Below are 57,671 nucleotides of genomic sequence, written 5' to 3' on the forward strand. Positions count from 1 at the left end.
TGCCGACATGATGGCACCTCCCAATATTCAGCGACATAGCTGAGTGTAGTGCAGGTGTGGGGCGTACCATCTTATTAACGTCTTTAGGAAAATTGAATATAAGCAACTATCAAATAACTACAGGTGCGGCAACATGAGTTTGGAAGTGCTAGTGCGATGAGCGAAATCGCAATAGTAAAAAGGCTTTGTTTAGATACAGATTATTAAATACCATTACTTTAAATACCTAGACAAGGATGTTGCACGTAGACCTCTGTCGTCATAAGAGAGCCTTCAAAAACAACATCTGATGAAAACACCATTCTCCAAAAACTTTGTGTACTGCCACATATTAAAATTGCAACAGCACACAAAATAGTGTTAATACCAGTGAATATCTACACCTTCATCAAACGCTATCAAACCATTGTGGGTCGCCAAAGATGGAATAATCACACTGGTGAGTTCATTGCCAGCAAACGCTTCACTTTGAATATCGAACACTGATTCTGGGATAGTTACGCTGGTAAGTCGGTTATTCCGGAACGCTTTATAACCAATGAAGGACACTGAACTTGGTATAGTCACCTTAGTGATCTTATTATCAGCAAACGCCTCCGGTGCAATGGTATTTACCGAATCTGATATAGTTACGCTAGTGAGATTATTGTTACTAAATACCCCATGGCTAATAGTGGAAACCGATTCTGGGATGGCCACACTGATAAGTTCATTGCCAGCAAACGCCTCACGCCCAATGGTGGTAACCGAATCTGGGATGACCACACTGGTTAGTTCGCTGCTAGCAAGCGCCCTACGCTCAATGATGGTCACCGTATCAGGAATAACAACTTCTTTTCTTGCCCCACCATAGGAAATAACAACCTTCTTATTCTCGGTGCCATCCTCATTACGAGCAAAAATAAAGCCATCTGATGGTGCATTATTAACTGTGGATAGTGCATTGCGATTAAATGCACCTAAGCCAATAGTAGTCAACGAATTTGAGAGGGTCACGTTGACAAGCTGGTTGTCAGAAAACGCAGCCTCTCCGATAGTTCTTACTGAATCTGGAATGGTCAAATTGGTGAGTTTATTATTACTAAACGCCCTATCCTCAATAGAGGTCACAGAATCTGGGATAGTTACGCTAGTCAGTCGGTTGTTCCGAAACGCCTCATTCTCAATGGTATTCACTGAATAAGGTATAGTCACATTGGTGAGCTTGTTGTAAGCAAACGCCTTTTCACCAATGGTCGTCACCGAATCAGGCATAGTCACACTGGTGAGCTCATTATCAGAAAACGCGCCACGCTCAATAGTGTTTACCGAATCTGGAATAACAATTCCTTTTCTTGAACCACCATAGGATACGACAACCTTCTTGTTCTCTGTGCCATCATCATTACGAGCAAAAATAAATCCATCTGATGCCGCATTGTTAACTGCAGATATTACATTACCATTAAACGCTCCATTACCAATAATGGTCACAGAATCCGGGATAGTCACGCTGATGAGCTGGTTGTTAGAAAATGCAGCCCCCTCAATAGTGTTCACGGAATCTGGGATAGTCAAACTGGTGAGTTTATTATCACTAAACACCTTCCAACCAATAATGGTCACCGAATCTGGAATGATCAAATTGGTTAAATTATTGTAACTAAATGCTTCCCACCCAAGAATATTCACGGAATCTGGGATAGTCACACTGGTGAGTTCATTGCCAGAAAAGGCCCGATGTCCAATGGTGGTTATCGAATCTGGAATGGTCACGTTGGTGAGCCTGTTGTGAGCAAACGCATCATCCTCAACGGTAGTTAAAGAACTAGGTATAGTCACACTGGTGAGCTCGTTATCAGCAAACGCCCCCTGGCCAACGGTGGTCACCGAATTTGGAATGTTCACACTAGTAAGCTCATTATCAGCAAATGCCCTCTCACCAATGGTGGTTACCGAATTTGGAATGGTCACACTGATGAGCTTGTTACCAGCAAATGCCCTCTCACCAATGGTGGTTACCGAATTTGGAATGGTCACACTAGTAAGCTCATTATCAGCAAATGCCCTCTCACCAATGGTGGTCATCGAATCTGAAATGGTTACACTAATGAGCTTGTTGTCAGCAAACGCCCCTTCACCAATGGTGGTCACCGAATCTGGAATGGCCACACTGATGAGCTTGTTACCAGCAAACGCCCCTTCACCAATGGTGGTCACCGAATCTGGAATGGTCACACTGATGAGCTTGTTACCAGCAAACGCCCCTTCACCAATGGTGGTCACTGAATCTGGAATGGTCACACTGATGAGCTTGTTACCAGCAAACGCCCCTTCACCAATGGTAGTCACTGAATCTGGAATGGTCACACTGATGAGCTTGTTACCAGCAAACGCCCCTTCACCAATAGTAGTCACCGAATCTGGAATAGTCACACTAGTGAGCGCGTTATCAGCAAACGCCTCCTCACCAATAGTGGTCACCGAGTCTGGAATGGTCACGCTGGTAAGTTTGTTGTGAGCAAACGCATTATCCCCAACAGTAATCACAGAACCTGGGAGCGTTACACTAGTGAGCTCATTGTAAATAAACGCATAGTCTCCAATAGTAGTTATCGAATCTGGAAGGGTTATGCTAGTGAGATTATTATGACCAAACGCGCTCTTATCAACGGCAGTCACCGAATCTGGAAAAGTCACACTGGTAAGATTGTTGCCCTCAAACATACCGAAACCAATGGTAGTCACCGAATCAGGAATAACAATCTCCTTTCTCCCTCCGCCAAAGGAAACAACAACCTTCTTGTTGTCAGTACCATCATCATTACGAGCAAAGATTATGCCATCTGATGGCGCATTGTTGAATGTGGATATTGCATTACCATTAAACGCATTAGAACCAATGGTGGTCACCGAATCTGGGATAATCACGCTGGTGAGATAGTTGTCAGAAAACGCTGAACCCTCAATAGTCGTCACAGAGTCTGGGATGGTCACACTGGTAAGTGTATTGCCAGTAAATGCCCCCCAACCAATAGTGGTTACCGAATCAGAGAGACTCACGTGGGTGAGGTTGTTGTCAGCAAACGCAACTTTTCCTATGGTGGTCACTGAATTAGGTATAGTCAGGCTGGTGAGTTTGTTTCGAATAAACGCGTCATCCTCAATGGTGGTCACAGATTCTGGTATAGTCACGTTGTGGATCTCATTATCGGCAAACACACTCTCGCCAATAACGGTCACCGAATCTGGAAGGATCAGGCTAGTAAGCTCGTTGCGTTCAAACGCACTATCCCCAATAGTGGTCACAGAATTTGAAAGGGTCAGGCTAGAGAGCTTGTTTCCATAAAATGCTTCCTTACCAATGGTTGTTACCGAGTCTGGAATGATCAAGCTAGTTAATTCGTTGTGTTGAAACGCCCAATCACCAATGGTAGTCAACGAATTTGAAAGGGTCAGACTAGAGAGCTTGTTTCCATTAAATGCATCCCTACCAATGGTGGTCACGGAATTTGGAATAGTCACATTGGTCAAATTGTTGTAACTAAACGCACTCGCACCAATAGTAGTCACTGAATCAGGGATAGTCACGCTGGTGAGCTTGCTACGTCTAAACGCATCACGCCGAATAGTAGTTACCGAATCTGGGATGATGACATCTGTTTCGCTACCATTATAGTCAATAATTACTGACTTGCTTTTTGTGCCATACACCAACCCTTCTGTTGCTTTTTCACAGCCAGTAAGAAAGGTTAAACAGAGCAAACTGCCCAGGGTCGGGCAGATTACCCTCGTGAATCTTGTTATTGATAATGACATACCTGTTCTCAGATTTATATTTATTTTCTGTGCGAATGCATAAAACATTCACATACGGTCAGTTTTATCTTGGGTTAAGAGGATGATAGCAATACTTATTGCGACTTATCATTCCCAACAAGTTGTTTAAACAATTTCACTACTAAAAGAAGCGGTTTGACAAGCAAAACAACTATATAAAAGGCTTAAATCTTGTTAAGTTTCATTCTATCGCAGTATTTTCGTAGTATAAAACACACGCTTTTAGACTTTTTAGATTATTTAATCTAACGAATTTGGGGTAGAGCCCTCTTAAAACCATCACATCCACAAAGTACCACGAGCAAAATTAAGCTTGAGGGGCGAGCCGGCATAAAAGTTGAAATAGGAGTAAAGAACCTCATCAAAAGAGCTTTTGGTATAGTTCCTGATTTCGCAAACTTTACACCGAATTGATTATATATTGGATGTATTTTTTATCTGACTATAGCTACGCCTTATCGAAGCTAGGAACGCACAAGAAGAGTTTTATGTAATTTATACTTCACAAACAATTTCTCGTAGGTATTTGTGATAGGGTCTACCGTTTTTTAGTACCAGAATTGTTACAAGTCAGACAGCAATTATTGCTTTTAAACTCAGAACCTTAAAAAGCCCTGAGCAGAAGTGCTAGAACAGTAACTTAAAAACATAGCTATTTATTCAAATCTTGTGTAGTAACCACTTCGCTTACCCAAATAGGCATGAAGTCAATGCCTCCAGCGGCAATACCACGGCACAAACCTGTATTACCATAACTCGCACGAACCATTTGTTTGCCATCAAACAACCAGCTTTCAAAGCTCCAGCAATCCCCCAATCCTCGGTCTTTATGAGCGGAGGAAACAATGCCGTCAGAATAGTCATTACCATAGATGTTAAGACGTTTAGGCACAGCAGCATCGCCTTCTCCCAACAACCAATAACTTGAACCATAGTTATAAGCCGCCATCCAACAGGACGCCTCAATCAATGATTGGCCATTATTAAGCTTTGCAATAGCAATTGACGGTGTTTCTTCAAACAGTCTATGGCACTCGGAACTGTCTCCGTTAGACTGATAGCTAGCACGAAGCTGTGGTAACAATTTGGCATATTGGGCAGATTCTGGCTCAAGTGATTTCATCATTGCATCGCCGCCAACATTCACAAGTGTGGGGATAGCCACAGCAAGATTCACCCTAGACTCAGCGCCTTGACCTTTTGCGACAATAGCAAACGGAGTATTCTGGCGCCCCTGATATTCATCCATCCTACGAAACACGGCACTGGCACCGCTACCAGACAGTACCCATTTAGTTTTACCATCACCAATTTCAATAAGTGCATCTTTAGTCACTACTGCAAGAATGGCCTGAACCTGCATGGATGTCATGGCGTCATGCTGTATCGGGCCCAACTCTAGGCCATCGATATAAAGATTTATCTGCTCAGGCCAATGGTCAAAATCAGATTCATCCCCTAAATACACTTTGCCCGTTACTGACGCTGCAGGACCCGCTTTACGAGTAAACATCACAGCAACAGGATTGAGACTGCCAATATTTGAATAGCCAGCCGCCCGGCAGGTCCCTGTATTATCACAAGCTAGATACCAATCTTTGTGTTGAAAACTCTCTCCCTCAAAAGCGCTGACAGAAAAAGCTACCAAACCCAATGTACATATTGTACTTCTAATACAGAGCATTAGCATATTCCTCCAGTTCAGTTTTAATGAATAAATCATTGTGCCTCCTTTGCTACTTCTATTTACCAGTATTAAAAATTCCGTATTCTTATGAAAACATCAATTTAGAATTATTTATTAGAGCGAACCAGAAAACAAATTTAGTCAGTTACCCCAGTTCATCAATAGTTAAAGGAGTGGTTCCATATTTTTTAGGAATTAACTTTCTTCGCTCCATTAATAAATGATAATAAACAACCATAATAAATTATTAAGTGGATTTAATTTTCATAATTACTCACCTATATATAGTACCTTTTTCTCCCATTTTATAACCTAAAGTAAAACCCAAACTTTTAACAGGCTTTACTTTATAACTCTGAGCCGAACGTAGTGCTTTATCTATATCTTTTTTCGTTAGTTTTCCAGAGATTTCTTTGAACTGTTTTTCTGCGTCTGGATGTTTGTTTTTTTTTGCCCAGTAAGACCATTTAAACGCTTCAATTAAATTCATCATCCCATTTTCATCATCACGATATAATTGCGCAAAGCCAAATTGAGAATATGGGTCATTGTATTTAACCCCCACGGAATACCACTCTATTGCTTTATCTATATTCTTATCGCAACCCAGGCCATATTGGTACATATACCCAATTTTCCCCATCGCAACGCTTGAACCTTCGTTTACTGCACTATAGTATTTTTGGATGGCTTCTTTATAATTTACAATGTTGTACTTAGTTGATGAATAAATGTCACCAAGTAAAACTAATGCGTAGTGATCCTTCTTGTTGGCAGCAGTCTTAAGCCACTTAAGAGCCTCGTTGAAATCGTAATGGTCACCATCCAGATAAGTGTGTCCAAGAAGAAGCATTGCGTCCGTGTCATTCTGATCTGCTGCCTTGTGTAGCCAATGCATCATCATTTTAGGGTTAGAGTACTCTTTGTCCATAGTATAAATCGCCGCAAGAGTTTTTTGCGCTTCTAAATCTCCAGACTCTGCTGCAATCGTGTGCCATCTCAACATTTCTGCTGAATCTCGACGAAAGTGTCCGTTTCCTTCATAGATTATGCCTAAAATAGCAGCGCAATCTACTTCTCCGTCAGCATATGCTTCCGTCAACCATTTGCTAGCTAACCGCCAATCCTTTTTAAATTTTTCACCACTAAAATACAGGTAGCCAAGTTCTTTCTTTGCCTCCGAGCTTCCCTTCAACGCTGCCTTCGTTAACCAATTTACTACTAGCTTTTTATTATACTTAACACGCCTTCCATGATAGTAACGTCTCGCTAAGATAATTTGAGCCACACTAGACCCCTTTATCGCTAAGTATTTAAGAATATCAATCGGCAACGCAACAACAAGTAATTTATAAATAATATTGAATGTTATTTTTAGCCTGAACATAACTCTTTGCAATAAATTAACATCACGTTTTTTCATTGTTATCTAAATTTCTCCAAGGTTAAATCCTCCGAACTTCATATCAAATTTAATAGTTATTAGTAATATTGAACTTCAATGTTTACTTGTATTTTTGTTCAATTTGGTAAATACAGGTAAGCATCAGTCGATGATAACCAAAAATTGACCGTGTTTGTGTTGGTTTCACTATGCAAGATAACTTTTTTTCAGGCAAAAACACGTCAGCAACATATAAGTGAGTAAAAACACTCTGTAGAAAAGAAACACTATTGAGCTAGAAAGTACAACGGGTAAAAATACAATCGTGTTTGGTGTACCACCAGCACACCTCTGAATATGTATTTGTAACTTTTTCAAATTTAGTAAGTCATGATATTGCAACGTTATTTGTGGACACCAGCGTAATGGTTAAGATTGCACCTTTTAAAAGGTATGATCAAAGTGGGTAAGTGCCGTTTCATTAAGAAGCACAGAGTAATCATTGCTGCCCAGATATCAGGATAACCCCGCCACCCAAAAACGTAACTTTGAACAGACAAATACCACAGTGAGAGTTTGAATCGCCTTAGGTTACATTTTATGAGGGCAAACGAACGCACCAGATTTTGTAAGGTGTTTTATCTAGTGGGCAAGCTAACATTCAATTTCTAACTGAGCTTCCGTAAGTTTCTCTCACTACTAAAGCTTCTCCTCCTCCTTCCCTTTTCCCACACTTTCAACGATACTCTTGCGCCTTATTGTTCAGTTGGAAAACTTCATGCCTCAAGCTAACTCCGTTGTCGTACTCGACTTTGAAACCACAGGTCTGTCTCCGAATATGGGTGATCGCGCGATTGAAATCGGTGCGGTTAAGATCGTTGATGTTGAGGTGATCGATAGTTTTCAGCAACTTATGAATCCTGGCTTTCGTGTGAGCTCATCCATTGAAGTTTACACAGGCATTACCAATAACATGCTGCGCACAACGCGTCGTTCGATAAGCGCTTTCTGGATGCGGAACTGGAGCGAATTAACTGCGGTTATTCTGGCAAGTTCGCGTGTTCTTTATTGGTGGCACAACGCCTTATTCAAGATGCGCCGTCACACAAGTTGGGTGAGTTGGTTCGTTATAAGAACATTGAAAACGACGGTGTATTCCACCGCGCGTTAGCCGATGCACAGGTAATGGCAAAGCTTTGGTTACTGATGGTGGAAGAGCTTGAACAATCGGGCATAGCAGCGCCAAGCTTCAAGCTTATGCAAACGGTAAGTAAGACAGCAAAAGGAAAACTGGAGCAGTTGCTCTCTAAAAATCGGTTTTAACCACACGAGATATAAACAAAAGTCGATTACTTTTGATAGGAATCGGATTATTAAATATAGAAAGTGATTGCTTACATTAAAGTCTATTTTTATGTATTTAATAACAATTGTTTAGTGCCATTTAATCTCAAAATTTTGTTTGCCAGCTTTATTAGTCCTGGAAGGTGAATCATTTGTAATAAACTTGGAACTGAAAACATCAAAACAGCTTTCAATAGATTCCAAATAACATCGTAATCACCAGGAGTAAATTTAAAAGCTGACATTAATAAAGCCAGAACAATAAATGCATAACAAAAATTTTGAACAAACTCATCAGGATACCAAGAGTACGTTATTTTCGTTTTATTTTTATCTTGTCCTAGTTTACATCGAAGCTCCCCACCAATCTCTCGTCCTGCAACAATTGAGCTGAAGTTTATAAACTCACGAGTATTGAATAACCGGTCTTGATGTGCTTCAGAACTTCGAGAAGTTTTTCTTTTTACTATTAAGATATTTTCCTTTTTCTTAGTCAAGTAAGCACCTTCACTAGGATTATTCTCATTTAAATAAAAATAGTCAGTATTTTTTAACCTAGAAAGAATCTCTTCCATTGATTCTTCGCTATACTTTTCGCTTCTATAAAGTGCGTGGTTTATATTCATTACAATCTTGTAGCCTTGTGGGAACCAAATTTCACATCAACTAACTATCAAAACAGTTAGCAATTCAAATCAAGATGTAAATTCTAAACAAGGCTGACTAAAACACCACTTCCAAAGTGACCATTTTCATAGGCGAATTACCTTTATTTTAGTAAAGCTCCAAACTGTGAATATCACTCCGGCACCCTATCCGAAATTACCTTGCCGTCTTTGATGGTGATGATGCGTTTAGTGCGCTCTGCCAGAGCGTTATCGTGCGTCACGATGATCAATGTTCTGCCTTCGGCGTGGAGTTGGTTGAACAGAGCTTCGATCTCAGCACCAGATTTTGAATCGAGCGCGCCGGTTGGCTCGTCAGCTAGGATGATTTGCGGATCGTTGACCAAGGCTCTTGCAATCGCAACTCTCTGCTTTTGACCACCAGAAAGCTGGTTTGGTTTATGGTCTAAACGATCCCCTAGCCCGACTTGCTCTAGCAATTTAGCTGCGCGCTGGCGACGTTCTTTGGCTTTGATACCAGAGTAAACCAACGGCAGTGCCACGTTATCAAGCGCCGTCGCGTATTCCAATAAGTTAAAGCTTTGGAAGACAAATCCGATCTTTTGGTTACGAATGCCAGCCAGCTCATTCGCACTTAAACTTGCGACGTTTTGGCCGCCAAGTTGGTACTCGCCATCGGTGGGCTTATCTAAACAGCCGAGCATGTTCATCAACGTTGATTTGCCTGAACCGGACGGGCCAAGAATCGAAAGAAACTCGCCTTGATTAATGGTTAAGTCAACGCCGTCTAGCGCGCGAACTTCCGCCTCCCCGCTTGAGTAGTATTTACAGATGTTGGTCAGCTCAACAAGCGGCTTGTTCGACATGTTCTCTCCAGAGTTATTGTTGTTATTCACTTTGTAGCGCCTCCAACGGGCTGACTTTTGCGGCTCGGTTTGCAGGTAACCATGCAGATGCCACGCCAATGATCACTAAGGTGAGGATGACAATCGCGACAACGACCCACGACAACTCAGGGACAGGTTTACCCAGTTGTTCATAAAAAGCATTGCCCTCTAAAGGAATGGAACTGATGGCAGACACCAGCGCGTACGTCACAGCTAACCCAAGCGCGCCCCCCATCATCATTGTCAATAAAGACTGCACTAAATAGTGCATACGAATGGCCGTTGGGGTTGCACCGACTGCCATGCGCACGCCGATATCACGCGTAGATCGCTTTACGGTGGCATACATCACATTGGCAATGCCGACGCCAGCAACAGCTAACGTCACGAAGCCGATAATGCCAAGAAAACTCTGCAAACCTATCAGAAACTGCTGCATACTCTTTTGTTTAAGGAACATATCATCGACTTGGACGACCTGTTCATCACTGACACTTGCCCCGTGCTTACGGGCAATCACTTGCCTGATCGTCTTTGCTAAGGCTTCTCGGTCTACATCGGCTTGTGGTTGCACATTGATGCCACCAATTTCACCGTTGACATGAAATCGCTTCCACGTCGCTAACGGCACAAAGCTGGAATAGTTGATAAGATCCCCCAGTTCTATTTGAGCGCTGTTTTTCTCCAATACGCCCACAACGGTGAACTCCTCATTGCCGATTTTTACCTTTTTCCCCACAGGGTTGACTTGCAATGTGACTGTCGCAAACCAACTAAAGTCCTCATTCGGGTTGAATAAGTCGGCTGCCAGTTCATAACCCAGTACAACGACTTTGCGCGTCTCTTTTTGATCGAGTGGATTTAACCATCGTCCCCCCGCCATCGGCACCAAATTGGTCATGGATTGAAACTCGCTCGTGACCGCTAAGGGCTCTTGCCATGAGCTTCTGTCACCAACGGTGATACGCTCTTTCCACTTCGCAGTTGGCGCAACGCTTTTTACATCGGGTAATGCTCGAACGATCTCTGAATCGTCCATTTTTAACGTCAGAAATTTACCTTGGTGAAAAGCACCGTGGTCGACGGTGGCCATCCCTCCGGTCAAATAGATCAAGTTGCCGTTACCATTTTGTGCGGTTTTCAATACGCCCTGACGAATACCCTCACCTACCGCCAACATAGCAGCGATACAGAGGGTCGCCCACGCTACTGCCAGAATGGTCAAACCCAGTCTCAGCTTTTCTGCCGCCATTTCTTGGAAAATTTGTCTCATCGGTAACAGCATGACTAGGCCCTCGCACTCAAAGCAATGACTGGCGTGAGACGCGATGCTCGCCTTGCTGGGAAATACGATGCCATCAATGCCAAGATAAGCGTCACAAGTAAAGACCAAGCAATGGAATCTGGCGTGATCACAGGCAAACCAATCCATTCAGGTAATCCCATGCTGCTTAGGACAGACACCACGGCATACGAAAACATCAGACCTAATGCCGTGCCCACAGTTACCAAAATAAGCCCCTCAAGAATAAACTGACTGAGTATGGATTTTTGAGTCGCCCCGATCGCCAAACGCACACCGATTTCACGCGTGCGCTCAGTGACGGATAAAAACATGATGTTGGCAACACCAAGCGCACCGACCGCCATGGTCATCGCACCGCTCGCTCCGAGAAAAATCTGAATGCCACGCAAAATTCCACTGATGACCGCCGCACCTTCACTAAAATCGGGTAATTCGACCGCATCTTTATCACTTGGGTCAAAATGAAGCTGCTTGGCGAAAAAGTTCACGATATTTTGTCGAAATGACGATGCATCCATCCCTTCTCTCGGCTTCATCAATACCATCCAAGGTTTCGCATCCCACAAATCGCGGTACGTTGTTTGAGGAATGAAAACCGTGCGGCTATCGCCGAATGAAATGCCAGTGTCCTCACCAACGGTTATCCCAATCACCAAAAACGGAATGCCGTTGACTTTGAGCCTATCCCCGATTTGGATTCCGCCCATTTGCGCAATTTGATCGCCTAACACTGCCACGCGAGTGTGGTTGTCCATATCACTTGGTGACAGGTTTCTCGAACCGGATTGCAGCTTGCGTTGCATTAAAGGAAAGTAAGACGTATCAATACCGCTGACCGTTCTCGATAAATTCTGTCCTTTGAGATTGGTGATATTCGCATCCCATTTGGCGTAAACGCTCGACGCCTGTTGCACAAAGCCTGACTGTTTGATCATGTCGACTTTTTCTTGTGGAATATCAATTTGTCGCCTTGAAGGTAACCCTTGCCACGGTTTACTGGTACTCGACGGAAACACCACTTGCACATTGTTGATCATAAATGAAAACGACTGAGTCTGATGGCGATAAAAGCCTTCGCCAAGTGCGATTAACACCACCACAGAGATCACGCCCCAAGCAATCGCGATAATGGCTAGAACGCTCTTCATGCGGTGCGCCATCAACGTTTGCCAAGTTTGTTGCAATAGGCTGCTCATGAATGAAAAGCCCGAGAGATCAACACCATGGTATCGTCATCGAGTTTCCCTGCGGTTTGCAGTAAGCCGATTCTCTTACGCCAATAGCTGTACAAGTTGGTTTGCAGACTGTTTTTCGCCTCAAACAAGCTGTTGTGTGCACTGATAACTTCCGACACTTCAAGCAGGCCAGCGTCGTAAAGTTTCTCTTTGCTTTGCAACACTCTGGCGCGCGACTCAACTAGCTCGTTCGCTATTAAAACTTGATTCCAGTTGATATCGACCTGCGTAAACTGCTGAATAACTCGTTTCTGAATATCAATTTCCACTCTACGCATATCTTGCTTGGCGCCTAAAATGTTCAACGATGCTTCGTCCACTTTCGCTCGCACTGCACCATTTAGGTCAATCGGCAAACTCAAACTAATCCCAGCGTTAAACTCGCCGTTTGAACGATTGTCACCATCGCTGTAGCCCACACTGCCTTTGACGGTCGGGTAGTATCCACCTTTAGCTGAATCTTTCGCGAACTCGCTCGCTTTCACCATCTGCGCCGCCACCAACAGCTCTGGACTGCTGTCTTTCGCCAGCTTTAGCCATTGCTCCTGAGAGTCCACCAGCATCGGTGGCTGAATCAAAGAATCCGTTCGAATTTGGTCGACACTCTCGGGCATTTGATTGATTAACGCCGCAAGCTCTGCTTTTTTAACTTCGAGATCGGCTTTTGCATTGAGGATACTTGCTTGCTCAGAGACTTGATTCGCTCGCATCTCTTCAACATCAACCGACTTCACTTTGCCTGCTCGATAGCGTTTCTCGATGATGTTGAGAAGTTCTTTCCCCTCCTCCAGCTTGGACTGCGCCAATTTGAGGTCGCCCAGTGCGCTTGCCACATCTAGGTAAGCGGTGAGCAACTTTTGCGCAAGCTCGTTATGCGCTTGAGATAACTCTAACTGTACTTTGAGATAATTGGCATTCGCTTGATCCAGTTCCGACCACAAACTGCTATCCCAAATAGTTTGAGATAAGGTAGCGCCGTAACTGTTGGAATGGCTTGAGGACTCATTCCAATCCGCTGACGCACTGGCACTTAAACCCGGTAATAACGCACTGCGGCTACTCTGTACGCCAACCTCGCCAAGCTGGACGCCGATTTTCGCTTTTTCGTAATTTGGATCGTTCTGCTTTGCTTGTTGCCAAGCTTGTTCAATAGAAATTGCGTAGGTCGGCAAACTGAGCGTGGCAGCCAACAATGCAAAGGCGATTTTTGATCGTTGCAGCTTAACCATGCGCCGCTCCCATCATGCTGTTGTCGATAACCTCTTCATCAAGCTCCACGCCGTCAAGCACTTCGACATTGATGCCATCTGACAGACCGAGTTTCACAGGTTGTTTATGAAACCCTTGTTCTGAGCTGTCGGGGATCAGAACATTCGGTGCGTCACCATCAAATTGCAGAGCGCGCTCCGGTAGAGTGAGCACGTTTTCAGACTTCTTCAGAATGATTTGAGCCGTCGATGAAAAACCAGAACGAAGCAACACATCTTGTGGGATCTTGAGTTCTCCCACTTCAACCTCAAAACCGTTATCAAAACTTTTTGCCGAAGCATTGCCCTCTGGTGAGTTAAGGTTCTCAGATTGAATCGCCACTTTGGTTAGCACACCAGAAATCGCCACATCAGGATAAGGCGCAACCGTCAACATAACGGGCATTCCCGGAGACAACTGCGCAGCATCATGCTCACTGACGCTACCTTTAAAAATCAGACTGTTCATGTCGGCCAATGACATCATTTCAGTCGCGGCTTGGCTTGATTGAGTCGAGATGATCGGCTCTCCGACCTCAACTTTCTGGTTGAGTACCGTGCCATCAATTGGCGCGTAGATCGTCGACGTTAAACGCGCATCGCCGATAGACGCCTCACCACTGCGGATGAGTTCGAGATTCTGGCGCTTTTGCAATACGTCCGCTTGCGCAGATTTGACTGCCGAGCGCGCACTTACGTACTCGTCGTAGTTACTTGGAATAATGTCCTGCTTGACCAAGCTTTCTAAGTTGGACAGTTTTTGTTTGGCGGATTCCAGATCGGCTTCGCTACGCATGAGCTCTGCCGATGCATCCGTTAATGCTTGGGGTGTTGGGTTTGGACGCACTTTGATCAGCGGCTGGCCTTGCTTCACCTTTTCACCAACTTTCGCGTAAATTTCACCGACGATACCGTCGATTTGTGACTTGATAGACACAGAGTGTGCAGGGACAATTTTACCAACAGCCACCGCTTGTTTTTCAATCGTGCCTTTTTCCACAATCAATGTAGGCAGCAATTCTGGTTGAGCAGCAGATTGGAGATAGAAATACGTACCACCGCCGAGCAGCGCGATGCTCACAGCGGAGACAAGCCAACGTTTCGTCATTATTTATTCCAACAATTATTGGGTAGTCTAATGACTACTCCTAAAACACAAAGTTGAAGGAATAATATCCTGCTTTAATAGCGGTTTGGTTGTCACAGTTGGTAAGGCTTTGTCAGTCGCCTCTGACAATCAAAGACTAAAAAATCTCGACGAATCATTCAGCAAAGACGCTGTCTACGATAGCGACTAACAAGCTCTGTAACCGCTCGTTTCAACCACCACCCTTTTCATTCTGAACAATGTGCAAAATGGCGCTGTTCTGTATCCAAGTGAGCAGCTGTTTCTTGAGCGTTTAATATGTTCTCTTGATTAGCCCCAAACTCAGCCCCCGTTCCAGGCCAATAATATGTATCTTTATCACGACATAGTGTGAGAATGACAGGATCATTGTGTATATTGGGCTCATCTCCTAGCTCGCCATACATACTGAAAGTAATCTCAGACCCAACGTCTCCACGAAGTTTCTGAATCACTTCTGCTTGAACTTTAAAGAGAACATCTTCCTCGTGTTCAGCAAACTTTTCAAAACCTGTAATTTTCACCACTGCAGAATAGGGCGTTTGAAATATCGCATCTTTGAGTACCTCATTCTGAGAGTACACTCCCTGTGAAGCACAAGCTGATAAGCTCACACAGCCTAGCAAACTTATAAATTTCTTCATGTTTAACTTTCCGTTCCTGCTAAGGCAGAGCCTTTTGTATATACAGGTAAAGTACCTTTTGTTTCATCGTAGTTACTCGGTACTACGAACTTGTCCCAGACATCAATAGAGTACTTTGCTATATTGACTTGGTTGCTTTGGTTTCCTCCTAACATGTACAAATGCCTACCATCAGGGCTCTTTCCCACGACAAAAGCAACATGCCCACCACCTTTTCTCGATTTAATCCCTAGAGCTCCATGTATAGGTTCTGAGATGTTTTTACCAAAACCCTTCCACTCCTTTGCTCGATAAGCTTCTTTTACTGGAGTGATTCCGTGTTGTTTAAAAACCCAAGCGGCAAACGAACCACACCAAGCATTTTGACCTCCAGAGTCATCAGTGCCCCAGAACTTAGATGCTGTAAAATACTCTAAAATCCTTGGATTGGCCTTAGTGCCTGAAACTTCTTTTTGTCCAATTTCTCCCAACGCTGTTTTCATCCAAGGCACTTTGGTTACTAGTTTTTGAGCATCATGAGGATCATTTTTCACTGAACTATAGGATGGTAATCCATTGAGCTTACGATGAGTTCTACCATTTACATCGATCCGACCATCTGGCTTTACCATATAAAGTAGCTTACGCTGACACACTTTTATTGCCTCTACTGTTTTCGACAAATGAGGACTCCGCCCTAACGAGCCATCAACAACCAACAGTCGGGTAAAACCTATTCTCTTTTGGTTATCATTTAAAAATTGTTGAACTGCTTTAACATCATTTTTCGAATTAGTGCCATTTATACCAACAGAGCCACGGATTTTTAATCCCATTCTCGTTACCTTTATAACTAATCATATAATTAAGAAAGTACGCTTTAGCGTGACAACAATAAAGATAAAATGTTGTTTTATACGATTAGCCATACGAGGGGAATTAGGTGTTGAAAATATAGATTACAAATAAACTCAGCTCATATCACTAAAAACACCTATTTATCACCTTTTGGTCACGCTTCAAAGCAGGACAGCCAAGATGTTTTAAACCATGCGTATTAATAGACGAAAAAATGTTTATAAATGAACACTTAAATTAACATAGTAAAACTATCAATTACTATTTAAAATTTAAATAACACTTCCTTTTTAAAGGCACTCTATAATTAAATTTATCAAACTTTAATTTTTATTAAATTAAGCTTTAATTTATTAATCTGACTATTTAACTAATTTCATTTCAGTTAATTGTACTTTTTGGCATGTTAGCGAGTGATGGCGGCGCCAATAACACCGACCCATTTTCAGAAGGAATAACGGACGATAACCAATGGATTGTGGAAGAACCACACATGATGATTATTACCCTAGACCAAGTGTTGCTCGACTATCTACCCATCGGTTCAAGTTATGATGGCCCATACGTGATGTGGAATGGTATGCCATACGCACACATTATTATTCCCGTTAGAGCGAGAAAATAAAAAGAAAAAATCCGATACTCAATATTTTGAATATCGGATTTTTATAGCGTTATCGAGCTAACCAAACTCTCGCTAGTATTCCTATCGGAGTGGTAACGCCAGTTGTGACGGAGGAAATTTCACCATTTCTTAAAATATAAATGGTTGGAGTCACGCTAATTTTCCATTCACGCATAATATAGCTTGAAGGATCGTTTATGTTTTCAAAACGATATTCTTTTGCCCTCATAAACTGCGCCACACGCTCATTCGGTCCCGACGATCCAGAAACGCCAACTACGGTGTAGTCATCACTCAGCCAGCTCACGCTTGGGCTTACAAATTTACAAGCGGGACACCAAGTCGCCCAAAAATAAACAACGACAGGTTGTTCATAACTTTGCGCGATTGCATCGAAGTATTCACCATCGCTCAATACGGAGCTCAATGGTGGAGCCTCCTGTTTAGGAATATCTTTGGTGCGATACCAATCCATCGCGATAGAAATAACGGTGACAATGAGCACCATCTGTACGATTTGAACGAGCCAATATCGGACTGTTCTACGCTGCTTTGTCGAACTCATTGAATGGATCCCCCACTCGCTTGTTTCACGGCGCTTAAAACAACATCATCAGTCAGAATCACGGGTAACGGGATACCTTGTGGCGCCGCCGGGCCATAGACGATGTTAAACGGCACACCGTAACGCCCATGAGCTCGTAAAAAGTCCGTTACCGAGCCGTCCGGATGTGTCCAATCCCCTTTTAACGTCGCCACATTAGGGCTTTGTAGCAATGAGTAGACAGGATCTTGCCAGATCACACCGATCTTGTTCGCTTTACACGTGACACACCAATCCGCAGTGACATCCACAAACACCACTCGCCCATTATTGACGTGATCTTCAATCGCCGAGTTAGAAAGCTTCTGCCACGCTAAGTCCTCAGGAAGCGGTGTCGCCCATTGGTCGGCAGTGACACTACCAAGTAACAGGCCACCAGCTATCAACACTAATGACGCAGTTCCGGATACAGCAAGCGCTTTCTCACCATACACTTTCTTAACTCTTGCCATCATTACAACAAAAGCAACCACAGCGATGAGTGCAATCCATAACATCGGTACATGATTTGCCATTAATGAAAGTAGCCAAACGCTGGTTGCCAACATCATTATGCCAAACACGATCTTAACGACATTCATCCATGGACCGGGCTTTGGTAGTTTTAGCGCGATACTTGGAAACACAGCGACTAAGATCCAAGGTAGTGCCATACCCAGTGCTAATGCTGTAAAGGTTGCAAATAACGTTAATACGTCCGCGCCCAAGGCAAAAGCAACGGCAGTGCCTAAAAACGGTGCGGAACAAGGTGTCGCAAGCAAAGTGGCGAACATACCTTGAACGTAGTGACCCACTAGAGAGTTATCACCTTTCGATGCGAGCCATGTATTGGTACCCGATGACAGACGGATTTCAAATAACCCCAACATATTGGCACCGAACAAAGCAGTGACTAGTACCATCAATCCTAGGAACCAAGGGCTTTGGAACTGCACGCCCCAACCGATCGCGTTACCTGTAAGCTTCAACACCAAAATGAATCCAGCTATCAGCCAGAACGAAGTGAGAATCCCCAGAGAAGAAGCGATAAACTGGGTACGAATTTGACGGCGCTCTACACCATGCGCAGCCACAATACTACTTAACTTCATCCCCAAAACCGGAAGAACGCAAGGCATAATGTTAAGAATTAAACCGCCGAGCAACGCGAATAGAAAAACACTCGTTAGAGACGTGCTCGGCAACGGTTCAACTATTGCCTCAGCAGTTGCTTGAGTGGTTTCTTCTGCTAGTAAATTGGTGTCTTTGATGGTCACAAACAGCGACTGACCATCTAACTCCACATCGCCCAGCCAAGTATCAACGATATAACTCGCGGTGACGATGTTTCCTTCTTGATGCATTCCTTCAAGCTTGAAGCTATAGTCTCGCGTTGCTTCATCGACACCATCTACCAACACTTGAGGATTTTGCCAACCTTGCGTGTTCTTTAGTTTGATTTGTAATTTGGATTGCGTCGCATCCCAGTTTGTTTGCGTGACCTCAACAAAAGGCGAAGGTTGAGGAACATTACTCACCGCTTGGGCGTAACTGAACATCACGTCTTCGTCCACTTTCAGCTCAGAAGGTAAGAACGTCAATTGGATTTGGTAGTCCGTCAGCACACAAATCGTCGTACAGGAAGAAAGCGTGAGCACTGCATCAATCGTGACGGGTTTCGACATATCGTCGATATGCAGCATCATTGGGAACAAAGTGTCGCCTTTGTAACCGAGAGTCTCAATGCCCAATAACTCGAACTTTTGCGGATATGGCCATTGCCAATCAACCTTGCTCAGGTTTTGCGAGTTTTGCCAATCTATCGATGGCGCGACACCACCCTCGCCCGGCGATCGCCAGTAAGTTTTCCAGTCTCCGGTTAACTTGACATCCAAATAACCTGTAAGTGTTTTGGCTTGCGGATCTTGTTGACCCGTTAGTACAAAGCGCGTTTGCACTGGAGGATGTTGTGGATTGGTCATCCAACCGGTATCGGTAGTTTGTGCTGAAATATTCAGAGAGAACAAACTCAAAGCCAGCGTCATAAAGAACATAGACGCGAACTGAGTCAGTTTGGTAATTTGATTCATAGTAATTCCTAATAATAAAAACAAATGTGCTAAATCGCTGACGTTATTGGTCAGAAAGCACGTTTTTATTCTTGGAACACACAGAAAGTCAGATGGACTCGATACTTACGGCCTATCGGTTCCGTCCAATGTTGCGCACCAATATAGGCACTGCACAACCAAATTGCCGAAGCAAAAAGACCGACAAACAGAACAACAATAAATACATCGAGTTGATGTTGAGAAAACTGAATTAACTTTTCAGACAATTCGCACTTGCTGGTTTCTTTAGTATCAATCGACTTGACGCTCGAACGCTCATCAGTAAGTGAAACCGCGGGCGCTTCCGTCTCATATTTCATAGAGCATGACGATGCAAAGCCTGAATTTTGCATCAGACACACAACGACCACCCAGCCAATAATCGCCAGTAGCCATTTTGCCCGCTTATGTGGCGTGTGATGTCGTTTAGTCAACAAACTCATAAGAATTCAGATAAAGTAAGAACGAAGAAGATAATACGCGAGTCGTCATAAAGCTCAAGTTGTATCCTCTAAATAGCCTTAAGAGGCTTCACTCGCTAAGCTTTAATCTAGCTTGCCATAAATATATGCCAACTCTGCGACGGTTTTTGCCGAGAACTTCTTCAATAGATTAGCTCGGTGTACTTCAACCGTTCGCATTGCTATGCAAAGTTCGTCAGCAATACGAATGTTGCGCTTTCCTTCAATAATCAAACGTAAAATGTCTTTTTCTCTAGGTGTGAGCGATTCATAAGCCGATTTAGCTGCTGCCATATCGAGGTTTGTGGCAGACTGCGCCTGTCCCTGCAAAATGGCTCGTGCCAGTTCATCGCCTTTGACTGGTTTTTGGAAGAAATTGACCGCCCCAGCTTGCAATGCATCGACCGCCATCGGAACATCACCATGCCCTGTCAGATAAATAACGGCTAACGGGCTGTTGGCTTTATTTAAAATTTGGTGCACTTGCTGACCACGAAAGTTGGGCATTCGGCTATCAAGGATCACGCATCCGGCTTGATGAATGTCCACTTTATCGAGAAAAGATTGCCCATCAGCAAAAGTCGTCACGTTGAAGTCATGCTCTTCCAACATAAAAGCGAGCGAGTCACGCACCGATTCATCATCATCGACTACAAAAACAGGTAGCTGCTTTTCACCGCTGCTCATTGAGTGCTCCTATGCCTAGTTCAGATTAGTTTTGATATGGAAGCACAAGCTCAACCAAACAACCATGTGGTGCTGTCGAGCTGATGACAAACTCGCCACCATGCATTTCCATCACATCGCGACAAATGGCTAACCCTAGCCCAAGCCCTTCTTCTTTGCTACTCACAAACGCTTGAGTCGGATTCTCTTGCTGCAACCCTGTACCATTGTCTAACACTCGAATAGAGAGTTGACTGATTTGGTAATCGCAATGCAGGGCAATTTTACCTTGATAACCTGATGAGTGATATTTCTCTTGGAACAAAGTACACGCATCAATCGCGTTGCTGATCACATTAACTAAAACCTGTTGTACGCCAACTGCATCGACAAGTAACGGACGAATGTTCCCTTCTGTACTGGCCACAATAGAAATGTTTTGCTTCTGCATTCTAAAATGGAGCAACTCAATCGTGTCATCAATAAGTACTTGAAGATCACACGACGTTTTGTCGACACTGCGCTTACGAATCAACGTTCTTAATCGCTGAATAATTGCATCGGCTCTTTCAACTTGGCCCTGTATTTTCTCAAGCACAGGGACAATATCTTCATGTGGGCGTTTTTTGGCCAAGCGAAGTAAACCGCCTTCACTATAATTGCGAATGGCTGCCAATGGCTGATTGAGCTCATGGGCAAGACTGGTGCCGATTTCACCGACAATCGCGACTCTTTGTGAATGCTCTAACTGTTCACTTTTCTCTTTTAAACGTAACGATGTCTGCTCCAACGCTTGCTTGCTCTTGCTAAATCGATACTCAAGCCAAAAGTGGTAAGCGTTCAATACAATCACAAAAATGAACAGCGCCCACGCCCATTCCTGATGACTACGCAGCCAGCGCAATGCTTCTTGCCACCAAGGCTGCTGCAACGGATGGAGGTCTAGCGCCTGATAAAGTTTGTCGATGCTCAGCAAGCTGACGGGTGACGTCCAACCTGACGCGCCTGCCGCAATAACCGCAGGGTGTTCAGGTGGCATCGCTAACAATACTTGCGCAATCTGTTTGGCAATCTGAGCTGAGCCGCGCTCTGTTTTGGCAAATGACCAGTTAGGATAAAGCGGTGTGGAAACAGCGCATAACGAGCGCTCGTTCGGCTGTTGATTTAAAACTCGGTAATTACCCGGTTGTAAAAGCCCTTCACTTAACATCTGTTCCAATAAACAAGCAGGGACGACGGCCGCTTCCACATTGCCATCACGTAATTGATACAGGTTGGCATCAATAGGAAAACCAAGATAGCGGACATCGGAAAAGAAATCGTTTGGATTAAGCCCCATTTTGACTATTTGATAGCGCATCGTTAGATAACCACCAAAGGCTTTTTCTGATACCGCCGCAACGGGACGTCCTGAGACATCTTGCACCGTTTGATAACTTGAATTGGCTCGAACCACAAGCGCCGAACCAATTCCGTAATTCGAGTTTTGTGGTGCTCTGCTGGTTAGCGTTGCCATCCACGACAGCGCGTATTGCCTGCCCAACCGCACTGCTTGACCTGGGTTGGTTAAGATGAAATCCATGGTCTGAAACTTCACCGCTTCGCCCATTTCATCCAAGTTAAGGGGATGAAGAACAAAATGCACATCGGAAATTTGCTGATTGAGCCAATCAATGGTCGGTTGCCATCTCTGCTCGGCATAAAGATGACCACGTATCGCTAACACGCCCACTTCGACTTTTTTCTTGGCCTGTGGCTGCTCTGCTTTTTGCTCTTGCATTCCTTGCAGATCTGCTTGTTCAGAAACTGCGCCGTGAGCCAAAGATGCAAAGGCAACTAAGCAAAGAATCCAAAGCTGAAGCAACCGTGGCGTTTTGTTCATGATGAGTAGAATCGTTCCTTCGAAAGTAATGGAGCAAGAATAACAGCTACCCTTGGTAAACCACATTTGTTTTAGATCAAGTTTGATCTGGGTATGTGGAAATCCACAATATAAGCCTCGCAGTGCATTTCTCACAATGGAATCAGTCAATTCAAATACAACAAAAAAAGCAGGTGAGTTATGGATTCCACCAAACGTCGCTTTCTCAGCGCGGTCACAGCCGGAGCCGCGTTAATTCCAGTCGCTGGCATTGGCACGGCAACTGCGGGAAACATTATTCGAAATAACCAGTCCGCTGACCGAAAAGGACAAGTCGGGAAGCGTTATGCCATGGTGATAGATTTGCGTAAATGTGTCGGATGCCAGGCTTGCACTGTGGGTTGCAGCATCGAGAACCAAGCGCCAATCGGTCAGTTCCGAACCACCGTAAAGCAATACGAAGTTACGTTAGATGATGGCTCTACAGCCACGCGAGAAGCAAAAGCCTTTATGCTACCGCGCCTGTGTAACCACTGCGACAACCCACCTTGCGTGGCAGTGTGTCCGGTTCAAGCAACCTTTCAGCGCAAAGATGGCATTGTCATGGTGGATAACAGCCGCTGCGTCGCCTGCGCGTACTGCGTACAAGCTTGCCCTTACGATGCTCGCTTTATCAATGAAGACACCCTCACCGCAGATAAATGTACCTTCTGTGCTCACCGTCTAGAACAAGGTCTATTGCCTGCCTGCGTGGAAACCTGTGTTGGCGGTGCACGTGTAATTGGTGATTTGAATGATCCATCAAGCGAAGTCCGCCGCTTAATTGCGAAGCACCAAGACGATATCAAAGTGCTAAAACCCAATGAAGGCACCAAGCCACACGTGTTTTACATCGGCATGGATGAACGCTTCACCAGCCACATCGACGGACAACCTGCTATTTACGACCCACAGGGAGAGCGCGCATGAACATCACCGAAGTGTTAGTCCAACCTCAAGCAATGGCTTGGCTCCCGTGGGCAGTGCAGTATTTCTTCTACATCGGCTCAGCTTATGCGGCTGCTGTTTTATTCCTAATCGCCCTATTATTTGAAAAACACACCAGTCACAGACTGCGCGCTGCGCTTGTTCTGACGCTGGCCATCGGCGCCATCGTGGGGCCATTAGCGTTAACTGGCGACCTTCACCAACCGGGACGCGCATGGCATTTCTACGCACACATCACTCCGTGGTCATGGATGTCTTTAGGGTCGCTTTTCTTGCCTGTTTTCTCAGGTTTAGCGGTAGTGACTGCATGGCTGTATCTCCGCGAGGATCTGATCAACTTACGTAATCAGCCAGGGAAAGTACTGCCTCTAATTTCAAAGCTGTCACTGGGTGACTGGGCGCTCTCTCGTAGAGTCATGCTTATGGTGTCTGCCATCACGGTGCTATCAGGCATCACCATTGCAGTCTACACAGGCGCTGAAATTGCGGTCGTTAAATCGCGCTCTTTATGGCACCAACCCGCGTCACCAATTCTTTGGTTTGTCACTGCATTTATGAGCGCGGTCGGATTTTCTCTGCTGATTTGGTTACTGCTGCCTAGTCAGTCAAAGACGCTGACATCTGGCGATACTAATTTACTTAAAAAATCAGTGGTTACCAGCGGTGTATTAACGCTGATACTGCTACCGATTTGGGCATCCAACAATTCCGCATTTTCGCTCTATTCTAGCGAACAATGGATGCACAACATTGCCCTGCTCACTTTTGTCGTTTTAGGTTGTGTTTTGCTCGCTTTCATCTTCTTGCGCGATACCAAAAAGTCCGCATCAGCCAGATTTCGTCACGTCATAGGGCTCAGTTTTGTGTCTGCTGCCGCACTGGAAAGTGCATGGCTGATTCGCTGGTTTACCATCATGGAAGTGCAAACCATCGCCAAGTTCGATGCAGGGCTGTATCCATACCAACTCACTATGGATGGAAATGGCTGGATAGGCATTATCGGCATGCTCGGATTATGGCTTGCACTGGCACTGCTCGGTTCGGAGCTGGTTCAGCCAAAACAAAAGATCGAAGTAAAAGCCTCATCACCCACCTTAACTGAACGCTAATCAAAGGGGATTTCATCATGGATAACAAACGCCGTCAGTTTTTGAAATCAGGCATTGCAGTGGGTGGGCTTGGCGCATTCGCTGCGGGTTACGCCACCACCACCAAACACATGGTCGAGGGTGCGCTCGAAGGCACTGCGGGAGAAAAAACGCGTGATATTCACCACGGTAACTCGCTTGAACCAGAGTACACGGTCAACAGCAAAGGCAACCTAATCCCTAATCCAAATCAGCGCGTTGCACCATCGATGTGCTTTGGTTGTTGGTCACTGTGCGGATTGCGTGTACGCATTGATAACCGCAACGACGAGATTTTGCGTATTACTGGCAACCCATATCACCCACTCTCTCATCAGCAACACATTCCGTTCGAAACGCCAGTCAAAGGTGCTTATTTAAGTTTGGCAGGAGAAGCGGGCCTTGACGGTCGTTCAACAGCATGCGCACGTGGCAATGGGATGCTAGAAATTCGCAACAGCCCGTACCGCATTACTCAGCCACTGAAACGAGTTGGAAAACGCGGCGAAGGAAAATGGATTCCGATCAGTTACGAACAACTGATAGAAGAAGTCGTCGAGGGCGGTGATTTATTTGGTGAAGGTCATGTGGATGGCTTACGCGACATTCGCGATTTAACAACGCCCGTTGATCCTGAAAACCCAGAATATGGACCGAAAGCCAACCAACTGTTAATGACCAACGCCGGTAACGAAGGCCGAGACGACATATTCAAACGCTTCGCGTTCAACAGCTATGGTACGCGTAACTTTGGGCATCATGGCTCTTACTGCGGCTACGCATTTCGTGCTGGCAGCGGCGCATTCATGAACGATTTAGATAAGAACGCGCACTTGAAGCCAGACTTTGATAACGCGGAATACATCATCTTCATCGGTATGTCACCAGCTCAAGCGGGTAACCCTTTTAAGCGTCAGGCGCGCCAACTCGCCAATGCGCGAACAGAAGGTAGCTTGGAATACACCATCATCACACCAAGTTTGCCTGCTGGTTCATCGAGCTTGGCTGCCGGTGACAACAACCGCTGGGTACCAATCAAACCGGGTACCGATTCTGCCCTCGTGCTTGGCATGATCCAGTGGATCATCGAAAACCAACGCTACAACAAAACCTTCTTGGCGCAGCCGGGGGCAAACGCGATGAAGCGAGCCGGCACCGCGCACTGGTGTAATGCTACGCATCTCGTGATAAGCGATAATCAGCACCCGAGAAACGGCACGTTTTTACGCGCGTCGGACTTGAATCTGCCATTCGAGGGCGAAGCGTTGTCTGACTCCGACCCATACGTCATCGTGGATGAGCAAAGCGGCGAATTTGGTGTTCATACCCAAGAAGAGGAAGCGGCACTGTTTGTCGATAAAACGGTTTCGCTTGCATCGGGCGAAGTGCGCGTAAAATCGTCTCTACAAAGACTCAAAGAAGAGGCGTTCAAATACAGCCTTGCGTTCTACAGCCAACAATGTGAAATCCCTGTCGAACAAATTGTTGAACTAGCAAAGCGCTTCACCAGTCACGGAACAAAAGCGGTGGTCGATACCCACGGTGGCAACATGCACACCAATGGGTTCTATAACTCGTTTACCATCATGATGCTCAATGCGTTGATTGGTAACATAAATATGAAAGGCGGCGCGATGGCCAAAGCGGGTGGCTACCCAACTTCCGCTGCGGGTCCTCGTTACGACTTCACCAAATTTGCTGGCAAAGTCGGCCCGAAAGGCGTCTTTTTGTCGCGCAGTAAATTCCCCTACCACAAAACAAGCGAATACAAACGTCGCGTTGAGGCTGGTGAATCCCCTTATCCAACTCGCGCGCCTTGGTATCCGTTTGCCGCGCCACTGCTGACAGAGCACCTATCTGCGGCTATTGATGGTTATCCATACCGCGTTAAAGCGTGGATCAATCACATGGCGAACCCAATGTATGGTGTACCCGGTTTGAAAGCGCTGCTGGAAGACAAGCTTAAAGATCCAAAAAAACTCGGTTTGATTGTGTCTGTTGATGCGTTCATTAACGAAACCACCGCATTGTCGGACTATATTGTGCCGGACACGGTCACCTACGAAAGCTGGGGTATGGCAACGCCTTGGCACGACGTTCCGGTGAAAACCGTCACCGCTCGTTGGCCGATTGTGGGCGCGCGAACAGAGAAAACCGCCGATGGTCGTTCAATTTGCTTAGAAAACTTTTTGATTGATGTCGCCAAGAAAATGCAACTGGGCGGCTTTGGTGACAACGCGATTCAAGATGCGCAAGGGAATTGGCACGCTCTCCACAGCGCTGAAGATTTCTACTTACGTTCCGCGGCAAACTTGGCTTATGTGAAAGGCGGGGTGCCTGAAGTTTCGGCAGAAGACATTGCGTGGTCCGGCCTAGAGCGTTTAATGCCAGCCATGCAGAAGACGCTGACAGCGGATGAGATGAAACGTGTGGCGTTTATTTTTGCTCGCGGTGGACGTTTTGAAAATGCAACCGAAGCGTATCAAGGTGAGCAAATGAAGCACAAATGGACACGACCTGTCGCGATATGGAATGAACGTGTCGGCAGCGCAAGAAACACCATGACCGGTGATTTCTACACGGGTTGCCCAACATGGCATCCACAAAAACTGGCCGATGGCACATCAATGGAAGACCAGTTCCCAAGCTCAGAATGGCCTTTCAGCCTGACGAACTTTAAATCCAACATTCACAGTGCGGTATCCAATCTATCGCCAAGGTTGAACTCGATTAAAGGCGTAAACCCAGTGTACATCCATCCAATCGATGCCGAGTGCGCAGGCATTAAAACGGGTGATGAGTTTGTTATCGAGACACCATCTGCAAGCACCAAAGCACTTGCGATGATAGTCAGCGGGATTCGCCCTGGCACACTCGGATTTGAACATGGGTTTGGCCATACCGAGCTAGGACAACGCTCGCACTGGATCGGCGATAAGCAACAACCCGTAAAAACGCGCAGCCAAGATGGCGTCAATATTAACGACATTGGCTTAATTGACCCTACTCGAGAAGGCAAAGGCGTGTTGTTGGATTGGGTAGTGGGCGCGGCGGCACGTCAGTCCCTGCCAGCCAAAATCCGCAAAGCGTAACGCCGCACGTTAAGACGTCTCTACCACTTAGAGCTGCCGATTTGTGCAGCTCTTCACCACTTTGTTTTTATCGCTTATAGAACAACCAATAAAAACAAATACGGCCATTTACACTTATTAAATATGTGGAAATCCACAATACCTTTCATTATTGACAAGGCCGACAATATCGTCCATGTGACTACCAAGTAGCACTTAGACATATTAATAAAAATTAAAGTGAGTCAGCATGTCAAAAATTCTTCCAGTGGTGGTGGCCTGTTTGTTAGCAACCACTATGGGCGCAAGCGCCTCGTCTATTCCGGAAAAAGCCAGCGTATGTAGCGGTTGTCACGGCCAAGATGGCATGGGACAGCCAAATATCGCGCCGATGATCGCTGGTTTAAACGCGAATTATCTCAACACTCAAATCGAACTATTCCTTAGTGGCGAACGCCAAAATGTGGTCATGCAAGGCATGGCGAAGGAACTCAGCGATCCCGCAGACCGTAAGGAAGTTATGGAGTACTTTGCTAACCTCCCGAGCTATGAGTTCACGAATCCAGAACAACGCGGCGACCAAGCTGATATTCGTAACCCGTATCGTAAATTAATTTTCCAAGGCGATTGGGATAGAAATATTCCAGCTTGCGCAACTTGTCATGGAGCCAGCGGTATGGGCGTCGACAAGTTCCCTCGCCTCGCAAGCCAACATGCTGATTACTTAAAAACGCAATTGATGGCATGGAAAAACGGCACTCGCAGTGGCGACCCGCTCAATATGATGGGGACCATCGCAAAAAATCTCACTGACAAAGAGATCGAAAATCTTGCTTACTACTTTGCCTCATTACGTTACTAGGAGCAGTCATGAAACGTTTCTATTCTTTGTTCGCACTGCCTTTCATTTCTACGCTCGTACTAGCTAGCGATCCATTACCGGACCGCCAGAAAGAGCTACCTGCGATAGAAAAAGAAAATCACGGTGAATACTTAAAACCGCGTGATCTCAGCACAATCCCAAACACCGCATTTGGTGAGCAAGTAAAACGCGGTTACTCGCTCTTTGTTAACTCACAACAAATGCGCGGAAAATACGTTGGCAACGAACAAAACTGTGTGAACTGCCATATGGAGGCAGGACGAAAAGCAAACGCTGCGCCACTGTGGGCAGCTTACATGGCATACCCTGCATATCGTAAGAAAAACGATCGCGTAAACAGCTATGCTGACCGTATCCAAGGTTGTTTCGAGTATTCCATGAACGGTAAAGCGCCCGCTTACGATTCGACAGAAATTGTTGCCCTTAGTGCTTACGCCTACTGGTTAGCGATGGGCGGCTTGCTTGACAAACATGGTATGGCGGATGAACCCATTCCAGAACTAGACGCAAAAACGTTGCAAATTGGTGGAAAAGCAAAAGACTTCCCGTTGCCCGAAGCCATCGCACAAGCATTACCAATTGAAAAGCGGGGTAATCTCTCTGGGCGTGGCTACCCAAAAATCGCCGCCCCTGAGCAAGAACCATCAATAGAGCGAGGCGCATTGGTCTACGAAAAGAACTGTGAAACTTGCCATCGCGCCGACGGTTCAGGCATCAAAGACACCAACGACCATTCATACATTCCACCACTTTGGGGCGAATATGCGTATAACTGGGGCGCAGGTATGCACCGGATTAACACTGCAGCCTATTTTATTTACGAAAACATGCCGCTTGGGAAAAGTGTGCAGCTGACAGAGCAAGAAGCTTGGGATGTCGCAGCATACGTCAACAGCCATGAGCGTCCACAAGATCCTCGATTCAAAGGCAATGTCACCGCAAACGCGGAGAAATATCACCAGCACCAAGGCTATTACGGCAAAACGCTCAACGGTACGCAAGTCGGGGCCAATGCCTTTAAGAGCGGAACGGTCAAATAAAGTACAACTAACCACTTTAAATAAAATACTCTTTTCCCTGCTCAGATTATCTGGGCAGGATTACTTACCCTTAAAAACAAGTAATTACCCCTCCACAGACAAGCAATATCACATTATTTTCGACTTCCAACATACTCATCTTCGCCGTAAAATCTTGTACCAAACGCGACTTCGTTTATGTCTTAGATCTCCCATATGCTCTAATGCCAAAAGTAAGAAACTCGTAAACTCCTGAATCAAAACAAGCGTGCCTAGTGAAAAAAGAGTATTCTTAAAGCAAATGAATCTAAAACCTACCCGATGAGTATTCAACCTAATTCCCGTCAGTTAATTTCATGCGAAGAGTGCGGCCTTGTTGTTCGCATTCCCGATATCGAACAGGGGCAAAAAGCACAATGTCCTCGATGTTCGCATTCGCTGACTAAAGTGAATGCCAAGCCTTACCAAAGCGTGATCGCCATATCATCGGCATGTTTGATCATGTTAGTGCTAAGCATTTCTTTCCCTTTTATGTCGTTCAGCGTGCAAGGGTTGTCGCAAGAAATCACCTTGTTGCACGCTGCAAAAATGCTGGCTGAGTTTCAAAATGTGCTTTTGGGTGTGCTGTTACTCGCAACAGTTATCGTTTTACCTGCAATCTATGTTGGCCTCATTCTCTTTCTTCACCTTGAAGCATTAAAAGCACGTAAACATACCCCCTCTAAAAAGCAGCAACGAATGGCAAAAGTTTTATGCCGTCTTCTGTTTCGAGTCGAACCCTGGTTAATGGTGGATGTCTTTTTGATTGGCGTGTTGGTCAGCTTAATTAAAATCGCTTCCCTCGCAGACATAGGAATGGGCACTTCATTCTGGGCGTTTTGTGTATATACCGTTCTGGTAGTCAAATGCATATCAATGGTCGACAAAAGCTGGCTCTGGGGACACTTTATTCCAGCTATCGAGCTATCTGATGTAAAAGAGGGTGATACGCACCATAACCACAACCATATTGGTTGTCATACGTGTCACCAGCTCAACCCTATTGAAGCTAAAAAACACCAACACTGCATTCGTTGTAAAAGCCCTATTCACAAATACAACCCCGCAGACAATTTACAAAAAGCTTGGGCGCTTTTGTTTGCTTCAGTCATTTTCTATATCCCTGCGAACCTCTACCCTATGATGTACACCGTAAGTCTTGGACATGCAGAAGGTTCAACTATCATGGAGGGGGTAATATTGCTTTGGCATTTAGGTTCTTACCCTATTGCGATGGTAATTTTCTTTGCTAGCGTATTTATTCCAATGGCGAAAATGCTGGCACTCGCGTGGTTGTATTACAATGCGCAAAAAGCGCGATATCTTCCGCACGAAGAGAGTATTTCACGCTTAAAGATCTACCGTATAACTGAGTTTATTGGCCGTTGGTCCATGATCGATATCTTCGTCGTCGCGATCTTAGTTGCACTGGTTCAGCTGCAAAACTTAATGGCGATTTATCCAGGTCCTGCTGCGCTCTCTTTCGCGGCAGTGGTCATTTTTACTATGCTTTCTGCAATGATATTTGACTCACGTTTGTTGTGGCAATTGCCACAAAACGAAGTGCAGGAGCCGATTTCTGACAACTTAAACGAGAAAGCCAAATATGAGTGATGAGAACAACGTAACCGCTCAAATAAAACCGCAAAAGCAGATTTCTGCGATATGGATTGTCCCGATCCTTGCGCTAGCCATGGGAGCGTGGATGCTGTTCCAATATATCAACAGTACAGGCCCACAAATTACTCTCCAACTGCCAACCGCAGATGGGATTGAGGTTGGCAAAACCGAAATCCGAGCATTGAATGTAAAAGTCGGACTGATTACTGAAGTCACTCTCAGTGAAAATTACGATCACATCATCGCTAAGGCACAAATGAACAAGGATGCAGAACGCATGCTGCGAGATGACACCATGTTTTGGGTTGTGAAGCCTCGTATTGGCCGTGATGGCGTTTCAGGTTTAGAGACCTTGCTCTCTGGCGCTTATATCCAACTTCAGCCGGGTAAATCTAAGATAGAGAAAGAGCGCTTTACGGTCTTAGATGTTCCCCCAGTCGCCTCTCCTGATGCAGAGGGGTTACGCCTTGTGTTAACACACCGCGAGGCTGGTAAGCTAGGCGTTGGTGACCCCGTCATTTATAAAGGCTTTACGGTTGGTCGTGTAGAGAAAACCAGCTTTGATGTTGACACTCGCAAAGCGTTATACCAACTCTTTATTTTCAAGCCTTATGACAGCTTAGTGCGCACTCGTACCAAGTTCTGGCTGAATTCTGGCGTAGATTTACAGCTCAACGCTGAAGGGTTCGAAGTCAAGTTTGGCTCATTAGAGAGCATGCTAACGGGTGGTGTTACCTTCGATACCGTTCCAGGTCTTGAATCCGGTGAACAGCTCACTGAAAATATGGTCAACTTCCGCTTGTACGATGATATTAAACAACTTCGAGAAGGCATGTACGATGATTATATTGAATTCGTTATGCTTTTTGATGAATCGGTACGAGGACTTAAACGTAAGGCACCTGTCGAATATCGAGGCTTGAGAATTGGTACTGTGATGCGTGTACCAATGCGACTTCCAACCCCAGAAGAGAACTTTTCTGCGAAAAAAATCCCTGTATTGGTACGAATCGAGCTCGGCCGTGTTTATGGCGATTTCCAATCCCAATCTTTACCAATGTTAAAAGATAAATTGAAGAGTGAGTTTGCTAAAGGCCTACGTGGTACTTTAAAAACAGGTAACTTATTAACAGGCGCACTGTATGTTGACGCCGACTTCTATCCAAACGACGAGCCTTACGTACCGAGTAAGTTTGCTGATTTAGATGTTTTCCCAACCATGCGTGGTGGTTTTGCGCAGGTTCAGCGCCAAGTGAACGACTTCCTAAATAAGATTAATAACTTACCAATGGAAGAAACACTAGACTCTCTCAATTCAACGTTAAAAACGTCCGAAAAAACGTTAGCTTCAGCAGAACGCGTGGCGGACAGTATTGATAAACTTTTGAATCAAAAAGAGACGCAAGAGATCCCAACAGATATTCGCCAAAGCTTACAGCAATTACAAAAAACACTCGATGGTTATGGGCCCAACTCAACCATGTACAGCGAAATGGAAGCCACGCTAAAAGAATTAGAAAGCGTGATGACAGAGTTTAAACCCGTACTTAAACAGCTAAACGAAAAGCCAAACTCTCTTGTGTTTGGAGAAGATGAAATCAGTGACCCAATACCAGTTAAAGGCCAAAACTAATGAAACGAGTATTCTTTCTGTCTATCGCGCTATTTGTCGGTCTAACGGGTTGCAGTAGCGCTCCGCAAACTAAAGGAGCTATGTACCTTCTACCTAAGGTGGAACCAGTGACGCTGAGCTCTTCTGATATCGCTCAGCGCCCAACTTTAGTTGTTCGTCCAGTGACATTGGCGAGTTATTTGAATGATAGTGGCATTGTTTATCGAACCTCTGAGACCCAAGTTATTCAGGCGAAACACAATCAATGGGCGCACAGTATTTCTGAGCAAATCACTCAGAGAGTCGTCGCGGAGCTGCGTCACAAGCAAAGTCATTACTGGCCGGCTGAAATGAATAATCTGTTGGATCAAAGCGGTGAAGCCAAACTCCAGCTTACGTTAAATAAATTTAATGGCAGCTACAAAGGTAATATCGAAATTGAGGGGGAATGGTTACTCATTAATGCCGAAGGTAAGGTAGAAAACAGCGCGCCAATACAAATCTCACAGCCGCTTCAAGATGAGGGCTATGAAGCGCTCGTCAACGCTTTATCCATAGGCTTAGAAAGCCTAACCTCAGACATTGCCAAACAACTCTAAATCAATGTTAATTACAGGGAAGCAAGTTGCTTCCCTTTTTTATGCAGAGTGTAGCGACTTCTACTAAGCTGAAAGCTGACGAAAAGCCGAAAAGGAAATTGGATGAAACCATGTAACCTGCTATCACTCTCCTCACTCATTCTTGTATTACCTACATCAGTAGCGCTCTCAGCCGAGACACAAGAATCTCGTTGGCGAAATAGCATAGAAGTGTACATGCTAGGACTGAATATCCACGGGGATACCAGTATTGGTCGCTTTTCATCAGAGGTGGATGTCGATCCTAAGTTCATCGTAGACCACCTCGATATTGGGGCGATGTTGCGATTCGAGAGTATTTACCAAAGTAAGTGGGGCTACTACATAGATTATAGTTTCATGAACTTAAGTGGTGATGTTAATAATATCAAGGGCGCTCTGCCTAACGCTCGTTATCGTGCGGACATCGAAATACGGCAAGGTGTTCTAGAAGCAAAGGCATTCCAACGCGAACAATATTCATTTGGTAAACTGGATTATATGTTTGGATTACGTTGGTGGGACAATGACATCACCGGCAAACTGTATCGCAATGATAACCGGGTACTAGAAGATAGACTGTCATTACAAGAAGATTGGGTCGATTTTTTAGTTGGCTTGCGACTCATTGATGAATTGAGCGAAAACTGGCGATTTCATGCCAGTATCGACGCCGGACTTGGCAACGATACTCACTTCACTTATGCCATTCAAACTGGTGTTCGTTATCGCTTTAACGAATGGTCTGATCTCAACTTAGCTTACAAGTCGACCTGGGTTGATTACAAAAATGAGGGAGTATTTGAATATGATACGGCTTCTCAAGGGCTTTTAGTCGGACTTGGCTTTTACTTTTGATCAGGTGAAACCCTAGCCTATATTCAAGCGTTGTAACGTGTACTAGCTCTAGGTACACGTCTAGTGTCGCGTTACAGATGCTTAAATAAGGCAAATTGATCTTCATCAGACTATAAATTGCTCTTCGGTGTTACTCTCTGTCACAAAATATAAAACCCCACTCTATGACCTCATATAGGTCTTGTTGATAAGGTTCCCGAATAGCAATGTCGATTAACATTTCCGATTTAACCACCGCCCTAAATAAGGTGGAGCATATTCATAAAGTGCAGCTTGAAAACGTACATCAGTTCTTCAAAGCAAACGAAGCTTTCTCGTTGCAAACATTCAGCCAGCTGATATCAAGCGACTCGCTTGATGATCGATTTAAAACCATCGATAAAGCGTTCTCTTTGCTTGGTGATGCAAAAACCTACCTTTTAGAAGTGTCTTACCTTATTAAGTAAAAAAGAAAGCCCCGATAAAATTCATTATCGGGGCTATCATTTTCTATCTAAACTACTGATTTACAATTTGTAACGATCATCAATTACCGTTAGTTCTGGGAAGGTTTTACCCTCGTCCATCGCTTCTTCTGTCTCTTCTTTTACTTGGTTATCAATCCAGAAATTACCGATATCCATTGGATGAAGCACCCATTCTGTCGCTTTTGTCATGCCGTTTTTAGGAATTTTAACCCAGCGCCAATGAGCAACTCGAGAATAAGGCACCATGTAGCCAGGAACGATGATATTTGCTTTGCTGACATAGTTTTGGATTTGATGCGACAAGTCGTAACGCTTCTCCTGATCAAACTCAGAATCATACGCTTCAATTAACTTGTCTAGCTCAGGGCTGCTGTAATTGGTGTGAGCATTCGTTTGTGGTCGATTTGCATTATCCGAGTGTAGGTATTCCCAATACGCAGGGATCTCACCAGAGCCCATATTCAAAAACGCTAGCTGATGCTTTTTCTCAAGAATGTATTTAAACGCAGATGAGCCATCCACCAAGTTTAACGTGAACTCAAGACCAGCAAGTTTCGCTTGCTCTTTCAGGTATGCAATACGCGGTGTCCAAGAGTTGTATCCGTAGGTGATAGCAAAGCTCAAGCGTTGGCCCTTGTCGTTAACACGAATACCATCTGCGCCCACTTTATCAAAGCCCGCTTTTTCGAAGTGTTTAACCGCCGCATCAGCATCAAACTTTGGCGGTGTATTGCTAGGATCATCGTATTCGCCATGACCAAAGCCGAGTCCATGCGGTTTACGTGAATAATCTCCACGCATGATGTTTTCAATCATGCCGTCATAGTCAGTGGCTGCCATAACACCTTTACGCACTTCTAGGTTATCCAACATAGGCATCGCTGTGTTCATCCAAAGACCACCAGCTCCTTGCGGTGCTTCGTTAAAGCCCCAGTACTTTTGGATATAGCCTTTTTTGTACACATCACTATTGGTTTTGTCATGCCAAAAGCTTGGTAGCACCATCTCAAAGTAGTCTAAGTTGCCTTTCTCAAAGTGCTTCATGGCAATATCAGGATCGCGAATTACCTTAATGCGAACCTTTTCAACGTTATAACGGTTTTTATAGTAGCGGTTGTTGTATCCCCACCAATCTTCACCGACATGTTTGAATGTCACGCTCTTACCTTTCTTCACTTGATCAATGTAGTAAGGCGCTGCGGTTGGCTCAGATTTAAAGTTAAACTTTCTGACGAAGTTATCAGGCATGCCATCGTTATTTGCGTCCTTTTCTCCTTCAAAGAAGTGTTCAGGACGAGGCTGAAAACCATTACTTGGCATGTTAATCATAACCATAAGTGAGTCATGACTTTGAGCTACAGCAAGATTGACTTTGATCGTGTAGTCATCAATTTTTTCAACACTCACAATACTGTTTGTGAAGAAGTCGTTATACCACGGGTCGATAATGTCTTTTGACGTGTAGTACTTCATCATAAAGACGTAATCATCTGCTGTAATTTTTTCACCATCTGACCACTCGGCCGTTTCGTCGAGTTTAAAGAATACGGTTTTGTTGTCTTCTCCAAATGCCCATGACTTAGCAAGTTGAGGGATCCATTTGCCAGTATTTGGATGACGCTGAGCCAGTTTTGGTGAACCATCCATTAAGTATTGGCGCAAACCTGAGTTCGCATCTGGACCAACACTTCGTAATGTTTGCGGAAAGCTCTGAATGTAAGTGCGATAGGTGCCACCTCGTACCGCTTCTTCAGAGGCAAATAGAGGTTCGTTGTTGTTTGAAATCCATTCGATATCAGCTGGCAATTCTGCCGCACTCAGTTGAAAACTGGCAGCGGTCAGTGTTGCTAGTACTGAAAATGGCAGTTTTTTAGTCATGTTTCTTCCTTGTTGTGTTTGCGCACTAAGGTCGTAACAAGGAAGACAGCGTGTGAAAGCTCACAGAAAGCTGCGATTTAAAATACGCAGATAGGAAATAATAGGAACGTAATATGAAGTGACGTCCTGCCAGCTTCTATATTAATTTCAAAGAGTTTCACTAGGTCATCCTAGACCTTACAACGCAGTGAATGCATCTTCGCCATAGTATTCTTTAGATATTTGTAACGCAAGCCATCAATAACACATGATTGCATTTTCGAGGCATCACAGTGAGTTATGTTACAAAAGTGTGATCAGCATAGTACCAAGCCCTACTTTACTCAGAATAAACCGCAGAACCTTTATCTCAATTGGCCCCGATATACCAGTTACAGCGAGTAAATGATCAGACATAGCTGGTTAAAAGGAATGGTTGTTTACCGCGATCAGTATTTTCACTCGATATAAAAAGTGAGGCATCTTAGCCTCACTTTTCTCCATACAATCGAGACAGTGCTTACATTTTAGATAAGCTCTCATTGATCGACTTCAGCACTTCTGCAGGATTTGACGCTTTAGTGATAGGGCGACCAATCACAAGATAATCTGAACCTGATTGGATAGCGTCTACTGGCGTCATGATACGGCGTTGGTCACCTTGTTCTGAACCAGCAGGTCGAATACCAGGGGTCACTAATTTAAATTCTTGGCCTAGTTCGCTCTTCAGTAGTGAGGACTCTTGCGCTGAACATACGACACCATCTAAGCCCGCGTTTTTGGTCAAGGTTGCTAGACGAATCACTTGCTCCTGAGGCGCAACATTCAAACCAATACCAGCTAAATCACTTTGTTCCATACTGGTTAGTACCGTTACACCGATAAGAAGTGGACGATCTTTACCATATGGCTCAAGAATTTCACGTGATGCCGTCATCATACGCTCACCACCGCTCGCGTGTACGTTCACCATCCATACACCCATTTCAGCCGCAGCGCGAACTGCTTTCGAACAGGTGTTTGGAATATCGTGAAATTTTAAATCTAGGAATACCGAGAAACCACGTTTATGGAGTTCACGTACAAAATCAGGACCAAATAGCGTAAACATCTCCTTGCCAACTTTTAGTCGGCATGACGCAGGATCAATTCTATCTACAAACGCAAGTGCATCTGCTTGGTTATCATAATCCAGTGCGACAATAACTTTTTGGTCGATCATTTCATCTCCTAACTGTTTTGGTTCTTATTAAATAAAAAGTTAAAAAAATGCAGCGGACAGAAACTCTGCCAGCTGCATTAAGAATTATTCACCATCCAATCCGCGGATTGGCTTGATCGTCCCCCATCCTTTACAGGACGGACAATGCCAATAAAGGGAATGGGTAGAAAATCCACACTTCCGGCATCGGTAATGTGGTTTCACTTTTAACTGTTCACCCACCATCGCTTGTAGTGTTGATAGGCTGTCTTTCGCTCGACCATCTTCTGCTTCTGCAATGTGGTAGTCAATTAAACGGTAGAAGCCCTTCATGGTTGGGTTTTTCAGCAATTGTTTCGTCAGTAACTCTTGAGCAGCCCCAACGTTCTCGTGATGAGCAACTAATTGAGCCAACATCAACTCGGCTGATACGCCAGCTTTCTTATCAATACAAGCTCGCAGAAACTCGACAAGTTCATCTTCCTGACCCAGATGATGATAGCATTCTGCAATAGTTGGCAAGACATCACTGATAAAGTCTTTATCTTGCTCAAGTACCCCCGTCAGATATTTGATGGTGTGCTTATAGTCTTCAGACTCTAGGTAAATTCGTCCCAAAGCAATACTTGCTCGAACACACTTCGGGTCTTCCGCTAACGCTTTTTTAAAATGCTGTATTGCCTTATTAGTATTCCCATCAGCTTGGTCGAGCATGGCTATTTCACACCAAAAATGGGCAATATTTGCACGCATCCTTGAGCGTTTATTACCTAACTTAGCCAATTGGTTCGCGTAATAAATCGCCTTTTCCCATTCTCGTGTTTGCTGATAAATGGTCACTAATTGTTGAAGAGCCGCCTCTTTGTAATCTGGCTCTTCGACTAACTGTTCAAAGATTTTCTCTGCACGATCAAGAAAACCAGAGACCATGTAGTCTTTCGCTAACTGTTGAAGGGCGAGGTTCTTTTGGTCCAGTGTTAAGCCTGAACGAGAAATAAGATTTTGGTGAATTCTGATTGCGCGGTCGACTTCACCACGAGACCGGAACAGGTTACCCAACGCAAGGTGAGTATCGATGGTCTCGTTATCAACTTGGAGCAATTCAATAAAGTGATCGACAGCCTTATCTGATTGGTCAGAGAGCAGCAGATTAAGACCCGTCATATACTGACGAGAGATTTGATGGGATTGCTTCTGCTTGTCTTGCTGAGCGCTGCGATGCCCCATATACCAGCCATACGCAGCAGCTATAGGCAACAACAAGAAGAGTAGTTCAAGCATTAAAGTTAAGCCTTATCCTTATGCCTGTTTTTCAATGGCAGGCTTATCAGCAGCGTTGCTTGATTCAGTTGGTTCGTACTTTTTCAGTTTTTTCTTTAAACGACGGACCTGTAGCTGAGTTTTCAGTTGGATGCTACCAAAGATAACCCACGCTAAAGCAAAGCCAACCACAAATACTACACCTAATAGCGTAGATAAGTGGAACTCTCCTTTTGCTAGAAGATAGTTAAAAGTCACGAGCTCTTGGTTTTGGGAACCTAACGCCAATGCAATTAAAAAGAGAGCTAAAACAGCAACGATTTTTATAATTTTCATGTTACATCACCCTTCTAGGAGTAAGTCGGTAAGATTATGCAGGAAAATGCTTCTTCAGACTACGTATATTAGCAATAATCTATACCCAAGTAACCTCAAGATGCTTAGTTTGTAGACATGCTTAGAAGTTAAAGTTATTTGGGTATAGAAAGCAGCAAGGAAAACGGCTGAATCCACAATTAGATTAGTAAACGATCTTGGATGTATGACTAACTTGGATACATTACAAAAAAGCGGCATACACAAACGTATGCCGCTTTTTTCAAACTAATAAGAGTGCATTAACCAATATTTACACGCTCACGAAGTTCTTTACCTGGTTTGAAATGTGGAACGTATTTACCTTCCAATTCCACTTTATCGCCCGTTTTAGGGTTACGACCTACGCGAGGCTCGCGGTAATGAAGAGAAAAACTACCAAAGCCACGGATCTCGATACGGTCACCGCTCTCTAGTGTAGAGGCCATGTGCTCTAAAATATCTTTTACAGCATCCTCTACCTCTTTCGCTGATAAGTGTGTTTGCTCAGCGCAGAGTCTTTCAATCAGTTCAGACTTAGTCATAGTTGCCCTCTTTGAGTATCTTTATCACTTATTATAGTAAGTAATACTAATTCCAACAAACACTTGCTGACAATTCTAGACAAATTTTATGCAAAATGCGCAATGAAGAAATGCCTTTTATTAAGATAGTTTACTGTCATTAGTATTACTACTTAAATATGACCAAATATAAAAAAGGAGCCTTGCGGCTCCTTTTTTGCTTAAGCGAGTATATTATTCGCCTTTAGCAGCTTTGAAAGCGTCAGCCATTGCGTTACCGAATGCATTGTCATCTTGCTTGTTGATAGATGCCATTGCTTCTTGCTCGTCAGCTTCGTCTTTAGCTTTGATAGATAGGTTGATTACGCGGTTCTTACGGTCTACACCTGTGAACTTCGCTTCAACAACATCACCAGCGCTTAGGATTAGAGAAGCATCTTCTACGCGATCGCGTGATACTTCAGAAGCACGGATGTAACCTTCAACGCCTTCTGCGATTTCAACAGTAGCGCCTTTAGCGTCAACAGCAGTTACAGTAGCGTTAACTAGAACACCTTTCTTGTTGTCAGCAACGTAAGCATTGAATGGGTCATTTTCCATTTGCTTGATGCCTAGAGAGATGCGCTCACGCTCAGCGTCTACTGCTAGAACAACTGCAGAGATCTCGTCGCCTTTCTTGTACTCACGTACAGCTTCTTCGCCAGCAACATTCCAAGAAATGTCAGATAGGTGAACTAGACCGTCGATGCCGCCTTCTAGACCGATGAAGATACCGAAGTCAGTGATAGACTTGATCTTACCAGTAACTTTGTCGCCTTTAGCTTGTGCTTCAGCGAATGACTGCCATGGGTTAGCTTTACACTGTTTCAGACCTAGAGAGATACGACGACGTTCTTCGTCGATTTCAAGAACCATAACCTCAACTTCGTCGCCAACATTAACAACTTTAGAAGGGTGGATGTTCTTGTTAGTCCAATCCATTTCTGAAACGTGAACTAGACCTTCAACGCCTTCTTCGATTTCAACGAAGCAGCCGTAGTCAGTTAGGTTAGTTACGCGACCAGTTAGTTTGTGACCTTCTGGGTAACGCTTAGCGATTGCTACCCATGGATCTTCGCCTAGTTGCTTAAGACCTAGTGATACGCGAGTACGCTCACGGTCGAACTTAAGAACTTTAACTTGGATCTCGTCACCAACGTTAACGATTTCAGATGGGTGCTTAACGCGCTTCCAAGCCATATCAGTGATATGTAGAAGACCGTCAACGCCACCTAGGTCAACGAACGCACCGTAGTCAGTAAGGTTCTTAACGATACCTTTAACTTCAGAACCTTCTTGTAGAGTTTCTAGAAGCTCGTCACGCTCAACGCTGTTCTCTGATTCGATAACTGCACGACGTGAAACAACTACGTTGTTACGTTTTTGGTCAAGTTTGATAACTTTGAACTCTAGCTCTTTGTTTTCTAGGTGAGCAGTGTCGCGGATTGGACGTACGTCTACTAGAGAGCCAGGAAGGAAAGCACGGATACCGTTTAGTTCAACAGTGAAACCGCCTTTAACTTTACCGTTGATGATACCAACAACAGTTTCAGCTTCTTCGTAAGCTTTCTCAAGTACGATCCAAGCTTCGTGACGCTTAGCTTTCTCACGAGAAAGTTGAGTTTCACCGAAACCATCTTCAACAGCGTCTAGAGCTACGTCTACTTCAGCGCCAACTTCAACTTCAAGTTCGCCAGCAGCGTTCTTGAACTGTTCAGCAGGGATAGCAGATTCAGACTTAAGACCAGCGTCAACAAGAACGAAACCGTTCTCGATAGCTACTACAGTACCTTTAACGATGCTGCCTTGTTGGAATTCTGTTTCGTTTAGAAACTCTTCAAAGAGTTGAGCAAAAGATTCAGTCATTTAATTAATCTTCAATAAATTAAACTTCCACGGGTATCCTACCGCATGGGGTTATTAAATTCGCCAGTCATCATCCTTGCGACCAACGCTCTTAGCCTAGTCGAGTATTATTACTCAGCTAGCTTCGATTCGATATATTGTAGTGCCTTTTCTACTACTTCGTCGATAGTCATCGACGTAGAATCTAGCACAAGCGCATCCTCAGCAGGGCGTAATGGCGCCACTGGGCGGTTACGATCTCGGTCGTCACGCTCTTGGATCTCGCTTAAAAGGTCAGCAAATCTAACATCTAACCCTTTCTCTTGCAACTGTTTAAGGCGTCGATTTGCACGCTCTTCAGCACTCGCATCAAGGAAGATTTTTGCTTGCGCACTCGGGAATACAATTGTGCCCATATCACGACCATCAGCAACCAGACCCGGAGCGGTCTCAAATGCACGCTGACGACGTAGTAATGCTTCACGAACACGTGGCAAAGCCGCAACTTTAGATGCTGCCATACCCGTTTCTTCTTTACGAAGCTCCCCTGACACATCTTCGCCTTCTAGAATGACCTTAACTAAGTCACCTTCCGCGATAAATTGAACGTCTAGGTGTGTTGCTAGTGGGACAAGAGCATCTTCTGACTCGGTGTCGACACCGTGGTGAATCGCAGCGAGTGCAAGTACACGATAAATTGCGCCAGAATCTAAGAGTTGGAAACCCAACTTTTTCGCCAGCAACATACATAAAGTGCCTTTACCTGCACCACTAGGTCCATCTACGGTTACAACCGGAGTTTGAGAGGACATGTTCTTCTCCACCAATAGTTTCTTTTCAGCAATTTGCTCGGTTTTCGAGGCGCACATTATACGGGTAATCAGTCTTTGGAGCGAGGAAAAATGTCGTGTAAAGCATTACACCTAATGCGTAATTGGATTCATCAATAAACATAAAGTTCAACAAAAACGGCGAGAGCTTCTGCCCTCGCCGTTTTAAATGCCATGAACTTAAGCTCGATTAAACAATCGGCTTTTGACCACGCTCAGCTAACTTTAAAATCACACTATCAGCGACTTTACCCGCCACACCTGCTAGCTTGTCGGCCAGTTTTTTCTTTTGTACATAATGCACAGAAAGTACAGTTTTATCTTTGCATGCTGCAACAACGATATCATCAGATGTACTAATGTCATCCACCAAACCAAGCTCTTTCGCTTGTGTACCGAACCAGTGCTCACCAGTGGCTACTTTGTCTAGGTCCAAACTAGGGCGACGCTCACGAATGAAGTCTTTAAACAAGACATGTGTTTCTTCAAGTTCTTGCTTAAACTTATCGCGCGCTTTATCGGTATTCTCACCGAACATCGTTAGCGTGCGCTTATATTCACCCGCTGTTAGTTGTTCGTACTCAATGTCATGTTTCTTCAACAGTTTGTTGAAGTTAGGAATTTGTGCGATAACGCCAATAGACCCCACAATTGCAAATGGTGCAGAAACAATCTTATCTGCTACACATGCCATCATGTAACCACCACTTGCCGCAACTTTGTCAACAGAGATGGTCAGAGGAAGACCCGCAGCTTTGATTCGGTCCAGTTGAGAAGAGGCAAGGCCGTAACCATGAACCATACCACCGCCAGACTCTAAGCGAAGTAACACTTCATCACCTTCACGTGCGACAGCCAAAATAGCGGTGATTTCTTCACGTAGAGACGCGACTTCTTTTGCGTCTATGCTACCGTTGAAATCAAGAACAAATAGGTGTGGTTCACGCTTGCTATCTAATGAACCGTCTTTGCTCGCTTGTTTGATTTCTTTCTCGCGAGATTTGTTCTTCTCTTTTTCTTCTTTCTTGACGGCTTTATCTCGAGCCTTGATGAAAGCATCGTCATGCAAATGATGCTCTAACTGCTCAACAGATTGTTTGTGTTGCTCTGAAAGGTTGGTAATCTCTAACTCCCCTTTCGCCGCACCCGATTTGCCACCAGCCGATTTTGCAATAATGAGCAGAACAATTATCGCAGCAACCACCGTGATAATTTTGGCCAGAAACAGACCATAATCTAATAAAAATTCCAACGAGAGCTCCTTTATCTCATTTCAGATGACGTTAGTATGTTACGCAGAAACATCAGCGAGAAGGCAGCGCGGTTTGTAACCACTTGTTCTGATTGATAGCATACCTAACGAAAGTTCTGGAATTGGTATAACACATGAATTGGTGTATTGTAACCATCTTGTCACGATTACCAAGATTTTCCATTGAGAAACAGGCGTTTTTTAGCGTCAATTAACTATCATGGACCCTCTTACAATAATAAGGATTTATCGCCGTGAACTACTCCGTTTCAGCTGATGCTCTAAAAGGTAAAGTCATTCTTGTTACTGGCGCTGGTAATGGCATCGGCCGTCAAGCCGCGCTTTCTTATGCCGAGCACGGTGCAACTGTTATTCTCTTGGGTAGAAATGTGCAAAACCTTGAATCTATCTATGATGAGATTGAAGCTGCTGGCTATCCACAAGCAGCTATCATTCCATTGGATCTCAAGGGCGCAACTCAGCAGAATTACATTGATATGGCAGAGACAATCGAAGGACAGTTTGGTCGCTTGGATGGTCTATTACACAACGCAGGTGTCTTGAGTTCGCTGTGTCCATTTGATCAAATCAAAGAGGAAGACTTCGACGATATCATGCAGATCAACGTGAAAGCCGAAGTGCTAATGACTCAAGCACTACTGCCTGTGATGCGTAAATCAGAAGCTGGGCGTATTATCTTTACCTCTTCAACCGTCGGCCACTCTGGCCGCGCATTCTGGGGGCCATACGCTATCTCTAAATTTGCCGTAGAAGGCATGATGCAAGTTTTAGCTGACGAGCTGAGTGATACACCGATCCGCGTTAACGCAATTAACCCTGGTGCCACTCGTACTCGCATGCGTGAAAAAGCATATCCGGGTGAAGATGCGAATACTCTCAAAACGCCACTGGATATCATGCCGCTATATTTGCACTTAATGGATCCTGCGGTTACCGATGTGAACGGTCAGTGCATCGACGCTCAACCGAAGCGTAAATAACTCATTCAGGTTACCTCACATAATCGATTGAAAAGGCAGCAAACGCTGCCTTTTTTCATTTCTCTCTTCATAAAAATCTTGCGACTTTCTCCCACAGAAATATACTGTACATATATACAGGTATTTATTATGCAAGATATTATTCAGAACTTAAAAAGCCAACACCTTGTTTGGCAAGCAAATTTAACGAAAGCAGATCCTCAGCAGTTGCAGACTAGTTCCGGTTTTTCTGAATTAGATGATTTGCTCGGCGGAGGCTTTCCACCTCATGGCGTAGTGGAGATGGAATCTATTGGTAGTATTGGTGAATTGCGTTTGCTCGCTCCCTATTTAAAAGCCACTCAGACCAATGGTATGACCGCATTTATTCAACCACCTGCGCTAGTGAATTCTCTGTTTTTACACTACATCGGGTTGGATATAAACCAAGTGTGGGTTGTTACTCCAACTCACCCCAAAGATGCTCTTTGGGCTGCAGAGCAATGTCTGAAAAGTGGGGTATGCAGTAATGTTTTGTTATGGCAAGAAGAGCTTGAAATACATCAAGTGAAACGCTTACAGGTAGCAAGTGAACAAGGGAGTTGCCCTCTCTTTATGCTTAAAACAGATACTATCAACCGCTTGTCTTTGCCTGTGTCACTCAGTTTAAAACTGAAAGGCGACGAGCAAGGGATTAATGTTGAAGTGCTGAAAAGGAAAGGAGGCTGGAATAGAGGTAGCGTTAGTATCGGCTTCCAACACCATTACCCGCAACTGGTGAAACCATCATCTGAAACTGTGCACTCGACTGTGGTCAATTTCCCACTGGCGAACCAAGGTTAGTGATATGGCTCTGTGGATTTACTTGCACTTCCCTCGCCTGCAGCTAGACGCACTCTTTGGTGATAACCAAGAACAACCCGTGGTGATTGTCGAAAGCCAACGTTGCCAGATTCTTCAATACAACGAGATTGCCGAACAACAAGGCATTAAGCCTGGTATGGGCCTAGGCAGTGCTGCGTCCTTGTGTCGAGATTTACAAGTGCATCCTTATCATCCGCACACCGAATTGAGCAAGTTACAAGAAATTGCTCAATGGCTGTATTTGATCACATCTGACGTTGTGTTGATGCCAAACCAAGGTATTTTGCTGCGTGCTACTCCAATGCTCGCTCTGTATGAAGGGCTTGAAAACTATTGGAATAAAGTCAGAGCTCACTTATCGGAGCTGAAACTGAGTTTTCAATTCGGATGTGGTTTTTCGCCTTTTGCTGCCAAATTGATGGCAATATCAGGAGCGAACGTCATCAGTGAAGACAAATCTGCCATACAAAAAGCTTTATCACCACTACCGTTAAAACTGACAGATTTATCAAACGCTACCGTAGAGAAGTTACAACGTGTAGGCGTCACCACATTGCAAAACCTGCTTGAACTGCCATTGCAAGACATCGCACGACGCTTTGATATCGATTTGGTGAACTACGTTGGTCGACTGACTGGGCAGTTTAAACACCCTGTCGACTTTTATCACCCTACCGAATCCTTCCAAGTTTATTTAGAGCTCTTGTTTGAGATCGAAAACGTTCAGTGGATTAAAAAGCCGTTGACCAAATTACTTCGTCAACTCGAAACCTTTCTAAAATTAAGAGATAAGGTCGCTTTTGAACTGTGTTTAACACTCCACCAGCGTGAGAAACAAGAGCAACACCTTCAACTCACTTCTGCGCAAGGTGATTACCTATGTCAGCGTTGGCAACAGTTAGCGAGTTTAAGCTTAGAATCACTCTCGCTTAATGGCCCAGTCACAGGGCTAACGTTAAAAGTCATCCGTCAAGGTGAGCCTCTTAGTGCATCACGCGATCTCTTTGCTGGGCAGAAAGGAAACATGAATGCTTTAGAGCTGCTCTCTTTACTGCAAGCTAAATTGGGAAAAAGTGCCGTTTTAAAACCCAATATTGCTTGCGATCCTAGACCAGAAAAGGCCAGTCAGTATCGCCCTGCTGATGCTCCGGATGAAAAGGGGCACGCCATACCATCCATACTACGCCCCGCAATGCAATTACCGACTCCCATTGTATTGCAAGAGCAAGTTTCTTTGGTCCACGGACCTGAGCGAATAGTTTCTGGGTGGTGGGATGGTGATGAGATCATGCGTGATTACTACATTGCACACACCAAGCAAGGCCGCTGGTTATGGATATTTCGTGATCAGCACAAGCACTGGTTTCTTCATGGCTATTTTTGTTAAATCGACAGTTATTTTTGTTGGGTCATTATGAGTTACGCGGAACTATTTTGTCAGTCTAACTTCTCTTTTTTGACTGGAGCTTCTCATGCAGAAGAGCTGGTACTCCAAGCTGCTTTCTATCGCTATCAAGCTCTAGCTATAACGGATGAATGTTCAGTCGCGGGCGTTGTCAAAGCCCATGCGACCATCGAACAACATAAACTCGATATCAAACAAATCGTTGGAAGTATGTTTTGGTTAAATGATGAATGCCAAATCGTACTGCTTTGCCCTTGTCGCAAGGCTTATGCCGAGTTGTGTCGTATCATCACAAACGCAAGAAGACGCAGTGAAAAAGGCAACTATCAACTGTTCGAATGGGATTTGATGTCGGTTCGACATTGTTTGGTATTGTGGCTGCCCACACATCAAGAAAGTGATCACTATTGGGGGCGCTGGCTCAATCAACACCACGCTAATCGTTTGTGGGTAGCGATTCAGCGCCATTTGAGTAACAACGATACTGAGTACATTGCGCACTGCGAGCAGTTAGCACATGAATTTCAATTACCTATAACTGCCTGCGGAGGCGTTCTCATGCATGACGTTGAACGCTTGCCATTACAGCATGTACTTACTGCTATAAAACATGGGTGTAGCGTCGATAAACTCGGTTTTGACCGTATTTCGAATACTGAGCGAGCGCTTCGTCCTTTTAAAAAGTTGATTCGGATTTACAAACCAGAATGGCTGGAAGAGAGTACTTACATCGCCGATTTATGCGAGTTTAAGCTCTCCGATTTAAAATACGAATATCCTACCGAGCTGATCCCAGATGGTTATACACCCGACTCTTACTTACGTATGTTGGTCGAACGTGGTAAAAAGCTGCGTTTTCCTGAAGGCGTGCCAGCAGAAGTCAATCAAACCATCGAGAATGAACTGGCGCTTATTCAAGAGCTTAAATACCACTACTACTTCCTTACTATTCACGACATCGTAATGTTTGCGAAACAGCAAGGTATTCTTTACCAAGGGCGAGGTTCCGCTGCAAACTCTGTAGTGTGTTATTGCCTGGAAATTACCGCCGTCGATCCTCGACAAATCGCTGTCTTATTCGAACGATTTATCAGTAAAGAACGTAAGGAACCGCCGGATATTGATGTGGACTTTGAACACGAGCGCCGTGAAGAAGTTATCCAGTATATTTACAAAAAATATGGTCGTGAGCGTGCAGCACTTGCTGCAACAGTGATCAGCTATCGCTTTAAAAGTGCCGTGCGTGAAGTCGGTAAAGCACTAGGGATTGAAGAGACCCAATTAGATTTTTTCATTAAGAACGTTAATCGCCGAGATCGCAGCCAAGGCTGGCAAGCTCAAATTATTGAACTTGGCTTACAACCAGAATCTCTCAAAGGGCAGCAGTTTATCCAATTGGTCAACGAGATCATTGGCTTCCCACGCCATTTATCTCAGCACGTAGGTGGCTTTGTAATTTCATCTGGCCCTTTATATGAGTTGGTACCTGTTGAAAATGCCTCGATGGAAGATCGCACTATCATTCAATGGGATAAAGACGATTTAGAAAGCTTGAAGCTACTAAAAGTCGATGTACTCGCACTCGGCATGTTAAACGCCATCAAAAAGTGCTTTCAACTGGTCGAGAAACATCACCAGCGATCCCTCTCGATTTCCGAGATCACTCGCCGACAAGATGATCCACACGTGTACCGCATGATCCAAAAAGCTGACACGATAGGCGTATTCCAAATAGAATCTCGTGCACAAATGAGCATGCTTCCTCGCCTAAAGCCTGCTTGTTATTACGACTTAGTGATTCAAATTGCAATTGTTCGTCCAGGCCCTATTCAGGGTGATATGGTGCATCCTTTTTTAAAACGACGAGATCACAAAGAGCCTGTCAGTTATCCATCGGAAGAAGTAAAAAGCGTTCTGGAGCGGACTATGGGCGTCCCTATTTTCCAAGAGCAAGTCATCAAGCTAGCCATGGTAGCCGCAGGGTTTAGCGGCGGCGAGGCCGATCAACTCCGTCGAGCGATGGCATCATGGAAAAAGAATGGCGATCTCGCTAAATTTAGGCCAAAACTGATCAATGGTATGCAAGAGAGAGGTTATGACTTAGCGTTTGCTGAGCGCATTTTCGATCAGATATGCGGCTTTGGTGAGTACGGTTTCCCTGAAAGTCATTCAGCGTCTTTCGCAGTGCTGGCATATTGTTCTGCATGGTTAAAATATTATTACCCAGCCGAATTTTACACTGCATTGTTGAACAGCCAACCAATGGGATTTTATAGCCCATCGCAATTAGTACAAGATGCTCGCCGACATGGCGTCGAAGTATTGCCGGTGTGCGTCAATCATTCAAAATATCAACATCATCTCGTCTCACGTCCGAATGGCAGGCTCGGCGTGCAACTTGGTTTTCGCTTGGTGAAAGGCTTTAACGCAGAAAGCGCACAAAGGCTTATTGAGCGCAAACCACTTAATGGTTACCGATCGATTCAAGAAGTAAAGCAGATATTAAGAAGCCGAAGTGACATTGAATTATTGGCTTCAGCCAATGCATTTCAGGCCTTATCGGGAAATCGTTATAACGCTCGCTGGGCAGCAATGGATTCCTTATCTGACCTACCATTGTTTCACAAGGTCGAAGAACCCAATGTTAGCTACCAGACTCAACCCTCTGAATATGAAAATTTAATTGAGGATTACGCAAGCACGGGACTATCTCTTAGCCGCCATCCAATTAAATTATTAGAAGAAACGGGCAAACTCCCTCACTTTACCCGCATGAGGCAACTGACAGAGAAACCGCATAAGTCACTGGTCACAGTGGTAGGTGTGGTAACAGGAAGACAATCTCCAGGCACCGCCGCTGGCGTGACATTTTTTACGTTAGAAGATGACACGGGCAACATTAATGTGGTCGTTTGGCAAGCGACAGCACGAGCCCAAAAGCAAGCGTATTTAGGCGCTAAAGTATTAATGGTGAAAGGCATTCTTGAAAAAGAGGGAGAAGTCACACACGTTATTGCTGGCAAGTTGATGGATTGCACGCACTACTTGAACAATCTACAAAGTAAATCTCGGGATTTCCATTAGTACAGAGGAATTAAGGAGAGAAATGTTAAAAATCAGAGAGAGGTGCGCTCCCTCTGATTTCACTAGGTCTAATCATGCACTTTTAGAAAGCATCTGGCGTAATCGGTCTTGAGCAACTTCAACCAGCAGATCCGGTTGGAATTTAGATATAAAGCGATCACAGCCTACTTTTTGTACCATGGCTTCATTAAAACTACCGCTCAGAGAAGTGTTCAATGTGATAAACAACTTAGACATACGTGGATCTTGGCGCACTTCATGGGTCAGTTTATAACCGTCCATTTCAGGCATTTCAGCATCCGTAATCATCATCAACAGCTCTTTTTCTACATCTTTACCTTCATCACACCAACGTTTTAAAACCGTTAACGCTTCTAGCCCGTCACGGCACTCGATGATATTCATACCCAATTGAGAAAGCGTATCGCGAACTTGATTACGAGCTGTAGAGGAATCATCCACAATCAGAACATTACGCCCGACCATTGCTTGGGCCAATTCTTGATCGAGAATGTCCTCCGAGATAGTCACGTCGTAATGTACGATCTCTGCTAAAACTTTTTCAACGTCAATAATTTCGACAATTTGAGAGGCATCCCCCTCTTTGATTTGCGTGATAGCCGTGAGGTAATTCGAGCGACCAGACGTGGAAGGAGGCGGCTGAATTTCAGTCCATGCCGTATTAATAATGTTTTTAACCGGACCGACTAAGAAGCCCTGCACCGTGCGGTTGTACTCTGTCACGATCAAATTTTCTTCTTCCGCTTCACCACGTAAAGCAGGAAAACCAATTGCGCCTCGTAAATCAATCACTGGTACCGCTTCACCTCGTAGAGAAGCAACCCCACGAATATTGTAGTGCGATCCAGGGAGCTTGGTTAACGGTGGAAGCTTGATGACCTCTTTCACTTTGAACACATTAATCGCAAATAATTGGCGACTATTTAAAGTGAACAGCAGAAGCTCTAGTCGATTTTCACCAACCAAGTTTGTACGCTGGTCAACCGTATTTAACACTCCGGACATACTACTACCTAAATTATGGATAATTCTTATTTTACTCGAAATCAGTACAGACACAGCAAGGTTATATAACCAAATAACCTTAAAATATTTGGCTTTTCGAGCACAGCTTTAAAGTACAACAGTTTTAGCGTATTACTTCTCTTTGCATCAGACGCAAAGTCACGCAGCACATTGAAAGCCATTTTGTTTATTTACTTGAGCTTTTTAGGAAATTACATGAATGGCGCAGATATAGCAATGCAACATAACTCAAATTCCCTTTCTAGTAATAGGCGATCAAAAAGGGTGAGCCGTTAAGTCTCACCCTAAATCACCTACAAATGCAGTCTCAACAGCCAGGCACATCATCATGTTAAAAAGTACTTAACCTTCCACAACCTTCATCAATAGTTGACCATCGTACAACGCTTGCTTAATCAACGCGGCACCAGGCATTGTGGCTTGCTTATAGAAACGAGACTCCACCAGCTCAAGATCTTGGTGATAAACAGGTAAACTCTGCTCTTCGATACAGCGACGAACCGCAGGATAAAGCACATCTTTTGCTTGGTTAATCACACCACCGATCAAGATTTTCTCAGGGTTAAATAAGTTGATCACAATAGCAATTGCAGAGCCTAAGTAGCGTCCAAGTTTTTCAATCACATCGACGGCCAAAGGATCACCGTTTGCAGCGGCTTCACAAATGCTCTCAATACTCATTTCCTCTTGTTTAGCAAGAATAGAGTCTTCGCCATCAGCGATTCGTCTTACGACTTCTTCACGAATTGCCTGAGAACTGGCAACGGTTTCCAAACAGCCAATATTGCCGCAATGACAACGTTTTCCATTTGGGTCAATTTGAATATGCCCGAGTTCACCAATGTTACCGTGACGGCCTTGCAAAACGCGCCCATCCAGAATGATGCCCGCACCTAAACCGTGGTGGATAGAGATAAGAACGGAGTTGTCATTATCTTGAGAATGACCAAAAAGCTTTTCTGCTAATGCCCAAGCTCGCGTGTCATTGGCAATGAAAACTGGCAAGCCCGTTGCTTTGTATATCTCTGGTCCAAGAGCAAGATTTTCGACATTGTAATGAGGCATCTGCAAAACGACACCTTGCTCTGAGTTCACGAGACCAGGCAGCGTAAGGGCAATACTGGTAACACGATCAAGTTGATCCGCGTAAGTCTGAAAGAATTCTTCAATTTCGTAAAGCAGGCGCTCAAGCACATCGTCTTGATCAAGCTCGTGTATCTCGATTTTAGTATCGATTAGTACATCACCGCCTAACTCATGCAAAGCAATGGTTAAATAACCCCGCCCCAAACGCATTGACAAAAATTGCCAGCCTTCATTATTGACCTGCAAACCGACAGCAGGTCGACCACGACTCGTCGCTTCTTGTACTGTCGTTTCATGAATCAAGTGCGCTTCAATTAATTCTCGAGTGATTTTGGTGATACTAGCAGGAGCAAGCTCACTCTGCTTGGACAAATCAATTCGAGAAATAGGACCTTTTAGGTCAATTAGTTTATATACACGACCAGCATTGACCTGTTTGATATGATCAATATGGCCCGGTTGAGCCATGTACATCTTGCACTCCGAAATTCTATAACGGGACAATTTTTTTACTTTGCGAACTAATTGTGAAGTGAATTAATAAATCCCCGTGACAAGCATCACGTATAAACCTGTTTGTTTGTGTATTCAATCAAATAACGAAGAATCTACTCCTGTTAAATTGTTTGAAAAATAACTTATTTTTATTCACTAAATTATGAAGTAATGCCTTTAAAGCAGCGTATTTTTATCAATAAGGCCATTGCCTGTCGAATATCTGTCTGTTTTACCGGGGTTACTCTTAATGTAAACATTCTGTGCATATACTTATATTCAAGTAGCTTTAAGGTGTGGGCTAAGCGAGGCTAACCTTGAGAGCGATTGCGTAAAGTAAGGATAGAGTTCAAGTTACCTGTACACACATTCATCGGAGAATCTATGACTTCCAAATTAAGACGAACAAAAATTGTCACTACGCTGGGTCCTTCAACGGATAAGGACAATATACTTGAGGAGATCATCAAAGCCGGTGCAAACGTTGTCCGTATGAATTTTTCACATGGAACCAGTGAAGACCACATTCAACGTGCGAACAAAGTCCGTACCATTGCAGCAAGACTTGGGCGTCAGGTTGCAATTCTTGGTGACTTACAAGGCCCTAAAATCCGTGTATCAACGTTTAAAGACGGCCAAGTCATTTTGAATGTGGGCGATAAATTCACATTAGATAGTGATTTACCAAAAGGTGAAGGCAATCAAGAATCTGTAGGGTTAGATTATAAAGAACTACCGCAAGATGTTTCACCAAATGACATTTTATTACTCGATGATGGACGCGTTCAGCTGCAAGTTACCAAAGTAGAGGGTAATAAAGTTCATACCCGTGTGATTGTCGGTGGTCCACTGTCCAACAATAAAGGGATCAACAAAAAAGGCGGCGGATTGTCAGCCGATGCGCTCACAGAGAAAGATAAAGCCGACATTCTTACCGCCGCAGCAATTCAAGTAGACTACCTTGCTATTTCATTCCCGCGTAACGGCGAAGACATGCATTACGCTCGACGCTTAGCCAGAGATGCAGGCCTTGAAGCCATGTTAGTGGCTAAAGTCGAACGAGCAGAAACCGTCGCGACCAATGAGTCTATTGACGACATTATTCTCGCATCCGATGTAGTGATGGTTGCACGTGGTGACCTTGGTGTAGAAATCGGTGACCCTGAGCTCATAGGTGTCCAGAAAAAACTGATTCGCCGCGCACGCAGTTTAAACCGTATCGTGATTACTGCGACACAAATGATGGAGTCCATGATTACTAGCCCAATGCCAACGCGTGCTGAAGTGATGGATGTGGCCAATGCGGTTCTAGACGGCACTGACGCGGTGATGCTGTCTGGAGAGACTGCTGCAGGTAAATATCCTGTAGAAACGGTCAAATCCATGGCCGAAGTATGTGTGGGGGCAGAAAAAATGTCGGAGGCAAGTCTATCTACTTATCGCTTAGATAGAACCTTCGAAACCGCTGAAGAAACCATCGCAATGGCAACCATGTACTCTGCGAATCACATGGAAGGAATTAAAGCGATGATCTCGTTAACTGAGTCCGGCAGGACTGCGTTGATGATGTCTCGCTTAAGCTCTGGCTTGCCAATATTTGCCTTATCACGGAATGAATCGACACTAAATCGAGCAGCATTATACCGAGGCGTGACACCTGTATATTTCGAGTCAAAAAGTGATGCGGGTTTACCAACGGCTCAAGCAGCGATTACTAGCCTTAAAGAGCAAGGGTACTTGCACAAAGGTGATTTAGTCATTATTACTCAAGGCGATGTAATGGATGTTGTTGGCTCAACCAACTGCATGCGCATTCTACAAGCGTAGTCGTTATACCTAACCGGAGTTAACCACAAGAACCCGCAAATAAGGCTCCGAAAATGGAGCCTTATTTATATGCTTTGTATATTGCGCACATCGTGAACGTAAGAAGGTTTATGCTCTCTCTCTACCATCAATTTCAACATCCAGCTGGTCATAGAGTTGAACTAGGTTAAACCCAGCTTGAAGCCCAAGTTGATAGTCATGCTCTAGTGACTCTTGGTCACTTAACAAAGAAGAAGAACGAAGCCCCTCTTTAGGCGCAACTTGTAAAATAAAAGTGTCGTCAGGTGGAGCAGATATAAAGGCCTGAGTGAGCTCAAATGTTTGATAATGAATCATCAGCATGTCGGCTAAACCTGAATCAAAATTCTCACCAATCAGATGACTTAAACGATACAAGTTATCGGCACCGAACAACCAACGACCTCCATTTAACAGCATTTTCCCTGCAAGCTTCGATTGATGTGCTGCATTAATTTTTTGTTGGAAGAACGACGCCCAATCCAGCTTCCACTGATTCACTTTTTGCTGCCATGATTGCTGTACTGAGTTGATAGACTCTCGATACCATTCGACAGGCACATCCCCCACTTCACTTTGGGCTCTCGCTTCAATCTCTGAAAACGGCTCTGTGCGAATGACAATAATGTTGCGAGCATTCTGACGCCACGCTTCTTGAACAGGGATAGAGGCAGACACGCCGCCATCAACAAACTTATTGCCATTTACGTCGACAGGTCCGTGGTACAACTTGGGAATCGCACATGTCGCTAGCATAGTGTTAAACCACGAGTCATCCAAGATTGGTAGATATTGATCTGATAGCGTCTCTATATTCGTTACCGCAGCAAACGCTCCTCGTTTTCCCAATGCACTACGACCTAAATCAAGGTCAAGCTTGTATGGGAAATCTTGAATCCGTTCTAATGCCCACTCTAAACCTAAGTACTGCTGCTTTCGGATATAGCGAAACAGATTAAAAAATTCAGGAGACGTTGTCAGCTCGGTAATAAAAGCTTTGCCCATGCCATGTTGACGACACAAGTAAGAACATAAGTTAAGTGCTCCGGCAGAGGTGCCATAGAATTCATCGAAAGGATCGAAGTTGGAAAGTAAAAAGGCGTCTAAAACGCCAGCGGTAAAAATCCCTCTCTGCCCTCCACCTTGCGTGACTAAAGCAGTTTTACCATGCCTAAAGTGCTCATAAACTTTTACATCAAGCTCTGCATGGCTTTCTGTGATTATACCGCTGTTACGTATCATAGGCTCACGCCATTTTGTTAAAACGTTTGGTAAAAGTGGTTATCTTAAGCTGTTGTAATAGCAATGATGCCAAATGACAAAAGCACTGCAAAAACAGTCACCACAATGATTAATGCGGATTTTAGATCGTGTTCCATAAACACCTCCTTAATATGTAACAAATTAATAACACCGGTGTGAAATATGTTCAAGATTTGCTTAATTTAGTCGCGCAATTTTGACTAACCCATCACAATTAGCTTAGTCATAATAAGGAGATAGGGCATGAACCAAAAACTCAGCTGGCTAGTAGGAATCATGATGATGAGTACTGCTATCAATGCACAAGCGAATATCATCGTTACACCATACATAGGCTATACAGGAGGCGGCCAAGTAGAGGATGAAAGTGGTAATACATACGATCTCGACCCCGCAGTGAACTACGCTCTCTCAGTCGAGACTCCCTTAGAAAAAGGAAGGATCGGATTGTTTTACTCCAATCAATCGACGGAACTTGAAAAGCTGTCCAACTCGGCAGATATCCATTATCTGCACTTCCAAAGCAGCATGTACTATCCTGTCGCAGAAAATTGGCAAACCTATATCGGTGTAGGTTTGGGCGCTTCTTATGCCGATGTGGATTGGGTAGACAAAAAATACGGATTTTCGGCTAGCGCTTTTGCAGGGCTGGAATATGAATTTTCAAAGAACTTTGCGTTAACAGCCCAACTGAGATGGTTAGGAACGGTCGTTGATAACGATACATCTGGCGCCTGTACTCTACCTAATGACGGCTCAAACTGTATCATTAAGTTCGATACTGATTGGATGAACCAATTCCAATCAAATGTTGGTTTTAGTTTCCGCTTCTAATTTTTATGCATGTTCCTCTGTAGGGCTCGTCACAAAGAACGCTGAACGAGTCCTGCACAGAGCCGATAAAGGACATCGTCTAAACACCATTGTTTGGCAAAGTAACGAAGCATCATCTAGATAGGTGCACAAAAGATAGCCGTACGCCCTAATTCATCAAAATAGTCTTAAACACCAAAGCAATTATTAGATCCCAGTTATTTATTCCAGACAAACAACCAACCACCCACACAAAACCACAATCAAACTCAAATTTAACAAGATTAAAACCAGACAACGCATCTGAATTAACATTTAGATTCTATTGCGCTAAGTATTATTAGAAGTTAGTCTGATCAGTGAAAACAGATAAATATTTCAGTTTTATCAAACACACATCAAAATTTTAAGATTAATAATCTACTTTCTCTTACAGTAGCCAGAATATAGCTCTATAAAATTATAAAAAGTTAGAATTAAGGATAGAAAAGCTGATGGATAACAGCGGTCCTTTCTTCCAACTGTTTGCGCAATTATTACTGTGTTACGTAGAGAGCTTCATTCCTCAGGGAGTCTTATAGGAGTCAAATATGAAGCGAGAACAATGGGGATCCCGGGCGGGATTCATCTTAGCAGCAGTTGGGTCTGCTATCGGTTTGGGAAACATTTGGCGTTTCCCATACATGGCCTATGAAAACGGTGGCGGCGCATTTTTTATTCCTTACATTTTTGCCATGATCACTGCCGGTATTCCATTTATGATCCTTGAGTTCAGTATGGGACAAAAATACCGAGGCTCGGCACCAAAAACACTAGCGAAAATTCATTCTAAATTTGAATGGCTTGGCTGGTTCCAAGTTGGTGTGGCTGCAGTTATT

General features: G+C 44.3%; 46 protein-coding genes and 1 pseudogene (1 of these 47 running past the window's edge). 19 read left to right on the forward strand and 28 right to left on the reverse strand.

The window, feature by feature from the left end:
• Positions 1–360 precede the first annotated feature (360 nt).
• The 3 genes from R7F67_RS10440 to R7F67_RS10450 all read right to left on the reverse strand — a co-directional run bounded on the left by R7F67_RS10440 (position 361) and on the right by R7F67_RS10450 (position 6,929).
• On the reverse strand, positions 361–3,798 hold the full coding sequence (locus R7F67_RS10440; protein ID WP_318057171.1) for a leucine-rich repeat domain-containing protein: 3,438 nt from the start codon (positions 3,796–3,798) through the stop codon (positions 361–363).
• Positions 3,799–4,471: 673 nt separating this feature from the next.
• Entirely contained in the window at positions 4,472–5,542 is a 1,071-nt protein-coding gene (locus R7F67_RS10445) for a DUF1176 domain-containing protein (protein WP_017633893.1), read from the reverse strand.
• A 238-nt stretch (positions 5,543–5,780) separates the two neighbouring features.
• Positions 5,781–6,929 carry a tetratricopeptide repeat protein gene (locus R7F67_RS10450; RefSeq protein ID WP_053304256.1) on the reverse strand — a complete coding sequence of 383 codons (1,149 nt, stop codon included), beginning with the start codon at positions 6,927–6,929 and terminating at the stop codon, positions 5,781–5,783.
• A 739-nt stretch (positions 6,930–7,668) separates the two neighbouring features.
• Here R7F67_RS10450 and R7F67_RS10455 point away from each other — a divergent pair.
• Positions 7,669–8,213: pseudogene (locus R7F67_RS10455) on the forward strand (PolC-type DNA polymerase III).
• Between the two features lie 89 nt (positions 8,214–8,302).
• Here the strand turns inward: R7F67_RS10455 and R7F67_RS10460 are convergent.
• From R7F67_RS10460 to R7F67_RS10495, 8 genes are all read right to left on the reverse strand, one after another.
• Positions 8,303–8,809: a hypothetical protein gene (locus R7F67_RS10460; RefSeq protein ID WP_155489406.1), complete on the reverse strand. Its 507-nt coding sequence runs from the start codon at positions 8,807–8,809 to the stop codon at positions 8,303–8,305.
• A 224-nt stretch (positions 8,810–9,033) separates the two neighbouring features.
• Entirely contained in the window at positions 9,034–9,726 is a 693-nt protein-coding gene (locus R7F67_RS10465) for an ABC transporter ATP-binding protein (RefSeq protein ID WP_193837577.1), read from the reverse strand.
• Positions 9,727–9,748: 22 nt separating this feature from the next.
• Positions 9,749–11,032 carry an ABC transporter permease gene (locus R7F67_RS10470; protein WP_017633888.1) on the reverse strand — a complete coding sequence of 428 codons (1,284 nt, stop codon included), beginning with the start codon at positions 11,030–11,032 and terminating at the stop codon, positions 9,749–9,751.
• Between the two features lie 2 nt (positions 11,033–11,034).
• Complete coding sequence (locus tag R7F67_RS10475) at positions 11,035–12,249, reverse strand: ABC transporter permease (protein ID WP_318057172.1); 1,215 nt, start codon at positions 12,247–12,249, stop codon at positions 11,035–11,037.
• Entirely contained in the window at positions 12,246–13,517 is a 1,272-nt protein-coding gene (locus R7F67_RS10480; RefSeq protein ID WP_054576212.1) for a TolC family protein, read from the reverse strand. The genes R7F67_RS10475 and R7F67_RS10480 overlap by 4 nt, the downstream gene beginning before the upstream one ends.
• Positions 13,510–14,643 carry an efflux RND transporter periplasmic adaptor subunit gene (locus tag R7F67_RS10485; protein WP_005376722.1) on the reverse strand — a complete coding sequence of 378 codons (1,134 nt, stop codon included), beginning with the start codon at positions 14,641–14,643 and terminating at the stop codon, positions 13,510–13,512. Before R7F67_RS10485 ends, R7F67_RS10480 begins: the two co-directional genes overlap by 8 nt.
• Before the next feature lie 227 nt (positions 14,644–14,870).
• Positions 14,871–15,305 carry a hypothetical protein gene (locus R7F67_RS10490; RefSeq protein ID WP_017633884.1) on the reverse strand — a complete coding sequence of 145 codons (435 nt, stop codon included), beginning with the start codon at positions 15,303–15,305 and terminating at the stop codon, positions 14,871–14,873.
• Positions 15,306–15,307: 2 nt separating this feature from the next.
• Positions 15,308–16,120, reverse strand: coding sequence for a TIGR02594 family protein (locus R7F67_RS10495; protein ID WP_017821644.1), 813 nt, complete (start codon positions 16,118–16,120; stop codon positions 15,308–15,310).
• A gap of 425 nt (positions 16,121–16,545) precedes the next feature.
• Between R7F67_RS10495 and R7F67_RS10500 the strand changes: the two genes are divergently transcribed.
• The gene (locus R7F67_RS10500; RefSeq protein ID WP_017633882.1) at positions 16,546–16,767 is read left to right on the forward strand and encodes a hypothetical protein; all 222 of its coding nucleotides are present in this window, start codon (positions 16,546–16,548) and stop codon (positions 16,765–16,767) included.
• A gap of 49 nt (positions 16,768–16,816) precedes the next feature.
• Here the strand turns inward: R7F67_RS10500 and R7F67_RS10505 are convergent, their stop codons facing one another.
• The 5 genes from R7F67_RS10505 to R7F67_RS10525 form a co-directional block, all read right to left on the reverse strand.
• Positions 16,817–17,332 (reverse strand): protein disulfide oxidoreductase, encoded by a 516-nt coding sequence (locus R7F67_RS10505; RefSeq protein WP_318057173.1) that lies wholly within the window; start codon positions 17,330–17,332, stop codon positions 16,817–16,819.
• Positions 17,329–19,440 (reverse strand): protein-disulfide reductase DsbD family protein, encoded by a 2,112-nt coding sequence (locus R7F67_RS10510; protein ID WP_262644917.1) that lies wholly within the window; start codon positions 19,438–19,440, stop codon positions 17,329–17,331. The genes R7F67_RS10505 and R7F67_RS10510 overlap by 4 nt, the downstream gene beginning before the upstream one ends.
• Positions 19,441–19,505: 65 nt before the next feature.
• Positions 19,506–19,904, reverse strand: coding sequence for a hypothetical protein (locus R7F67_RS10515; RefSeq protein ID WP_262644916.1), 399 nt, complete (start codon positions 19,902–19,904; stop codon positions 19,506–19,508).
• Positions 19,905–20,006: 102 nt separating this feature from the next.
• Positions 20,007–20,609, reverse strand: a complete 603-nt coding sequence (locus R7F67_RS10520; protein ID WP_318057174.1) for a response regulator transcription factor — start codon at positions 20,607–20,609, stop codon at positions 20,007–20,009.
• Positions 20,610–20,634: 25 nt separating this feature from the next.
• Positions 20,635–22,470, reverse strand: coding sequence for a sensor histidine kinase (locus tag R7F67_RS10525; protein ID WP_170893505.1), 1,836 nt, complete (start codon positions 22,468–22,470; stop codon positions 20,635–20,637).
• 180 nt (positions 22,471–22,650) lie between these two features.
• Here R7F67_RS10525 and dsrO point away from each other — a divergent pair, with 180 nt between their 5' ends.
• The 10 genes from dsrO to R7F67_RS10575 all read left to right on the forward strand — a co-directional run bounded on the left by dsrO (position 22,651) and on the right by R7F67_RS10575 (position 34,728).
• Positions 22,651–23,418 (forward strand): sulfate reduction electron transfer complex DsrMKJOP subunit DsrO, encoded by a 768-nt coding sequence (gene dsrO / locus R7F67_RS10530; RefSeq protein ID WP_017821650.1) that lies wholly within the window; start codon positions 22,651–22,653, stop codon positions 23,416–23,418.
• Positions 23,415–24,545: an NrfD/PsrC family molybdoenzyme membrane anchor subunit gene (nrfD, locus tag R7F67_RS10535; protein ID WP_170893507.1), complete on the forward strand. Its 1,131-nt coding sequence runs from the start codon at positions 23,415–23,417 to the stop codon at positions 24,543–24,545. The genes dsrO and nrfD overlap by 4 nt, the downstream gene beginning before the upstream one ends.
• 17 nt (positions 24,546–24,562) lie before the next feature.
• Positions 24,563–27,655 carry a tetrathionate reductase subunit A gene (locus R7F67_RS10540; RefSeq protein WP_017821652.1) on the forward strand — a complete coding sequence of 1,031 codons (3,093 nt, stop codon included), beginning with the start codon at positions 24,563–24,565 and terminating at the stop codon, positions 27,653–27,655.
• Positions 27,656–27,932: 277 nt separating this feature from the next.
• Complete coding sequence (locus R7F67_RS10545) at positions 27,933–28,496, forward strand: c-type cytochrome (RefSeq protein WP_370687796.1); 564 nt, start codon at positions 27,933–27,935, stop codon at positions 28,494–28,496.
• Between the two features lie 8 nt (positions 28,497–28,504).
• Positions 28,505–29,557 carry a c-type cytochrome gene (locus tag R7F67_RS10550; protein WP_054577655.1) on the forward strand — a complete coding sequence of 351 codons (1,053 nt, stop codon included), beginning with the start codon at positions 28,505–28,507 and terminating at the stop codon, positions 29,555–29,557.
• 300 nt (positions 29,558–29,857) lie between these two features.
• Positions 29,858–31,189 (forward strand): paraquat-inducible protein A, encoded by a 1,332-nt coding sequence (locus R7F67_RS10555; protein ID WP_025767235.1) that lies wholly within the window; start codon positions 29,858–29,860, stop codon positions 31,187–31,189.
• Positions 31,182–32,828 carry an intermembrane transport protein PqiB gene (gene pqiB / locus R7F67_RS10560; protein WP_005376682.1) on the forward strand — a complete coding sequence of 549 codons (1,647 nt, stop codon included), beginning with the start codon at positions 31,182–31,184 and terminating at the stop codon, positions 32,826–32,828. Before R7F67_RS10555 ends, pqiB begins: the two co-directional genes overlap by 8 nt.
• The gene (locus R7F67_RS10565) at positions 32,828–33,406 is read left to right on the forward strand and encodes a membrane integrity-associated transporter subunit PqiC (RefSeq protein WP_158156711.1); all 579 of its coding nucleotides are present in this window, start codon (positions 32,828–32,830) and stop codon (positions 33,404–33,406) included. The genes pqiB and R7F67_RS10565 overlap by 1 nt, the downstream gene beginning before the upstream one ends.
• 102 nt (positions 33,407–33,508) lie before the next feature.
• On the forward strand, positions 33,509–34,282 hold the full coding sequence (locus R7F67_RS10570) for a hypothetical protein (RefSeq protein ID WP_005385811.1): 774 nt from the start codon (positions 33,509–33,511) through the stop codon (positions 34,280–34,282).
• Positions 34,283–34,488: 206 nt separating this feature from the next.
• Entirely contained in the window at positions 34,489–34,728 is a 240-nt protein-coding gene (locus R7F67_RS10575; protein WP_005385812.1) for a hypothetical protein, read from the forward strand.
• Between the two features lie 60 nt (positions 34,729–34,788).
• Here the strand turns inward: R7F67_RS10575 and R7F67_RS10580 are convergent, their stop codons facing one another.
• The 8 genes from R7F67_RS10580 to sohB all read right to left on the reverse strand — a co-directional run bounded on the left by R7F67_RS10580 (position 34,789) and on the right by sohB (position 43,911).
• Positions 34,789–36,627 carry an extracellular solute-binding protein gene (locus R7F67_RS10580; RefSeq protein ID WP_042523082.1) on the reverse strand — a complete coding sequence of 613 codons (1,839 nt, stop codon included), beginning with the start codon at positions 36,625–36,627 and terminating at the stop codon, positions 34,789–34,791.
• 499 nt (positions 36,628–37,126) lie between these two features.
• Positions 37,127–37,828, reverse strand: a complete 702-nt coding sequence (gene pyrF / locus R7F67_RS10585) for an orotidine-5'-phosphate decarboxylase (protein WP_042523084.1) — start codon at positions 37,826–37,828, stop codon at positions 37,127–37,129.
• A gap of 84 nt (positions 37,829–37,912) precedes the next feature.
• Entirely contained in the window at positions 37,913–39,088 is a 1,176-nt protein-coding gene (gene lapB, locus R7F67_RS10590; protein WP_005376665.1) for a lipopolysaccharide assembly protein LapB, read from the reverse strand.
• Between the two features lie 18 nt (positions 39,089–39,106).
• On the reverse strand, positions 39,107–39,403 hold the full coding sequence (locus R7F67_RS10595) for a LapA family protein (RefSeq protein ID WP_206957918.1): 297 nt from the start codon (positions 39,401–39,403) through the stop codon (positions 39,107–39,109).
• Positions 39,404–39,684: 281 nt separating this feature from the next.
• A complete protein-coding gene (gene ihfB / locus R7F67_RS10600; protein WP_005385816.1) occupies positions 39,685–39,966 on the reverse strand; it encodes an integration host factor subunit beta in 282 nt (93 codons plus the stop codon).
• A 213-nt stretch (positions 39,967–40,179) separates the two neighbouring features.
• The gene (rpsA, locus tag R7F67_RS10605) at positions 40,180–41,850 is read right to left on the reverse strand and encodes a 30S ribosomal protein S1 (protein ID WP_005385817.1); all 1,671 of its coding nucleotides are present in this window, start codon (positions 41,848–41,850) and stop codon (positions 40,180–40,182) included.
• Between the two features lie 110 nt (positions 41,851–41,960).
• Entirely contained in the window at positions 41,961–42,641 is a 681-nt protein-coding gene (gene cmk / locus R7F67_RS10610; protein WP_021033981.1) for a (d)CMP kinase, read from the reverse strand.
• A gap of 208 nt (positions 42,642–42,849) precedes the next feature.
• On the reverse strand, positions 42,850–43,911 hold the full coding sequence (gene sohB / locus R7F67_RS10615) for a protease SohB (RefSeq protein ID WP_005385819.1): 1,062 nt from the start codon (positions 43,909–43,911) through the stop codon (positions 42,850–42,852).
• 254 nt (positions 43,912–44,165) lie between these two features.
• Between sohB and R7F67_RS10620 the strand changes: the two genes are divergently transcribed.
• From R7F67_RS10620 to R7F67_RS10635, 4 genes are all read left to right on the forward strand, one after another.
• Positions 44,166–44,912, forward strand: a complete 747-nt coding sequence (locus R7F67_RS10620) for a YciK family oxidoreductase (RefSeq protein WP_005372980.1) — start codon at positions 44,166–44,168, stop codon at positions 44,910–44,912.
• A 129-nt stretch (positions 44,913–45,041) separates the two neighbouring features.
• The gene (gene imuA / locus R7F67_RS10625; protein ID WP_186584799.1) at positions 45,042–45,734 is read left to right on the forward strand and encodes a translesion DNA synthesis-associated protein ImuA; all 693 of its coding nucleotides are present in this window, start codon (positions 45,042–45,044) and stop codon (positions 45,732–45,734) included.
• Between the two features lie 4 nt (positions 45,735–45,738).
• Positions 45,739–47,142 (forward strand): Y-family DNA polymerase, encoded by a 1,404-nt coding sequence (locus R7F67_RS10630; RefSeq protein WP_033905737.1) that lies wholly within the window; start codon positions 45,739–45,741, stop codon positions 47,140–47,142.
• Between the two features lie 27 nt (positions 47,143–47,169).
• A complete protein-coding gene (locus R7F67_RS10635) occupies positions 47,170–50,244 on the forward strand; it encodes an error-prone DNA polymerase (RefSeq protein WP_064368639.1) in 3,075 nt (1,024 codons plus the stop codon).
• Positions 50,245–50,316: 72 nt separating this feature from the next.
• Here R7F67_RS10635 and R7F67_RS10640 read toward each other — a convergent pair whose 3' ends face one another.
• On the reverse strand, positions 50,317–51,270 hold the full coding sequence (locus tag R7F67_RS10640) for a chemotaxis protein CheV (protein ID WP_005372976.1): 954 nt from the start codon (positions 51,268–51,270) through the stop codon (positions 50,317–50,319).
• Between the two features lie 363 nt (positions 51,271–51,633).
• Complete coding sequence (locus R7F67_RS10645) at positions 51,634–52,851, reverse strand: ROK family protein (protein ID WP_318057175.1); 1,218 nt, start codon at positions 52,849–52,851, stop codon at positions 51,634–51,636.
• Between the two features lie 405 nt (positions 52,852–53,256).
• Here R7F67_RS10645 and pyk point away from each other — a divergent pair, with 405 nt between their 5' ends.
• A complete protein-coding gene (gene pyk / locus R7F67_RS10650) occupies positions 53,257–54,699 on the forward strand; it encodes a pyruvate kinase (RefSeq protein WP_176311089.1) in 1,443 nt (480 codons plus the stop codon).
• Between the two features lie 108 nt (positions 54,700–54,807).
• Here pyk and R7F67_RS10655 read toward each other — a convergent pair whose 3' ends face one another.
• Together R7F67_RS10655 and R7F67_RS10660 are read right to left on the reverse strand one after the other, a co-directional pair.
• Positions 54,808–55,959, reverse strand: coding sequence for a patatin family protein (locus R7F67_RS10655; RefSeq protein WP_176311090.1), 1,152 nt, complete (start codon positions 55,957–55,959; stop codon positions 54,808–54,810).
• Positions 55,960–56,003: 44 nt separating this feature from the next.
• Positions 56,004–56,096, reverse strand: coding sequence for a YnhF family membrane protein (locus R7F67_RS10660; RefSeq protein ID WP_005372970.1), 93 nt, complete (start codon positions 56,094–56,096; stop codon positions 56,004–56,006).
• Between the two features lie 127 nt (positions 56,097–56,223).
• On the opposite strand from R7F67_RS10660, the gene R7F67_RS10665 reads away from it, so the two are divergent.
• Positions 56,224–56,814 carry an outer membrane protein gene (locus R7F67_RS10665; protein ID WP_137282262.1) on the forward strand — a complete coding sequence of 197 codons (591 nt, stop codon included), beginning with the start codon at positions 56,224–56,226 and terminating at the stop codon, positions 56,812–56,814.
• A 569-nt stretch (positions 56,815–57,383) separates the two neighbouring features.
• Positions 57,384–57,671, forward strand: partial view of a sodium-dependent transporter gene (locus R7F67_RS10670; RefSeq protein ID WP_318057176.1) — the 5' portion only. Its footprint extends 1,179 nt past the window's final position; the window shows 288 of its 1,467 coding nt (coding positions 1–288); its start codon is at positions 57,384–57,386; the stop codon falls past the right edge of the window.

It is taken from the genome of Vibrio sp. YT-17 (assembly GCF_033337375.1).
Taxonomy (GTDB): Bacteria; Pseudomonadota; Gammaproteobacteria; order Enterobacterales; family Vibrionaceae; genus Vibrio; species Vibrio alginolyticus.

Coding starts and splice junctions, on each gene's coding strand:
- R7F67_RS10440 (WP_318057171.1), bottom strand. CDS start 3,798: ATGTCATTATCAATAACAAGATTCACGAGGGTAATCTGCCCGACCCTG.
- R7F67_RS10445 (WP_017633893.1), bottom strand. CDS start 5,542: ATGATTTATTCATTAAAACTGAACTGGAGGAATATGCTAATGCTCTGT.
- R7F67_RS10450 (WP_053304256.1), bottom strand. CDS start 6,929: ATGAAAAAACGTGATGTTAATTTATTGCAAAGAGTTATGTTCAGGCTA.
- R7F67_RS10460 (WP_155489406.1), bottom strand. CDS start 8,809: ATGGAAGAGATTCTTTCTAGGTTAAAAAATACTGACTATTTTTATTTA.
- R7F67_RS10465 (WP_193837577.1), bottom strand. CDS start 9,726: ATGTCGAACAAGCCGCTTGTTGAGCTGACCAACATCTGTAAATACTAC.
- R7F67_RS10470 (WP_017633888.1), bottom strand. CDS start 11,032: ATGCTGTTACCGATGAGACAAATTTTCCAAGAAATGGCGGCAGAAAAG.
- R7F67_RS10475 (WP_318057172.1), bottom strand. CDS start 12,249: ATGAGCAGCCTATTGCAACAAACTTGGCAAACGTTGATGGCGCACCGC.
- R7F67_RS10480 (WP_054576212.1), bottom strand. CDS start 13,517: ATGGTTAAGCTGCAACGATCAAAAATCGCCTTTGCATTGTTGGCTGCC.
- R7F67_RS10485 (WP_005376722.1), bottom strand. CDS start 14,643: ATGACGAAACGTTGGCTTGTCTCCGCTGTGAGCATCGCGCTGCTCGGC.
- R7F67_RS10490 (WP_017633884.1), bottom strand. CDS start 15,305: ATGAAGAAATTTATAAGTTTGCTAGGCTGTGTGAGCTTATCAGCTTGT.
- R7F67_RS10495 (WP_017821644.1), bottom strand. CDS start 16,120: ATGGGATTAAAAATCCGTGGCTCTGTTGGTATAAATGGCACTAATTCG.
- R7F67_RS10500 (WP_017633882.1), top strand. CDS start 16,546: ATGTTAGCGAGTGATGGCGGCGCCAATAACACCGACCCATTTTCAGAA.
- R7F67_RS10505 (WP_318057173.1), bottom strand. CDS start 17,332: ATGAGTTCGACAAAGCAGCGTAGAACAGTCCGATATTGGCTCGTTCAA.
- R7F67_RS10510 (WP_262644917.1), bottom strand. CDS start 19,440: ATGAATCAAATTACCAAACTGACTCAGTTCGCGTCTATGTTCTTTATG.
- R7F67_RS10515 (WP_262644916.1), bottom strand. CDS start 19,904: ATGAGTTTGTTGACTAAACGACATCACACGCCACATAAGCGGGCAAAA.
- R7F67_RS10520 (WP_318057174.1), bottom strand. CDS start 20,609: ATGAGCAGCGGTGAAAAGCAGCTACCTGTTTTTGTAGTCGATGATGAT.
- R7F67_RS10525 (WP_170893505.1), bottom strand. CDS start 22,470: ATGAACAAAACGCCACGGTTGCTTCAGCTTTGGATTCTTTGCTTAGTT.
- dsrO (WP_017821650.1), top strand. CDS start 22,651: ATGGATTCCACCAAACGTCGCTTTCTCAGCGCGGTCACAGCCGGAGCC.
- nrfD (WP_170893507.1), top strand. CDS start 23,415: ATGAACATCACCGAAGTGTTAGTCCAACCTCAAGCAATGGCTTGGCTC.
- R7F67_RS10540 (WP_017821652.1), top strand. CDS start 24,563: ATGGATAACAAACGCCGTCAGTTTTTGAAATCAGGCATTGCAGTGGGT.
- R7F67_RS10545 (WP_370687796.1), top strand. CDS start 27,933: ATGGGCGCAAGCGCCTCGTCTATTCCGGAAAAAGCCAGCGTATGTAGC.
- R7F67_RS10550 (WP_054577655.1), top strand. CDS start 28,505: ATGAAACGTTTCTATTCTTTGTTCGCACTGCCTTTCATTTCTACGCTC.
- R7F67_RS10555 (WP_025767235.1), top strand. CDS start 29,858: ATGAGTATTCAACCTAATTCCCGTCAGTTAATTTCATGCGAAGAGTGC.
- pqiB (WP_005376682.1), top strand. CDS start 31,182: ATGAGTGATGAGAACAACGTAACCGCTCAAATAAAACCGCAAAAGCAG.
- R7F67_RS10565 (WP_158156711.1), top strand. CDS start 32,828: ATGAAACGAGTATTCTTTCTGTCTATCGCGCTATTTGTCGGTCTAACG.
- R7F67_RS10570 (WP_005385811.1), top strand. CDS start 33,509: ATGAAACCATGTAACCTGCTATCACTCTCCTCACTCATTCTTGTATTA.
- R7F67_RS10575 (WP_005385812.1), top strand. CDS start 34,489: ATGTCGATTAACATTTCCGATTTAACCACCGCCCTAAATAAGGTGGAG.
- R7F67_RS10580 (WP_042523082.1), bottom strand. CDS start 36,627: ATGACTAAAAAACTGCCATTTTCAGTACTAGCAACACTGACCGCTGCC.
- pyrF (WP_042523084.1), bottom strand. CDS start 37,828: ATGATCGACCAAAAAGTTATTGTCGCACTGGATTATGATAACCAAGCA.
- lapB (WP_005376665.1), bottom strand. CDS start 39,088: ATGCTTGAACTACTCTTCTTGTTGTTGCCTATAGCTGCTGCGTATGGC.
- R7F67_RS10595 (WP_206957918.1), bottom strand. CDS start 39,403: ATGAAAATTATAAAAATCGTTGCTGTTTTAGCTCTCTTTTTAATTGCA.
- ihfB (WP_005385816.1), bottom strand. CDS start 39,966: ATGACTAAGTCTGAACTGATTGAAAGACTCTGCGCTGAGCAAACACAC.
- rpsA (WP_005385817.1), bottom strand. CDS start 41,850: ATGACTGAATCTTTTGCTCAACTCTTTGAAGAGTTTCTAAACGAAACA.
- cmk (WP_021033981.1), bottom strand. CDS start 42,641: ATGTCCTCTCAAACTCCGGTTGTAACCGTAGATGGACCTAGTGGTGCA.
- imuA (WP_186584799.1), top strand. CDS start 45,042: ATGCAAGATATTATTCAGAACTTAAAAAGCCAACACCTTGTTTGGCAA.
- R7F67_RS10630 (WP_033905737.1), top strand. CDS start 45,739: ATGGCTCTGTGGATTTACTTGCACTTCCCTCGCCTGCAGCTAGACGCA.
- R7F67_RS10635 (WP_064368639.1), top strand. CDS start 47,170: ATGAGTTACGCGGAACTATTTTGTCAGTCTAACTTCTCTTTTTTGACT.
- R7F67_RS10640 (WP_005372976.1), bottom strand. CDS start 51,270: ATGTCCGGAGTGTTAAATACGGTTGACCAGCGTACAAACTTGGTTGGT.
- R7F67_RS10645 (WP_318057175.1), bottom strand. CDS start 52,851: ATGTACATGGCTCAACCGGGCCATATTGATCATATCAAACAGGTCAAT.
- pyk (WP_176311089.1), top strand. CDS start 53,257: ATGACTTCCAAATTAAGACGAACAAAAATTGTCACTACGCTGGGTCCT.
- R7F67_RS10655 (WP_176311090.1), bottom strand. CDS start 55,959: ATGATACGTAACAGCGGTATAATCACAGAAAGCCATGCAGAGCTTGAT.
- R7F67_RS10660 (WP_005372970.1), bottom strand. CDS start 56,096: ATGGAACACGATCTAAAATCCGCATTAATCATTGTGGTGACTGTTTTT.
- R7F67_RS10665 (WP_137282262.1), top strand. CDS start 56,224: ATGAACCAAAAACTCAGCTGGCTAGTAGGAATCATGATGATGAGTACT.